At 51.7% G+C, this 57,671-nt stretch carries 47 protein-coding genes (2 of these 47 only partly in view); 19 read left to right on the top strand and 28 right to left on the bottom strand.

The genetic code is table 11. The features are described 5' to 3' along the window. From ACO0LH_RS16165 to ACO0LH_RS16180, 4 genes are all read right to left on the bottom strand, one after another. Positions 1 to 4,702, bottom strand: the 5' portion of a protein-coding gene (locus ACO0LH_RS16165) for a filamentous hemagglutinin N-terminal domain-containing protein (protein WP_422942145.1). It extends 1,352 nt beyond the left edge of the window; only the first 4,702 of its 6,054 coding nucleotides appear in the window; the start codon lies at positions 4,700 to 4,702; its stop codon lies beyond the left edge, outside the window. Positions 4,703 to 4,719: 17 nt separating this feature from the next. Continuing rightward, positions 4,720 to 6,333 (bottom strand): ShlB/FhaC/HecB family hemolysin secretion/activation protein, encoded by a 1,614-nt coding sequence (locus ACO0LH_RS16170; RefSeq protein WP_422942146.1) that lies wholly within the window; start codon positions 6,331 to 6,333, stop codon positions 4,720 to 4,722. A gap of 325 nt (positions 6,334 to 6,658) precedes the next feature. Further along, positions 6,659 to 7,330, bottom strand: a complete 672-nt coding sequence (locus tag ACO0LH_RS16175) for a hypothetical protein (RefSeq protein ID WP_422942147.1) — start codon at positions 7,328 to 7,330, stop codon at positions 6,659 to 6,661. Continuing rightward, positions 7,327 to 7,680 carry a DUF6404 family protein gene (locus ACO0LH_RS16180; RefSeq protein ID WP_422942148.1) on the bottom strand — a complete coding sequence of 118 codons (354 nt, stop codon included), beginning with the start codon at positions 7,678 to 7,680 and terminating at the stop codon, positions 7,327 to 7,329. Before ACO0LH_RS16180 ends, ACO0LH_RS16175 begins: the two co-directional genes overlap by 4 nt. 252 nt (positions 7,681 to 7,932) lie before the next feature. Here ACO0LH_RS16180 and ACO0LH_RS16185 point away from each other — a divergent pair, with 252 nt between their 5' ends. The 4 genes from ACO0LH_RS16185 (at position 7,933) to ACO0LH_RS16200 (ending at position 14,025) form a co-directional block, all read left to right on the top strand. After that, positions 7,933 to 9,087, top strand: a complete 1,155-nt coding sequence (locus tag ACO0LH_RS16185) for an acyltransferase family protein (protein WP_422942149.1) — start codon at positions 7,933 to 7,935, stop codon at positions 9,085 to 9,087. Between the two features lie 87 nt (positions 9,088 to 9,174). Further along, on the top strand, positions 9,175 to 10,797 hold the full coding sequence (locus ACO0LH_RS16190) for a glycoside hydrolase family 10 protein (RefSeq protein WP_422942150.1): 1,623 nt from the start codon (positions 9,175 to 9,177) through the stop codon (positions 10,795 to 10,797). A gap of 266 nt (positions 10,798 to 11,063) precedes the next feature. Further along, positions 11,064 to 11,243, top strand: coding sequence for an LIM domain-containing protein (locus ACO0LH_RS16195; protein ID WP_422942253.1), 180 nt, complete (start codon positions 11,064 to 11,066; stop codon positions 11,241 to 11,243). Next, positions 11,185 to 14,025, top strand: a complete 2,841-nt coding sequence (locus ACO0LH_RS16200; RefSeq protein ID WP_422942151.1) for a TonB-dependent receptor domain-containing protein — start codon at positions 11,185 to 11,187, stop codon at positions 14,023 to 14,025. The genes ACO0LH_RS16195 and ACO0LH_RS16200 overlap by 59 nt, the downstream gene beginning before the upstream one ends. A 520-nt stretch (positions 14,026 to 14,545) precedes the next feature. Here ACO0LH_RS16200 and ACO0LH_RS16205 read toward each other — a convergent pair. Both ACO0LH_RS16205 and ACO0LH_RS16210 read right to left on the bottom strand, forming a co-directional pair. Then, on the bottom strand, positions 14,546 to 15,895 hold the full coding sequence (locus tag ACO0LH_RS16205; RefSeq protein ID WP_422942152.1) for a serpin family protein: 1,350 nt from the start codon (positions 15,893 to 15,895) through the stop codon (positions 14,546 to 14,548). 117 nt (positions 15,896 to 16,012) lie between these two features. Next, positions 16,013 to 16,588: a L,D-transpeptidase family protein gene (locus tag ACO0LH_RS16210; protein WP_422942153.1), complete on the bottom strand. Its 576-nt coding sequence runs from the start codon at positions 16,586 to 16,588 to the stop codon at positions 16,013 to 16,015. Positions 16,589 to 16,789: 201 nt separating this feature from the next. Between ACO0LH_RS16210 and ACO0LH_RS16215 the strand changes: the two genes are divergently transcribed. Together ACO0LH_RS16215 and ACO0LH_RS16220 are read left to right on the top strand one after the other, a co-directional pair. Further along, positions 16,790 to 17,692 (top strand): N-acetylmuramic acid 6-phosphate etherase, encoded by a 903-nt coding sequence (locus ACO0LH_RS16215; protein WP_422942154.1) that lies wholly within the window; start codon positions 16,790 to 16,792, stop codon positions 17,690 to 17,692. 54 nt (positions 17,693 to 17,746) lie between these two features. Continuing rightward, a complete protein-coding gene (locus ACO0LH_RS16220) occupies positions 17,747 to 18,658 on the top strand; it encodes a LysR family transcriptional regulator (RefSeq protein WP_422942155.1) in 912 nt (303 codons plus the stop codon). Here the strand turns inward: ACO0LH_RS16220 and ACO0LH_RS16225 are convergent. From ACO0LH_RS16225 to ACO0LH_RS16245, 5 genes are all read right to left on the bottom strand, one after another. Next, positions 18,646 to 20,034, bottom strand: coding sequence for a serine hydrolase domain-containing protein (locus ACO0LH_RS16225; RefSeq protein ID WP_422942156.1), 1,389 nt, complete (start codon positions 20,032 to 20,034; stop codon positions 18,646 to 18,648). The genes ACO0LH_RS16220 and ACO0LH_RS16225 overlap by 13 nt on opposite strands. Position 20,035: 1 nt before the next feature. After that, positions 20,036 to 20,635, bottom strand: a complete 600-nt coding sequence (locus ACO0LH_RS16230) for a M15 family metallopeptidase (RefSeq protein ID WP_422942157.1) — start codon at positions 20,633 to 20,635, stop codon at positions 20,036 to 20,038. A gap of 111 nt (positions 20,636 to 20,746) precedes the next feature. Next, positions 20,747 to 22,567, bottom strand: coding sequence for an ABC transporter substrate-binding protein (locus ACO0LH_RS16235; protein WP_422942158.1), 1,821 nt, complete (start codon positions 22,565 to 22,567; stop codon positions 20,747 to 20,749). Beyond that, entirely contained in the window at positions 22,564 to 23,583 is a 1,020-nt protein-coding gene (locus ACO0LH_RS16240) for a succinylglutamate desuccinylase (protein ID WP_422942159.1), read from the bottom strand. Before ACO0LH_RS16240 ends, ACO0LH_RS16235 begins: the two co-directional genes overlap by 4 nt. A gap of 1 nt (position 23,584) precedes the next feature. Next, positions 23,585 to 24,922 (bottom strand): AmpG family muropeptide MFS transporter, encoded by a 1,338-nt coding sequence (locus tag ACO0LH_RS16245; RefSeq protein ID WP_422942160.1) that lies wholly within the window; start codon positions 24,920 to 24,922, stop codon positions 23,585 to 23,587. Positions 24,923 to 25,173: 251 nt separating this feature from the next. Here ACO0LH_RS16245 and ACO0LH_RS16250 point away from each other — a divergent pair, with 251 nt between their 5' ends. The 6 genes from ACO0LH_RS16250 to ACO0LH_RS16275 all read left to right on the top strand — a co-directional run bounded on the left by ACO0LH_RS16250 (position 25,174) and on the right by ACO0LH_RS16275 (position 30,710). After that, entirely contained in the window at positions 25,174 to 26,151 is a 978-nt protein-coding gene (locus ACO0LH_RS16250) for an N-acetylglucosamine kinase (RefSeq protein ID WP_422942161.1), read from the top strand. After that, positions 26,148 to 26,945: an N-acetylmuramoyl-L-alanine amidase gene (locus ACO0LH_RS16255; RefSeq protein WP_422942162.1), complete on the top strand. Its 798-nt coding sequence runs from the start codon at positions 26,148 to 26,150 to the stop codon at positions 26,943 to 26,945. The genes ACO0LH_RS16250 and ACO0LH_RS16255 overlap by 4 nt, the downstream gene beginning before the upstream one ends. A gap of 19 nt (positions 26,946 to 26,964) precedes the next feature. Beyond that, entirely contained in the window at positions 26,965 to 27,453 is a 489-nt protein-coding gene (locus ACO0LH_RS16260) for a M15 family metallopeptidase (protein WP_422942163.1), read from the top strand. Positions 27,454 to 27,661: 208 nt separating this feature from the next. Further along, the gene (locus ACO0LH_RS16265) at positions 27,662 to 28,984 is read left to right on the top strand and encodes a DUF4034 domain-containing protein (protein WP_422942164.1); all 1,323 of its coding nucleotides are present in this window, start codon (positions 27,662 to 27,664) and stop codon (positions 28,982 to 28,984) included. 37 nt (positions 28,985 to 29,021) lie between these two features. After that, positions 29,022 to 30,107: a hypothetical protein gene (locus ACO0LH_RS16270; protein ID WP_422942165.1), complete on the top strand. Its 1,086-nt coding sequence runs from the start codon at positions 29,022 to 29,024 to the stop codon at positions 30,105 to 30,107. A 129-nt stretch (positions 30,108 to 30,236) separates the two neighbouring features. Next, the gene (locus ACO0LH_RS16275) at positions 30,237 to 30,710 is read left to right on the top strand and encodes a glycine zipper 2TM domain-containing protein (RefSeq protein ID WP_422942166.1); all 474 of its coding nucleotides are present in this window, start codon (positions 30,237 to 30,239) and stop codon (positions 30,708 to 30,710) included. Positions 30,711 to 30,959: 249 nt separating this feature from the next. Here ACO0LH_RS16275 and ACO0LH_RS16280 read toward each other — a convergent pair whose 3' ends face one another. From ACO0LH_RS16280 to ACO0LH_RS16295, 4 genes are read right to left on the bottom strand one after another with little or no spacing between them, the layout of a single operon-like run. Then, positions 30,960 to 32,096 carry an ABC transporter permease gene (locus ACO0LH_RS16280; protein ID WP_422942167.1) on the bottom strand — a complete coding sequence of 379 codons (1,137 nt, stop codon included), beginning with the start codon at positions 32,094 to 32,096 and terminating at the stop codon, positions 30,960 to 30,962. Then, complete coding sequence (locus tag ACO0LH_RS16285) at positions 32,093 to 33,112, bottom strand: ABC transporter ATP-binding protein (protein WP_422942168.1); 1,020 nt, start codon at positions 33,110 to 33,112, stop codon at positions 32,093 to 32,095. The genes ACO0LH_RS16280 and ACO0LH_RS16285 overlap by 4 nt, the downstream gene beginning before the upstream one ends. After that, entirely contained in the window at positions 33,109 to 34,122 is a 1,014-nt protein-coding gene (locus ACO0LH_RS16290) for an HlyD family secretion protein (protein ID WP_422942169.1), read from the bottom strand. The genes ACO0LH_RS16285 and ACO0LH_RS16290 overlap by 4 nt, the downstream gene beginning before the upstream one ends. Beyond that, the gene (locus ACO0LH_RS16295) at positions 34,115 to 34,762 is read right to left on the bottom strand and encodes a TetR/AcrR family transcriptional regulator (protein ID WP_422942170.1); all 648 of its coding nucleotides are present in this window, start codon (positions 34,760 to 34,762) and stop codon (positions 34,115 to 34,117) included. Before ACO0LH_RS16295 ends, ACO0LH_RS16290 begins: the two co-directional genes overlap by 8 nt. A gap of 469 nt (positions 34,763 to 35,231) precedes the next feature. Between ACO0LH_RS16295 and ACO0LH_RS16300 the strand changes: the two genes are divergently transcribed. After that, positions 35,232 to 35,426, top strand: coding sequence for a hypothetical protein (locus ACO0LH_RS16300; RefSeq protein ID WP_422942171.1), 195 nt, complete (start codon positions 35,232 to 35,234; stop codon positions 35,424 to 35,426). A gap of 19 nt (positions 35,427 to 35,445) precedes the next feature. On the opposite strand, the gene ACO0LH_RS16305 is transcribed toward ACO0LH_RS16300, so the two are convergent. From ACO0LH_RS16305 to ACO0LH_RS16315, 3 genes are all read right to left on the bottom strand, one after another. Continuing rightward, complete coding sequence (locus ACO0LH_RS16305) at positions 35,446 to 36,327, bottom strand: HDOD domain-containing protein (RefSeq protein ID WP_422942172.1); 882 nt, start codon at positions 36,325 to 36,327, stop codon at positions 35,446 to 35,448. A gap of 101 nt (positions 36,328 to 36,428) precedes the next feature. After that, positions 36,429 to 36,920, bottom strand: a complete 492-nt coding sequence (locus tag ACO0LH_RS16310) for a CreA family protein (RefSeq protein ID WP_422942173.1) — start codon at positions 36,918 to 36,920, stop codon at positions 36,429 to 36,431. Between the two features lie 94 nt (positions 36,921 to 37,014). Beyond that, positions 37,015 to 38,478, bottom strand: a complete 1,464-nt coding sequence (locus ACO0LH_RS16315) for an APC family permease (protein ID WP_422942174.1) — start codon at positions 38,476 to 38,478, stop codon at positions 37,015 to 37,017. Between the two features lie 207 nt (positions 38,479 to 38,685). Between ACO0LH_RS16315 and ACO0LH_RS16320 the strand changes: the two genes are divergently transcribed. Both ACO0LH_RS16320 and ACO0LH_RS16325 read left to right on the top strand, forming a co-directional pair. Beyond that, positions 38,686 to 39,072, top strand: a complete 387-nt coding sequence (locus tag ACO0LH_RS16320) for a DUF2946 family protein (protein WP_422942175.1) — start codon at positions 38,686 to 38,688, stop codon at positions 39,070 to 39,072. A gap of 95 nt (positions 39,073 to 39,167) precedes the next feature. Next, positions 39,168 to 41,489 carry a TonB-dependent receptor gene (locus ACO0LH_RS16325; protein ID WP_422942176.1) on the top strand — a complete coding sequence of 774 codons (2,322 nt, stop codon included), beginning with the start codon at positions 39,168 to 39,170 and terminating at the stop codon, positions 41,487 to 41,489. A 77-nt stretch (positions 41,490 to 41,566) separates the two neighbouring features. Here ACO0LH_RS16325 and ACO0LH_RS16330 read toward each other — a convergent pair whose 3' ends face one another. The 3 genes from ACO0LH_RS16330 to ACO0LH_RS16340 form a co-directional block, all read right to left on the bottom strand. Continuing rightward, positions 41,567 to 41,926, bottom strand: coding sequence for a 5-carboxymethyl-2-hydroxymuconate Delta-isomerase (locus ACO0LH_RS16330; protein WP_422942177.1), 360 nt, complete (start codon positions 41,924 to 41,926; stop codon positions 41,567 to 41,569). A 52-nt stretch (positions 41,927 to 41,978) separates the two neighbouring features. After that, positions 41,979 to 42,560, bottom strand: coding sequence for a hypothetical protein (locus tag ACO0LH_RS16335; protein ID WP_422942178.1), 582 nt, complete (start codon positions 42,558 to 42,560; stop codon positions 41,979 to 41,981). 116 nt (positions 42,561 to 42,676) lie between these two features. Next, positions 42,677 to 43,117 (bottom strand): hypothetical protein, encoded by a 441-nt coding sequence (locus ACO0LH_RS16340; protein WP_422942179.1) that lies wholly within the window; start codon positions 43,115 to 43,117, stop codon positions 42,677 to 42,679. A gap of 152 nt (positions 43,118 to 43,269) precedes the next feature. Between ACO0LH_RS16340 and ACO0LH_RS16345 the strand changes: the two genes are divergently transcribed. Continuing rightward, the gene (locus ACO0LH_RS16345; protein WP_422942180.1) at positions 43,270 to 43,953 is read left to right on the top strand and encodes a MarC family protein; all 684 of its coding nucleotides are present in this window, start codon (positions 43,270 to 43,272) and stop codon (positions 43,951 to 43,953) included. On the opposite strand, the gene cadR is transcribed toward ACO0LH_RS16345, so the two are convergent. After that, on the bottom strand, positions 43,931 to 44,383 hold the full coding sequence (cadR, locus tag ACO0LH_RS16350; protein WP_422942181.1) for a Cd(II)/Pb(II)-responsive transcriptional regulator: 453 nt from the start codon (positions 44,381 to 44,383) through the stop codon (positions 43,931 to 43,933). The two genes, ACO0LH_RS16345 and cadR, sit on opposite strands and share 23 nt — an antisense overlap. Positions 44,384 to 44,548: 165 nt before the next feature. On the opposite strand from cadR, the gene ACO0LH_RS16355 reads away from it, so the two are divergent. Then, complete coding sequence (locus ACO0LH_RS16355) at positions 44,549 to 46,909, top strand: heavy metal translocating P-type ATPase (RefSeq protein WP_422942182.1); 2,361 nt, start codon at positions 44,549 to 44,551, stop codon at positions 46,907 to 46,909. An 8-nt stretch (positions 46,910 to 46,917) separates the two neighbouring features. On the opposite strand, the gene ACO0LH_RS16360 is transcribed toward ACO0LH_RS16355, so the two are convergent. From ACO0LH_RS16360 to ACO0LH_RS16380, 5 genes are all read right to left on the bottom strand, one after another. Next, complete coding sequence (locus tag ACO0LH_RS16360; protein ID WP_422942183.1) at positions 46,918 to 47,211, bottom strand: hypothetical protein; 294 nt, start codon at positions 47,209 to 47,211, stop codon at positions 46,918 to 46,920. 96 nt (positions 47,212 to 47,307) lie between these two features. Beyond that, entirely contained in the window at positions 47,308 to 48,861 is a 1,554-nt protein-coding gene (locus tag ACO0LH_RS16365) for a SpoVR family protein (RefSeq protein ID WP_422942184.1), read from the bottom strand. Continuing rightward, positions 48,858 to 50,129: a YeaH/YhbH family protein gene (locus ACO0LH_RS16370; protein WP_422942185.1), complete on the bottom strand. Its 1,272-nt coding sequence runs from the start codon at positions 50,127 to 50,129 to the stop codon at positions 48,858 to 48,860. Before ACO0LH_RS16370 ends, ACO0LH_RS16365 begins: the two co-directional genes overlap by 4 nt. A 58-nt stretch (positions 50,130 to 50,187) precedes the next feature. Beyond that, positions 50,188 to 52,110, bottom strand: a complete 1,923-nt coding sequence (locus tag ACO0LH_RS16375; protein ID WP_422942186.1) for a PrkA family serine protein kinase — start codon at positions 52,108 to 52,110, stop codon at positions 50,188 to 50,190. A 525-nt stretch (positions 52,111 to 52,635) separates the two neighbouring features. Further along, positions 52,636 to 54,936, bottom strand: a complete 2,301-nt coding sequence (locus tag ACO0LH_RS16380) for a putative bifunctional diguanylate cyclase/phosphodiesterase (protein WP_422942187.1) — start codon at positions 54,934 to 54,936, stop codon at positions 52,636 to 52,638. A 354-nt stretch (positions 54,937 to 55,290) separates the two neighbouring features. Between ACO0LH_RS16380 and ACO0LH_RS16385 the strand changes: the two genes are divergently transcribed. Together ACO0LH_RS16385 and ACO0LH_RS16390 are read left to right on the top strand one after the other, a co-directional pair. Continuing rightward, a complete protein-coding gene (locus ACO0LH_RS16385; RefSeq protein ID WP_422942188.1) occupies positions 55,291 to 55,893 on the top strand; it encodes a TetR/AcrR family transcriptional regulator in 603 nt (200 codons plus the stop codon). Between the two features lie 196 nt (positions 55,894 to 56,089). Continuing rightward, a complete protein-coding gene (locus ACO0LH_RS16390; protein ID WP_422942189.1) occupies positions 56,090 to 57,208 on the top strand; it encodes an alkene reductase in 1,119 nt (372 codons plus the stop codon). Between the two features lie 99 nt (positions 57,209 to 57,307). Here the strand turns inward: ACO0LH_RS16390 and ACO0LH_RS16395 are convergent, their stop codons facing one another. Further along, positions 57,308 to 57,671 carry the end of an ABC transporter ATP-binding protein gene (locus tag ACO0LH_RS16395; RefSeq protein WP_422942190.1) on the bottom strand. It continues 449 nt past the right edge of the window, so the window shows 364 of its 813 coding nt (coding positions 450-813); its start codon lies beyond the right edge, outside the window; it ends in the stop codon at positions 57,308 to 57,310.

Raw genomic sequence — 57,671 nt, forward strand, 5'->3', positions numbered from 1 at the left:
TACAGCCAGATGTGGATGGGCTGGCGATACATTGAGACAGTGTCGGCAATACCGCGCTACAGCCAGCCAGGCTGGGGCTGGCAATACAGGCAGCCAGGTTTGGCAGGATAGCACTGCAACCCGGTATGGATGGATTGGCGATACAGGATGCAAGGTTAGGCAACACGACACTACAACCCGCCAGGTTAGGATTGGCCTGGCAACTTGCCAGGCTAGGCAAGACGTTTGCACAACCAAACAGGCCGGGGTTGGCGATACATGCACTCAGGCTGGGCAATACAGCACTGCAACCGGCCAGTGTGGGATTAGCCTGGCAGGCGGCCACACTAGGCAAAACTACACTGCAACCGGCCAGATTGGGATTCGCAATACAGGCCGTGAGGCTAGGCAATACCGATGAACAACCAGGGGTTGACGGGTTGGCAATACATTGTGTCAGCGTGGGCAAAGGTACATTCTGGAATGCTTGCTGGGTGACTGTGCCGCCACTGACCGTGCCGGAGATCAAAATGGCATCTCCCGCTTTCAACAGGATATTGCCACTGGTCGTAACCACGCCAGTGCTGCCCACTGTCAGCTTGTCAGCGGTACTGCCCGAGGCCCCGGCCTCCAGCGTGATATTGCCGCCATTGGCGCTGGCAACCGTACCATTCACGGTCAGCGGACTATGCGCCACCAGGCTGATGCTGCCGGCCTTGGTGCGTACGGCACTACCATTATCAATGGTGATGGCACCAATATTATCGATGGTGATATTGCCTGTGCTGCCAACAGCAGTCTGCGCCAGATTCTGGATATTCAAAGCACCGGTATTATTGATCTTGATGTCGGTATTGCTGCCTGAATTAGTCGCCAGCAGTAATGGTATTTGCGTTTTCAGCGCAGTGCCATTGCCTATACCATTGGCGGCAGTCGCATCCAGTGCGCCTCCCGTAATGGCGACACTATTTACAGATTGGTTGATCGCCCCGCCAGATGCCATCAGGGTTACAGTACCTGTACCTGCATTGACAGGAGTTGCGAGGTTGATGTCACCGCTGTTTGCCTTCAGGCTGACATTGCCTGCGGTGGTAATACCACCAAGGCTATAGGTACTGGCCCCGCTGCCACCAGACAGGCTGCCGACATTGATGCCTTGCGTATTGCTCAGGTTAAGTCCACCGCTGGTCACTTTGGCGGCAAGATTGCTGATGACGTTGGTATTGTTCAGTGTGATAGTACTGCCTGCGGACAAACCCAGGTCCTGTACCGTAATCGCATTTGACTGCGTAATATCGGCACCAGTCAACAGGGCAACGCGGGTAGTCGTCAGATGTTTGATATCTGTAGCAGCGCTGCTGTTGGTATCTGTAATCGATGCGACAGAAATGGCGCCGGCTGCATTGCCCGGATTATCACTGCCAATCGCAACGCTGCCTGCATTGACCTTATACAGATTGGTGATGGCCAGGCAAGGTGGCAAGGCACAACTGGCAGAACCAACAGTAATCGACCGACCTGCTGTAAAAGGGCGCACAGCAAAATCAGAGCCCGTTACTGTACCCACGCCACCCAATGAAAGCAGGTCAGCGATAAAGCTTACTTTGCCAGTACCTGCATTGACGTTATTGGAAATGGTCAAGGCTGCACCTGTGCCCGTCGATATCTGCACAGCCTGGTTATTGGTTGTGATGTCTGTGATACCCGAGACAGAAGTGGTGCTCAATGCGCCTGACGTAAATATGTTCAAACCGCCAGTACCCTGTGCGCCAGGATTGAGGTCAGCCGCCAGCGAAGTAAAGCTATTGCCTGTGTTCAGCAAAGATACGGGCCCTATGGTTTGCAAAGCCAGCCCGGAAGCCACTATGGGGCTACCAGCAGCCTGGCTGATACCCGCGCTTGAGTCTGATGTCAGTTTGATACTAGAGCTGCCTGCATTAATGCCATTATAACCATCGACTGTCGAAACATTGATTCCATTAACAGAGCGATAAACAAAGCTGCTGAGGTTGCTTGAACCAGAGATCACGCCAACGGTATTGGCTTCCGGCAGGTTCACGCCATAACCGCGCACTTGCAGGGAACTGGCACCGGCAATCACTGCGCCCGGTTGCTGGGAAATGATATTGCCAGAATTCAAGGTCAATGAACCACTGATGTTTTGCAAGGCACCACCAGAACCGGAATTCAACGCACCCTTGATATCAATCGTAGCACCACTGATTGAGCCTACTTTCAGGCGTGATGCCGTAATACCATTCAATTCTGTAGCAGATAATTCCAGCGTACCTGAATTAAGATTGGTTGCCACTGTACCCAGATGAATATTACCCGCCGCATTTGGCAGCAGAGTGACGCCATTACTGCCTGCATTGACACTGCCCAGCAAATCCATCTTGTCGGACTGTATCGTAATGGCACCACCGCCACTATTGATCTGTGCACCTGAAGTCGTGCTTGTCAGCGCATCTGCATCCGCAGTCTGCACGGTGATGGCACCGCCACTGGTCGTGATGTTGGCAGCGCCTGATTGACTGACGCCGGCCGCACCGTTGATACTGACTGGTCCACTGGTCGCAGATACCAGCGCACCAAGACTGGTAGAAAATGTTGTTGGCGAACTGAGGTAAATACCACCAGAACCTTGCTGCTTGACACCATAGCCGGTAGAACCAACATCACCGATTGCCAGGTTGGCACCCACGCTGGCTATACGGATATCACCACTGCTGGTGTTGAGTGCATTCAATTTCGTTGCCTGCACCGCCATATTGTCAGTGACTGCCGAACCGTGCATGCCGGTGGCTGCGATCAACTTGAGGTCATTGCCATAAATCGTTGAGCCATTGACCTGGGTAATATCAATACCACTCGAAAGGGTGACATTACCATTGGCCGCAGAGTTGCCTCTGGCATCGGCACCGTTGGCACCGACAAAAACAGCACCTGAACTGGTGACGGAAATATTGCCGCCAACGCCCGGTCCGCCCGGTGTCGTAATCAGATTCGTGACAGTCGTCTTGCCACTGGAACTCAGGTTAATTGCCGCGCCACTGGTGGTCAACTTGGCGACGAGAATATCGGCAGTTTGTGGGGAAGCACCAGTACCAGTCTGCATGGTAATACTACCCGAGCCAGAGGCACGGATTTCCAGGCTGGGATCAGCGCCGGTCAGGTTGATACCGCGTGTCGCACTGATATCGGTAGCAGCATTGCGCGTCCTGAGCGTCAGACTGGAATTGCTGGGCAGGGATATCTGGCTACCAAAAAAAGTACCGCTGGTGTCTATGTAATTGGTGGCTTCCAATACGATATTGGTGCCCGGCGACAGACCCTGGAGTTCTGACTGATACACTGTGGTCGGACTGCCGTCGGCAAAATTAATGCTGCCGATCGCACTACCCTGGAAGGTACCGACACCATCGCTGGCACCGTCGCCCGTACCACCGGCGATAGTAATGGAAGACGGGTCAAGCAGCAAAGTACCATTTTTGCCACGTGCCGCACCGACATTCACTTTGGCATGGAAATCCAGGTTTTGCTTACCCGAAGTTTCAACAAAACCACCATTGCCACTTTGTGTGCCACCTTGTGCAGAGATGCTGCCGTTCACGCGCGTCACCTGGTCCGACCAGACAATCACCCTGCCACCGTCACCGGTTTTACCGGCATTGGCGCTGATTTGTGCATCGCTGCCGATAAAGGTGCGCTGGGCGTTCATTACCGCCGCATTTTCACCATGATAATCGCCACCAACCAGCACCTGGCCGCCACCGCTTGCGCCGCTGGCATCCACCTGCGCATTGCCTGCCAGCGCCACACGCTGACCTAAAATTTGTATATCGCCACCCTTGCCTGCACTGTTCGTTGCCGACGTGCGGCTGCCCATGTCAAGTATGGTGTCCTGGCTGGACTTGAAATAAACCCTGCCATTTTCACCAATCACTGCGCTGTCAGCGCTGACCAGGCCACGCTGGCTGATCAATGCGCCATAGATACCTACCCTGCCGCCCTGGGAAATGACCTGCCCCAGATTCACAACCTGATTATTGCTGGCGCTGACAACAACCTGCACATCGGGATTAGCCGAATCGACCAGCTTAACTGACTGCCCCGCAGCCAGCAATACATCCCCATTTGGCGCAGTGATGATGCCGCTGTTTTCTACATCAGGGGCGATCAGGTAAACCTTGCCACCGGCGGGCGTAGTAATTGCCCCCTGGTTGCTGACTTTACCGGCTTGTCCACCGGCAGCAAAATTCAGCTTGCCGGCCTTGAAATCACTATCGGTCATGCCCAGGCTGGAAACGGTCAACCCATTCACATCAACCTGCGCACCTTTACCAAACAAAACACCATTGGGATTAATCAAAAACACACGGCCATTGGATTGCAATGCACCCAGTATCTGCGACGGGTTTTGCCCGGTTACGCGGTTCAGTACCGTGCTGTTGCTGCTTTCCTGCATGAAGCGGGTGATGTCACCAGCGTTGATGGAAAAATCCTGCCAGTTGATGATGGCACCAGGCGTGTTGGTAATCGTAAACAGATTACCGTCCTTGTTGAAGGTCACCTTGCCATTCACCACTTGCTGGCCCACCGGATTGGCCAATGCTGTTGTCTGACTGAAGCAGGCTGCGAGCAAAACCGGTATCAGTTTGAATGTCAGTTTCGTCCACAACACCGGTTCAGACTGAGCGGACATATTGATTTCTTTCCTCATGCTCTTCCTCACCTATCTTAATAAGTCACGCCAAGCCTGACATGCAAGCGCCTGTCATCTTTGCTTAGTTCATCCGGGGCATGCAATGCCTTGCCATAATCCATCTGCAAAGACATCATGCGCGACATGGCCAACCTGAGACCGATGCCGACACTGGAAATGGAGGCCGAGCTCTGCTCACCCGGCAAAGCTTTATTGCGCGAGACATGCGCAGCATCATAGAAACCCAGTAACTGGCATTGTGAAAAACTGCCGGTGAAATTGGCACACAGATTCGGTGTATAAATCTCGCCACTGATCAGCGTGCCATAGTCATTTGCCACCACCCGTTCAGAAAATCCGCGTACGGTACTGGCACCGCCTGCACCAAACTGCTCGCCTGGCACCAGGCTGTCGCTGGTGTACTGGCCACTGAACATCAGACGCACTTGCCAGGCCGCAGGCAATACCTTGCTTAAACCCACGCCGTAGCGAAGAACGCTGTATCCGGCGGTAGCACCGCTACGCACACGCTGGAAATCTTCGGTCTTACCCTTTTCTCCGCCGGGCAAATTGTGCACAGCACTCAGGTAAGCATTGGCTTCACCGGCGCTGGAACTGACAGAGCCAGAATAAGTCAGGCTGAGTGGATGTACCGTCACATCACTGCCCAGCTGTATGCCCTGCAAGCTGACATTATTCTTGAATGCCTTGTAATCCAGGCCAAGACTCAAGCGTGATTCAGCATTTTCAGAACGGCCCAGGTTATAGTTATAACGCCCGCCAAATACCGAACCGCGACCACTGACTGCCAGGTCAAAAATACCTGCTGTCACCGAGCCGGAGTCGACATTGGAATAACTGGCATACAGGTCGATGGTGTCACCCAGCTCATAAATGGGCAGGTGATAACCAACGCCAAATACACTGTACTGGCTGGGCTTTTGCAAGGTGGTTGTATATTGCAGGCTTAAGACATCATCATGCCCGCTGATATTGGCATGCTGGAATAACAGACCCAGATGGGATTTGCCGGTGTTGCTGTCGCCAGAATTGTCGAGATTGGCACCAACAGTCCAGGGCTTGCTGTCACTGACGTTCAGGACAGCATTAATTTCACCTTCTGCATTGGCAGTTTCAAATTGCAGATTGGTTTTCTTGGCCGGGTTTTCATTGGCCGCCTTGAGGTTTTCAGAAAGCTTCTTGATGTTCGGCGTATTGCCTTCACGCAACTGCGGCAGGCTGCGGCGCACGTTGGCCGCATCAAAAAACTGGTTGCCCTTGACAGTAACTGTTCCTACCTTGGCCTGAACCACGATGAGCTTCACCATACCCTGTTTCAGTTCCTGCTCAGGCAAAACCACCTGTACTAGGCCATAGCCTTTATCGCGATAGGCTTTTTCCAGCGCTTCCAGCGCCTTTTGCACGTCGGCAAAACTGCGACCTTTGCCTGTGAAAGGATTGAGCAATTCATTCAAGGCAGCAGGTGTCAGCAAATCATTACCCTTGACATCAAACCCGCTGATATCAAAACGGCCGATCACGCTGTCGGTGTCCTGCGCAGCCAGCGGATAGCTGGTGCCCAATACCAGGGCGAATGCAATCGAAAGGGAAAAACGGTGTTTGAAATGCTTGCTCTTCAAGGCGCTCATACTAAGATTTCCCAGTTACTGAGTCGTGCTATATCAAGTTTGTATCTCAATCAGCGCGCCTTCGTATGCAAAAGCAATGAAGGGACTGATCAGCTTGTCTTGTTCTAATATGGAAAGAATAATTTCGTATCGACATCATCGCAGCAAGGTATGACTTCTGAATTACACATGCGTATAACAAGACCTTGCCTGCTTAAGCGAAGTATCCTGCAATCCAATTCGCATCACAAGCAATATGTTGCTAATTGTTACACTTGGCGTATTTCTTTGTAAATCAGCCTTGCCGTTTGCACTGCACTGGTGTATTGGATTGCGCTGATGCCACTCAAGGGCGGTATCGCATACGGGAGGCGGCTGAAGGTGGGGTGTCCGTTTCTACAATATGGTCAGCTTCATCCACATAGAAAATGCGCTTGATAGCAACAGACGGACAGCAAAGCCCGTCTTTCGGCCCCATTTCCACACCAGACAACATGACTGTCCTGTCTTTGATCAGTGCGGTATTGAAATCAAACGAGCGCCAGCCCCGTTCACCGAGTTTGGTCACGGCGACCAGACGATAAGGGCGGCTGATTTTGCCCGCTATATTGCCTGAGGGCACAGCGGCAAAAAAAGCGATATATTCAGCATGGTGATTACCGCCACCAAACCCTTCGAGATTAAAAATGACAACAGCATCTTTCTTGCTTTCATCAAAAATTTGCCCGTAAACAACAATGGCAGGTCTTTCACTGTACGGTTCAGCCAAGCCATCGCCAAACTGCAAGATCAGGCGATCAATTTCTTTCTGTATTGCAGGATCTGGCCTGGGTTTAGTCTGGCCTTGTGTCAATGCCTTAGCATTCACAGCTTTGCTGTCCGCAGCATGGGCATTATTTAGCTGTAAACTCAGCTGCAAACCCAGTTGTAAAGCCGTCAAGAAACCGAGCGCCTGCAGGCGAACTGCTAAAGTTTTAGGGCTGTAGGATTTCATCATTACCGCATCAAGGCTGCTCATACCCGGAACTCTTTCCAGGACGGCAGTTGATATTTACGCTTGCCATGCGCATAGTAGCAAGCCATGGTGACACCAAAACACACACCTGCAATCGCAGCGGCCAGCATCATCTCTGCCACTGGTTTGTTGAGTTTCGACCAAAGGCCGAACCACATGCCTGCACCCCATAACAGCCCGAAGAAAAACCCCATTGTCATAGCGTTTTGCCAGAATGGCGCGAAGTGCGGGGGAGGCACATCGACGTCAAAGCGCCATAGTATGGTGAAGAAAGGCGGGGCATAATTACTGCGCCACATACCGGTTTTAGCCAGCAGGTCAAGCGCAGCCTGGCGTTTTTTTGTCGTATCCATGCAAATACCTGTCTGTTGATAGATTTGCCAAGTATAGTCAAAATTAAGTCGCAACAAGCATAAAAACGGTTTGCGATAACTTTGGTTTATGGCTCACAGATAAAAAGTCAATCGCCGACAAGTGGTATTAGTGCCTATGATGAATGCAATCCTTCAGAATTCTTGTTGGGTTACTCTCAGGACTCCCCCAGACGATTGAGATTTTCAAGGGCGCGAAGGCGCCCTTTTTTTAATTTCGATTTCCAGACTAGTATGCTGACCAGCAAAACAAGATTATTGTCACTCGATGCGTTTCGCGGTTTTACAATTGCCGCCATGTTTCTGGTGAACAACCCAGGCGACTGGGGTAGTCTCTATCCACAACTGGAGCACGCCGCCTGGTCAGGCTGGACATTTACCGACTGTATTTTCCCTTTTTTCCTGTTTATTGTCGGCGTTTCCCTGCACCTGTCGCTACACAGGAAGGTGTTGGCCGATCACAGTGAAACCCAGTTATTACTGCAACTGCTCAAACGCGCTCTGTGGATATTTTTGATTGGACTGGCATTAAACCTGATTCCCAATTTTGATTTTCAATCCGTGCGCATACCCGGCGTGTTGCAGCGCATCGCGCTTTGCACGGCCCTTGCTGCGCCACTGGTTGTTTATAGCAGTTGGCGCGGTCAATTGCTGGTCATCATGGCCTTGCTTGCCATCTATTCTTTCATCATGCTGGCTGTGCAGGTGCCCGATGTGGAGGGTAATCTGGTCGCCGCCGCGCTTGAACCGGGCCGTGATGCCGGCGCGTATATCGACCGCAGCGTCTTTGGCAATCACTTGTGGAAACAATCCAGGACCTGGGACCCTGAAGGGCTGTTAAGCACGCTGCCCGCAGTGTGCAGTGTGCTGTTCGGGGTATTAACCGGGCACTGGCTGTCTGCCAAACGAGATATCGCCGAAAAAACTGTCTGGCTTTTTATCGCAGGCCTTGCTTGCCTGGCTATAGGGCAAATTCTGGCCAGCTGGCTCATGCCTGTCAATAAAAGCTTGTGGACACCCTCATTTGCAGTCTTCATGACAGGCTGGGCCTTGATTGTGTTTGCCTGTTTTTACTGGCTGCTTGATGCCAGCCCTGCCATTCATCTGAAAAACCGCATGATTTATCTCATGCACCCCTTCATCATGTATGGCATGAATGCGCTGTTTTTATTCACCCTGTCAGGGTTGATCGCTAAAATGCTGGGATTCATCCACCTGCCACAGACCGATGGCAGCCAACCCAGTTTGCATGCGCTGCTATATGCGCCCATCAAGGCGCTGCCGGTTTCTGCCGTCAATGCCTCTTTGCTGTTTGCCCTGCTGTTTAACCTGACGATGCTGATCATCGCCTGGGGAATGTGGAAGAAACGCTGGTTTGTCAAAGTGTAATGCAGTAGCATCTCAGGTCTTTCGCATTTTTAGGCTCTGCTGCGGTTTTCACGACCCGGGGCCATTCGCATCCGCATAGGCATACGCATGTTTTCGTTTCAGAATTTTACGCTTGACACTTCATTGTTGAATAAACTCAGGCTTCCCTTGCTGGCGGCTGGTATTTGCGCCATGTTGCTGGCCTGTTCCAGCACGCCTGAAAAACCGGCCAACCCGGCCACCAGGCCAGGCAAGGGCGATATCACTTATGTTCCGACCAATGCACCGGTCAATTTACCCGTCTTGCCGCGCGAAGCGCCAGCACTGCCGCGTGAATTTCGCGCTGCGTGGGTATCGACCGTTGCCAATATAGACTGGCCTTCACGTCGTGATCTGAGCAGCGAAAAACAAAAAGCCGAAATCATCAACATACTCGACAATGCCGTGCAGATGAAGCTCAATGCCATCGTGCTGCAAGTGCGCCCTGCTGCTGACGCCATCTACCCTTCGGCCATCGAACCCTGGTCAGAATTTCTGACTGGCGAACAGGGCCGCCCTCCCACACCTTATTACGACCCGCTGCAATTCTGGCTGGAGCAGGCGCATGCACGTGGGCTGGAATTACATGCGTGGTTCAATCCTTTCCGCGCCCGTACTGCTGTCTCAAAATCAGTGTTGGCAAGCAACCATATCAGCAAGACCGCCCCTCAGGCAGTCAAACAATATGGCGACCTGATGTGGATGGACCCGGGCGAAGCCGTCGCCATGCAGCAAACCCTGAATGTCATCAGCGACGTTGTGCGCCGCTATGATGTCGATGGCATTCACATTGACGACTATTTTTATCCTTACCCAATCAAGGGTGCGAATGGCAATGAGGTGGAATTTCCCGACGACCCGTCATGGATAGCGTATTTGCAGTCCGGCGGCAAGCTGGCGCGCAATGACTGGCGGCGGGAAAACGTCAACCGGCTGGTAGAAACCGTTAACCAACGCGTACACCAGGAAAAACCCTGGGTCAAATTCGGTGTCAGCCCCTTTGGTATAGGCCGGCCTGACCGTCTGCCTGCCGGTATCAGTGGGTTCAGTCAATATGACAAGCTATATGCCGATGTCGAGCTATGGCTGGCCAAAGGCTGGCTCGATTACCTGGCACCACAATTGTACTGGCCCATCAACCAGGGGCCACAGGCTTTCCGCGTCCTGCATGATTACTGGCTGGACCAGAATTTGCAGAACCGCCATATCTGGCCTGGCCTGTACACCAGCCGCATAGACAATACCGACAAATCCTGGCCTGCTGAGGAGATTCTGAACCAGGTTGACGCCATGCGCGAAAGAGGTGGCAATGGTCATGTGCATTTCAGCATGGTGACGCTGAATCAAAACCGCAAGGACATACGCAAACGCCTGACGGTAGAAAAATACACCTCCCAGGCAGTCATTCCAGCCAGCCCCTGGCTGGGGAAAGTGCCACCGGCACAGCCTTTGCTGGATTTAGTTGAAGACAAGAAGACCCTGCGCCTGCAATTACCCGATGCAGCCAATACCCGTCTGCTGGCGATCTGGAAGCGTACAGGCCAGCAATGGCTGTTCAGCGTGGTACCCGCCCAGGCCATGACCATAGACCTGGCAGATGACCCGCAATATGGCGCCATCCGGCAGGTGACGGTATCTGCAATCAACCGCAGCGGCCTGGAAAGTGCACGCACAAGTTATACCCTGCCCTAAGCCGTCATCCAAAACCAGCAAAAACCAGCAAAAAGTGTGGTTTTTAAGCAGCGTTCTGATGGCTGTGGCCAGCTTGCGGGTTTGCGGCATCCGCATGCTTCCTGGGCAAACTCACAGACAAACCGATACCCTGCGCGGGTATCGGGTCTGGCCCTGATAGTCCCCATATCTTTTAGTTATCGCTTGCCATGATATTTTCATTTGTCACCCCTGACAGTGAAACCCTAGTCTGGAAGCCAGCCGAAAACAATTTATACAAATTCTGAATAAATCAGACATGGCACTTACCCTGCTTTACCTGTTCGCCGTGTGAAGTGGCATTGAATGCCAATACAGATTTTTACCGCATTCTTCAAAACAATGTTGTTCGACCTCAAGGAGAGACCAGTGAAGTTAAAGACCATCGCCCAGTGCATCGCCGTGATCGGCATTTCTGGCGCAAGTAGCGGATTGGTGCTGGCGCAGGAAAAACCTGCCGAAGTACCTCAAAGAGTTGAAATCACCGGTAGCAGCATTAAACGTATCGCTGCAGAAGGCGCATTGCCTATCGAGATTATCACCCGCAAACAACTGGAAGCCGCAGGCATCGTCACGGCCGAACAACTGATTTCCACCCTGAACATCAACGGCAACGGCTCAGACAATCTTGCCAGCAATGCCGATGTGACATCCGGTGCGCAACGCGGCAACAACGGTGCCTCCACCGCCAATCTGCGTGGCCAGGGCGCTGACAGCACCCTGGTATTGCTCAATGGTCGCCGCGTGGCAACGCACGGCATGAAGGGTTCAGCTGTCGATTTGAATTCCATCCCCATGGCAGCGGTGGAAAGAGTGGAAGTACTGAAAGATGGCGCCTCCGCGATTTACGGTACTGACGCCATTGGCGGTGTCATCAACTTCATCCTGCGTAAAAATTACACGGGGCTTGAAGCCCAGGCATTTACTGACATTACACAGCAAGGCGGTGGCAACATCAACCGCGTGTCTGTCGTTGGCGGCTTTGGTGACCTGGACAAAGACAACTATAACGTACTGATTACCGCAACCCATAGCGAAAACGAAGCTCTGCGCGGCGACCAGCGTGCCTTCGTCAATACCTTCCAGCCCAACCGTGGCCTGTCGGTCGATACACGCGGCACACCCAGCGCCACCGTGTTTGCGACTTCACTGGCCAATACCATACTGAGCAACAAGAGCAATAACGGCCCTACCCTGCCTGGTGGTACCCAGGTCAACAGCGCCATTAACGTACTAAACTTGCCCGGCGGCGCAGGTTGCGGTTCGGTAGATGGCATGGCACCGTATGACGCCAAACTGTGGGACGTGGCCTCATCACAATATGCGTGTGCATGGGATACAGGTCGCGCGGCCGTCTTGCAACAACCGGTGAAGAACGATAACTTCGTTTCTCGCGCCACGTTCAAAATAGGCACACACCAATTGTTTGCCGAAGCTGTCGGTTCACAGGTCGAAGTCGCCAAGCGCTTTTCACCCAACCAGGTGTCACCAGGTACGAACTTCCCGGCATCGTCGTTTTATCCCAGCACTGGCGCAGCCTACAATTCGGTCTTCAATGCCATTGTCGCCGTTTTCCCCAGCATAGAAGCCAATCGCGGTGCACCTATCGCCTATCGCTGGCGCTGTATGGAATGCGGCAACCGCGAAATCACCACCAAGACCGAAGCAGGACGCCTGCAACTCGGTGCTGACGGTCAGATTGGTAAATGGGATTACCGCGTCGGCCTGTCGCGCGCCTATAGCGAATCAGAATCCAAACTTGGTACCGGCTATAACTACACAGTTGCCCTGGCGAATGCACTGGGCACAGGCATTATCAACCCCTTCCTGAAAGCGGGCGAAAAACAAACCCAGGCAGCGATGGATCTGATCAACAGTACATCGGCAACAGGCGTGACACTGTACGGCGGTAAAACCACACTGACACAGGCAGATGCTGCCCTGTCTGGAGAAATCTATACCTTGCCCGCAGGCGCGGTCATGGCCGCCGTGGGCATGGATTTGCGCAAGGAAGAATATACCTTTAACGGTGACGCCCGCGTCTCCAATGCGCGTCCGGCCATTTTGAATGCCCCGTTTGATGATGCCAATGCACTGCCCAATGTCAGCCGCGATATCCGTGCCGTGTATGCCGAGGTCTTGATACCGGTACTGAAAAATATGGAAGTGACTATCGCTGGCCGCCAGGATCATTATTCCGGTTTTGGCAGCACCTTTAACCCCAAGATCGCTTTTCGCTACACACCAAGCGACGCCCTGCTGTTCCGTGGTTCCTATAACACGGGTTTTCGCGCGCCTTCGTTCAACCAGTTATTCAATGGCATCACTGAATCGCAATATGTCGGTAAAGACCTGGTTGATCCCGCCACTTGCCCGACTTTGAAAGTTGACAGCACCAAGCCGGGTTGCGGCTCCATCACGCCCAATACCCTCAATGGTGGCAAAGCCAACCTCGGCCCGGAAACAGCCAAGCAGGCAACCGTCGGTTTCGTCTGGGCACCTGTTGCAGAATTCAGTGCCAATATGGATCTGTGGGAAATCCATAAGGAAAACACCATCACCTCCATCGACCTGACCACGCTGTTGCTAAACTATGGCTTGTTTAAAGACCAGTTCATTCGTGACGCCAATGGTGCACTGGTACAAATCGACCAGCGCTGGGTCAACGCCGGTTCCAGCATCACCCGCGGTCTGGAAGTGGGTGCCCGCGCCAATGGTGCAATCTGGCAAGGTAAATGGACAGCCGGTATCGATGGTTCTTACCTCATCGAGAAAAAATCCCGCCCCTTGGCAAATGCACCTTATGGCGACAGTGAAGTCGGCAGGTTCACCTTCACCGGTGACCTGGGTCTGAAATGGAAGCACACTGCCTATGTCACCTACACACAAGGTGACTGGACAGGTACGTTCTCACAAATCTATCGTGATGGCTACAAAGACCAGGTCTTGCCTGGCGTGCAAAATGGCATTGTTGTCCCCAGCAATTACAACCCCAATGTCAAAGCCTATTCGATTTTCAATATCAGCGCGACCTACAGCGGCATCAAAAACATGACATTGACAGCCGGCATGAAAAACATTTTCAACACCGATCCACCTTTCGCCGTCACCTACGACAGCAACACCGGCGCAGGCAGCTCCTGGGAACCCCGAGTCGCCGACCCACGCGGCCGTTCTTTCACCTTGCTGGCGAATTACAAATTCAAGTAATTTAAGCGCATGAAAAAATCCCCTGGCTGTTTGCAGGGGATTTTTTTGCCGTAGGCCATAGTCGTTGCTGTTGCTATTGTTTCTGGATTTTGACCTTGTTTTTGACTTACCCCCGCTGGGGACGTAGCAATTTGTGCGTCACAGAAAATGGATCAGAAATGAAGGCTGTCTGAGGTGTAGCAGGGGTTTCGAAGTGCATGCACTTCGCCTGCGTAACGGCAATCGCTTGCAAGCGATTGTGCGCCCTGCAAGGGAAGCGAGTTTCCTTCATTTCCCATTTTTTGTGACGCACAAATTGTGCTGAAGCGTAGCGCAAGCACCCGAAGGGCAAGTCTGCGGTCGCCTTTCTTTGATTCCTTTCTTTGGCGAAGCAAAGAAAGGAATTCGGCCGCCGGGCCGAGACCCGGCTTGCATCCACGAAGCGAAATCGTTTTATTAGCAGCAAAGTAAGCAACGAACGTCCTTTACTTCAGCCAACGCAGGAATAACAGAATCAAGATCGCAACCTTGCTCACAAAACTCACACCGCCCCCGGCACCATCACCTTCCCCATAAAAAGTATCAAGCCCGTTTCACGGTCACGGATAAAAAACAGGAATGGCCGGTCAAGCACCACCTTGACCAAAGGATCCGTACTGATGCTGGTAATGCCGACGACCACGCCAGTCGCTGCGGCGGCCTCAGTCCCATTTTCATCGACATTGATAAACGCCTTGTGAACCACGGAAGAAACCGATAATTCGCGGGTGCCCGTCATGCCCGAGAAATCTGCCCTGGCGGGATCAAAGGCGGCACTCATGCCAAGGGACTTCAGGTTTTCCGTCATCTGCGGGCTGGAACTGAAACTGAATTTTGGCATGCTCAGGCTGATACGCTGGTCTTTCAAACTTCCTGTCAGTTCAGCCAGGCTTGCCACGCTCAGGCTTTGGCGGAATGTGTCAAAACTACCCGCATCAGGCTTGATCAGTAACATCGCCAGTTTATTATCGACATAGGGCAATTCCAGCGCCTGGTAATTTTTTCCCTGTGCATACGCGACGCGTAAATCCTGGTTCATAAAAGCCTGGCTGCTCGCCTGGTTCCTGATATCGTAGAAATTCTGGCTAACTGTCCGGCCAGATATAAACTGCACTGCCCATTCTGATTTAAACCAGATGGCATTTGTCAGCACCAGCCTGGTACTGGGCGACACAGAACCGGCGGGCAATAAATTCTTGATGCGCTGCTGCGTCTGGTTTTCTACCCAGGTATTGATATTGGTACGCGCAGCTTCTGGTGACAAAATGAAGTCGAGCAAATTGACTGCTGCACCAAAATTGCTACCGATCGCATCAAGGTAAGTTGTCTGTAGCTTGTAGCCTTGCTGCGCCCATAAGGCATTGGCAATATTCAGGCTGGGCAGTTTGGTATTACTGCTACCTGCACTGATGGTCTTGCCAGCCAGGGCCAGATCAAGCTTGTTAAAAGCGGGCAACAGACGATTGGGGTCAAGCTGGAAAGCCAGGGCTTTTTGTATGCCTGTCAGCGTGTCGCCCTGCGCGCCTGCCGCCGTCATCGCCAGCGCCTGTGAAATGCTATACGGTGAAAATACCAGGTTGCTGTCGCCCTGCGGGTCGAGTAAAGGCAGCATTTGCAGGCCAAAACTGGTGTTGCCGGCAACCGCCGCTGTCATGTCGGCATCACTGACCTGAGGTGCCAGGTTACGTGTCTGGGAAGACTTGGCAACACTGATGGCCTGCGCCTGAGAGCCAGTATCTGCCGCCACCGAGGCGCCGACCGTGGTGGCAGACCCGCCGCCACAGCCAGTCATGACTGATACGCCCACTGTGCCGGCAAGCAATAAGCAGGACATAAGGAATTGTTTTTGCATTTCATCTCTCCAAAATAAGTTAGAGAAATGTTACTGCTTTACTTTTGCGAAGATATTACGAAGGTGTATGCAAATTGTCATGAATTTGTAGCGAATGGCAAATAGCCCTGACTTGTCTTATTGTGCCAACGACATATCCGCCACCACGTCAACCTGTGCGCCTACACCTATGCGCTCAAACAAGTCAGCAATATCGGCAGAGCGCATGCGTATGCAACCATAGCTGGCAGGTGTACCCAGCAGGCTTTCTTGCGGCGTACCGTGAATATAAATAAACCGCGGGTAGGCATTGCGATTGCGCTCTTCCAGGCCACGCAGCCAGAATATCCGCGTGACGACAGGGTCACGTCCCGGCGCATCGGCAGCGACAATCTCGCCAGTAGGTTTGCGGTCCTTGAAGACCGTACCCAGCGGCATGCCTGCACCTATCTTTTCTGCCACCTGCATGCGACCGCCAGGTGTCATGTAACTGTCGGGCAGATCACCGATACCACGTTTGGCGGTAGACACCGGGTAGCTGGCAATCTGTCGGCCATCTTCCATGACCAGCATTTTCTGTTCTGGTACTGAAATGATCAATTGATGACGCGTGTCAGCTTGTTGAAACCAGCCAGACTGGCACCCGAACAGTAACAGGCTTACTGTCAGAAATACCCCCATTTTAAGGTCTATGATTTTTCCGCTATGTTTCATATGGCACCTGTGCTTGCAATGTCACTGAGCATAAGCCCAGGCAGGCAATCAGTACAAATAATTCTTCCACCCATACGCATTACTTCAGGTTATGGAACATTGACGAGCTTTCATTTGTACAGTGCCCGGCTCAGCTATAAGTTATGGCTATGAGTAAATGCGCGGAATTGCGTTGCAGTACCACGGCAATCAGGGAAAACCATGTTGAATACCGAAACACCCAGTTCAGAACACCCGGACCTGGATCTCTACCCCACCGACAAGCTGGTCAGTGTATTGATAGAAGATCAGTACCATGCCATACGCGCAGTCAGTAATGCAGGGCCACAGATTGCCGCTGCCGTGGATGCCGCAGCACCACGAATTCTGGCGGGTGGCCGCCTTGTCTATGTCGGTGCAGGTACATCTGGCCGCCTGGGTGTACTGGATGGTGTGGAATTGCTGCCTACGTTCTCATGGCCAAACGAGCGCGCACTGGCTCTGCTGGCGGGTGGCAGGCAAGCCATGTTTGTGGCGGTGGAAGGTGCTGAAGACAACGCAGAACAGGGCGCAGAAGAGATTGCTGAACTGGCCTTGAGCAAGAATGATGTGGTACTGTTGATTGCTGCTTCCGGTGCCACGCCCTATGTGCTGGGCGCATTACAGGCTGCGCGGGCGACAGGCGCACTGACCATAGGGCTGGCGAATAACCCCAATGCGCCGGTAACGACGGCGGCCGATATCGGCATTACGCTGGATACCGGTAATGAAGTCATTTCCGGCAGCACCCGGCTAAAGGCAGGTACTTCGCAAAAAGTGGCGCTGAACAGTTTTTCCAGTGCCCTGATGGTGCGCCTGCACAAGGTCTATGGCAACCTCATGGTGGACGTCAAACCGACCAATATCAAATTACTGCGGCGTACCGTCAGCCTGACCATGCACGCCACCGGGCGCGATGAAGCCTATTGCCGCCGCATACTGGAAGAATGTGATTTTCACGTCAAAACAGCGATAGTTGCCATACTCAATCACATCAGCGTAGACGCTGCGACTGCCAGACTGAAGGTCAGCGAAGACAATGTCAGGCTGGCCCTGCATGCTGATGACCCTCATTCGCGGCGTTAAGCCCATCTAAGCGGTACAATCGGATTTCATTTTTTTGCTCATCAGGTCTACACCATGCGTTTGCGTCACATCGAAGTTTTCCATGCCATCATGCAGGCAGGCACGATCAGCGGTGCTGCGCAATTGCTGAATATTTCACAGCCAGCCGCCACCAAGGTCTTGCAGCATTGCGAGATACAGCTAGGGCTGAAATTATTCGAGCGTATCAAGGGCAAGCTGCATCCGACACCGGAAGCACACAAGCTGTTTGCAGAAGTCGACAAACTGAACCGTGACCTGCAATCAGTGCGCAGACTGGCCAGCAATCTCAAGAATCATCCTGACGAAGCGGTGCGCCTGGCATCTACACCCACCCTGTCCATTACGGTGGTGCCAACCGCACTGGCTGCCTGGCGCAAGAAATTTGCCCATGTCCATTGCACGCTGGCGACGCATCACACCAGCGAAATTGTCAATGCCCTGTTGCTCGGCGATGTCGATTTTGCGCTGTCGTTGTATGACCCCTGCCACCCCAATATCGCATCAGAACCATTGATACGCGGCAGCATGACGGCCATTGCCCCTGTTGGCAGCTGGGCAAAACAGCTGGACAACACTGCCCTGCCTGTTGCCGAACTGCCAAAAAACCTGATCGCCCTTGATCTTGATGACCATCTTGTCAGCCGCGTCATGGATGCGTGTGAGGAACAGGGCCTGAGCTTTACATCTTACACGGTGGTGCAAACCTACCTGCTGGCAAGAACACTGGTGGAACTGGGCGCGGGCGCCGCCGTCATTGACCCATTCACTGCCGCTACTTCTGATCACGACAAAGTGCAATGCAGGCCACTGTCGCCAAATGTGCCAGTGGATTTATATTTGCTGACAGTAAAGGCCACGCCGCTGTCACGTTCTGCGCGCGCTTTTGTCGAATGCATCAAGGAAGCCGGAACAGAATTTATCGCACGTACCAGTCAAAACAGTTGATATAAACTGGTCAAAATCTGTTCTTCCCAGATGCTGAGGCTGGAATAATCGCCCTGGTGTTTTTCCGGGTCAGCACCGACGCCGCCGATCACATAGATGATGCCGTTACGGGTTTGTGGATTGAACATGAAACCCGACTGCAAGCCGTAGGCAAAGCCCAGATGACCCGCTGCGGTAAATGATGGTTTCTGCAACTTGCCAGTCTGTACCAGCCTGTCGCCATAATGCGGTGCACTGACATCGCTAAAACGCTGGAAACCCAGGCCCCATGCCTGGAACAGGCCATGATAATCGTCGCCATTATGCGCTGCTGCATCATAATGCCATTGCTCACCCAGCAAACTGGCAATACTGGCTGGTTTCAAAAACCGCAGACCATCAAGCTCGCCCTGGTTCGTCAGCATCAGCATGATGCGGCTCAAACCCTGCACACTGATACGCAAGCCACCCTGGGGGCTGAACAGCGTGGCATTGGTGCCTGGCACGTAGTTATCCAGCATTCTTTTTTGCGGCGGCCTGCCCTGAAAATTATCGGTCTGCGCGACCCACGGGCCATTACTGTTCCAGATATCGTTTTCCTGTTTTCTGTACAGCACTGCCAGATGTTTTATTTCATCCGCACGCAACTGCTCGGGATGATAAGCCCCGCCGGTGCCCAGGGGCTGTAAAACGAGTTCTTGCATGAGTACATCAAAGCGCTTGCCACCAACGGCTTCCATCACCGCGCCCAGCACGCCCCAGTTCAGATTAACGTAATTGAAATAACGACCGGGTGCAACATTCTCACCCGCCCGGGCCTTGGCCGGATCTGCCCATTGCAAACCCTGTGCATAATGCGCACCCGAACTTTGCAGCAGGCTTTGCATACTGACACCCACAGGAAAATTATATCCACCGTCATCGCGCAGTGAGGATGTATGACTGAGCAGCATGCGCGCAGTGATCACAACATCAGGGAAATGCGGGTTTCTGAGCGGGAAGCCAAGGTAGTTGTCAATATCGGCATCCAGGTCAAGCTTGCCTTGCTCCACCAGGCGCATCGCGCCTATGGCGGCCACCATTTTGGATACCGAGGCCACGCGAAACAGGGTTTGCGCATCTGCCGCCAGATTATTTTCTGGGTTCTTGCTATCAATATAGCGATGACCAAACTGTTGCTGGTAGGCCAGTTTGCCATCCTTCATGACCAGCACAGACAAACTGGCCAGCGGCTGTTGCGGCTGGCTGACGATGGCTGCCAGTTGCTGGGTGATCAGTTGAGCTGGCGTACCAGGCTGGAGCTGCGGCTGGGCAGACATATTTGCATTCATGAACAACAGGATGGCGATAAGAAAAGCATGCGCACCAGCTTGCCGCTTGCGCCAGGTAGCCAGCATTTCAGTCTACCCGCAAATAGGTTTCGCGCACGACGACCGGGTCACCACAGTTAAAATGCCACCATTCGCTATTGATGCCGCGAAAGCCGCCGTGGTACATGGCTTGGCGCAAGATACCTCGCTGGTCCAGGTGGTGCTGGGTCAACTGCCCTTCTTCCAGCATTTTCTGTTCCAGCACAGGATGGGATTTTTCTTCCATCGCGTCATAGCCACTGCCCATATCGAGTTCATTACCATCCTCATCGATGAGGGTGACATCAACGGCCATGCCAAAAGAATGAATGGACCCGCGTGCCGGATCAGCGACATACATGCGCAAAGGAGTGCCGTCCAGATGCTGCCACAGCATTTCCTGTACACGGTGCGGGCGTAGCGCATCCAGTACCAGAATACGGTACTGTGGATAATGCTGCCGCAACCACTCTACTGCCAGCTTCAGCGCCTGTGCGGCCTCTTTATGCAGCCAGTTGCAATCCAGATCCCCGTATAAATCGCGACCAACAAAATTATCTGCGCCTACATAGCGCAAATCGATGACAACACCGTCAACTGTCTGAAGACGGCAAAAATCAGGATGATCAGCAATTAATTCACAACGCACAAATTCTCCACACAACAGAGTTTTTCATAAAGCCAGCATAGGGACACTGCATCCAGACAGCCAATGAAAACTTGCCGATGACATATAACTAGATGGAATGGTCAAAAACTGTTATTTCCCGACTTTTTTACGCGCCTGCTCATCAATATCGACATAGCGCCAATTGGTAAAATCAACCGGATGGCGATAATAATTTTGCAGCCAGGGTTGCAACAGATCCGCCGTTACCGGATGTATGCGCAAAACCCAGGGAGCATAAGCATGCACCAGTTGCGCCATCTGACGGTAAATCGCCGTACGCTCAGGTGAATCTGGCAGGCGTATGGCTTTTTCATACATCTGGTTGAAGGCAGGCAGGTTAAACCTTGAATAATTGGCGCGACCGGCATTGGGGCCGTACAAAAGCTGGTAAAAGTTTTCACCATCGGGAAAATCAGCTATCCAGTTCGCCTCCGTCATCTGCACTTTACCCAGGCGGGCAGCGCGTAATATTTCTGAATGCTTGTCTGTCTTGAAGCTGATATGCAAGCTCAGCGCTTCCATATTCTTGCGCCAGACTTCGTCATGCAGGCGACCAGTGGTACTGGCCAGGCTATGCATTTCCAGATGCAGGGGCTGGCCATCAGGCAGGGTGCGGTAATTGTCTTTGCCACGCTTATAACCAAATTTGTCCAGCAGGGCATTGGCCAGCCGGAGATCATATTGCACCGGCGTTTTAAAGCTGGCGTCATAACCCAGCACGTTGGGTGGCAAAGGTGATTGCGCCTGTATCGCCAGTCCTTTTTCCTGCAAGCTGATATCTTCCCTGCTGTTATAGCTGAGCGCAATCGCACGGCGCAGCGCGATTTTCTCCGGCGCATAGCCGCCTATGACCGGGTCGTCCATGTTCATCCACATATAATAGGTTTGCAGTGGCGTGAACAGGGACAGGCGCACGCCCTGTTGTTGCAGCGACGGTTTCAGTTTCCCCTCATCGAGCACCATATCCGATAAAGGTGCAGGCACTTGTTCGAGGTAATCAAATTCATGGTTTAAAAACCCCAGCACACGTGACTGCTGTTCTTCCACTACCTTGATTTCTATCTTGCTGACACGGGGCAGGGTCTTGCCAGTCAGGCCGGCAGCAATTTTCCGGCTTTCTTCATTGATGCCGACATCATCAAACACAACCTTACGGTATTGCGGGTTAGCCAGCAGCGTGATCTGGAAACTGCGCTGCCAGGGTCCGAGTATGAATGGCCCGGTACCGACAGGATGGTTGCCAACCTGGTTGCCATACATATCTACCACTTCCCTGGCGACAGCACCGCTGGCTGTGGTCGCCAATATGAACAGAAAATTGCTGTCAGGCGCATTCAGGCGTATGCGCAGGGTGTAGCGGTCAATGGCCTGCAAACCGGGTATCGCTGTCTGGATATCAAATGCCTGGGGCTTGCCCTCTTTGGCGGGACGCAGCTTTTCATCACCTGCCAGTTTGCCTTCAAACATGAACAGCCAGGGCGATTTCACCGCGGGGTCATACAGGCGCTTGATGCTGTAAATATAGTCGTCAGCCGTCAGTTCTCTTGGTTTGCCATGGAACGCGGCGTCTGGTGTAAAAAAAATACCTGGCTTCAAATGCATGACATAGGTTTTGCCTTCATCTGAAATTTCCGGCAGGGCTTTGAGGGTATTGGGCTTGAGTTTTACAGGGCGCGCCAGATAGTCATAGCGCAGCATGGGCTCGAAAATATTTTCGTTGATGCTGACCGAAGGCACATCGGAGGCGACCGCCGGATCTAGCGCGCTTTCCGGCGTGGTCACCAGTACGCGCAATACTTTATCGAAGGATGGTGCGGATGCCGTCACTGGTGCAGCCATACCATGACCTGCCAGGCTTATGGCGATCAAAAACCCAGCCACGCGAGGTACAAAAAAACGATACGGCCTCATGCATCAGCTTTCAAATTATCTGCAATCATACTGACACGCGGATTGGGCATGGTCAGGTAAAACCATTCTTCACCAGCAGCAGCGCCACTGTCAGGGAAAATGATACGGCCATCATGCTCGGCACGCACTTCGCTGCCATCATGACGTCGTCCAATCACATCACCCTGGCTGACGACATCAAAGCTGCGCCATTCACGCACAAATTGATCTCCCTCATGCAATTTGTCTATCACGTCGTAAATCCGCAGGGCTTCCATATGACTGACTGGCGCTGGCGCAGCACCGGCAATCACTCCAAGGTGACGCAAGGTATTGACGATAGCCTGGTAAGCGACTTCCGGGGCTTGCGGGTCGAGATGCTGGCCACATTCCAGCGTCATCGCATAGCCGCCGACTGAACGCATGTATTCAGTAGTGCCCACGCCAAACTGGGTATCGGCATTGGCGATGCTTTTCGCATCGGCATGTCGCCCCAGTCTTTGCTGACGATACTGTACGCCGCGTGCATACGTATCGAGCCAGCCATCAACCAGCCTGTGCACGCCGAGGCGCAGAGCCATTGCCAGTTCGTGTTTGGCATAGCTGAATGATTCCAGAGGGCCACGGTTATTTTCTGGGCCGATCAAAACAAAGGGTTCCCCCTGGCTGCGGAAAGAATGCAAGTCCAGCAGGACATCATGCGCCGCAAACAAGGGGCATAGCCAGTTGGCGACATGGTCCTCAAATTCTTTGGGATTATCTGTGGGTATCAGGCGGCGGTTCAGGTTACGCTCACCTTCGCGCTGGCCCAGTTGGTAGGCAAGCGGATTGCAAACGGGCACCAGGGTCAGTTTGCCTGACACCATTTGCAATATCCCGCTTTCAATTTCAGCAATCACGCGCCGTATTGCTGCCGTGCCACAGGTTTCATTGCCATGCACGGCGCCGGTAATGATGATGCTGGTACCAGGCTGGGGTGAACTGAAGCTGCTGCTTTGAAAGTGCTGCGAGTAAGATTTATTGATGTTTATCACCATATCATTCTGCTTTCTTGCCAAAGCCAGGGTCTATGTTCACAAGGGCAGTGACGGCAAAAGTGGGAACAGCGGCAATACAGATCCAAACAAAGAAGTGGGCATAGCCGAGCTGAGCCTGTAACCAGCCGCTGAACATGCCAGGCAACATCATGCTGAGCGCCATGAAACCTGTGCAGATCGCATAATGCGCGGTCTTGTGTTCGCCATCGGCAACCATGATCATATACAGCACATAGGCAGTAAAACCGAAACCGTAACCCATTTGCTCCACCGCTACAGCAGCCCCGACCAGATAGATATTCTGTGGCTGTACAAAGGCCAGATAGACATACACCAGATGCGGCAGGTTGATGGCCAGCGCCATCGGCCACAGGCAACGCTTCAGGCCAAAACGCGCAATCAGTGCCCCACCGGCAAGGCCACCTATGGTCAGGGCGATCATCCCCATGGTGCCGTAGACCACGCCAACCATTTGCGTGGATAAACCCAGGCCGCCCTTATCGACACCGTCAAGCAAAAATGGTGGCGCCATCTTCACCAGTTGCGCTTCGCCAAAACGGTATAGCAATAAAAAGGCAATCGTCAGCAAGACGTTTTTCTTTTTGATGAATTTGCCAAAAATGGTAAAGAACGTAGCAACCACCTGGTTGGGGTCACCATGCGCAATATCGGCTTCAGCGCGTGGCAATGCCCATTTATGATAAGCCGACAGGCTGATGAACATGACGGCCAATACACCGAAGACAACGATCCAGCCATACCGCACATCGCCGGTCATGTCACGCAGGCTGCCCGCCAGATAGACCAGCGCCCCCTGCCCGGTCAGCATGGAAATACGGAAGAACATGCTACGCACGCCAACAAAAGCTGCCTGCTGATGCTGTTGCAGCGCCAGCATGTAAAAACCGTCGGTACTGATATCATGCGTGGCGGCGCTGAACGCCAATAGCCAGAATACCAGCAGGGTTGCCTGAAAAAAGCCGGGCAAGGGTATGGTCAGCGCAACGACACCAAACAGGGCACCAATCACCAGTTCCAGCGTCACTATCCAGTAGCGCTTGGTCTTGAACATATCCACAAAGGGGGACCAGAATGGCTTGATGACGAAAGGCAGGTAGAGCCAGCTTGTATACAAGGCAATATCAGAATTGGAAATTCCCATGTTTTTGTACATAATGACAGACAAGGTCATTACCACGACGTAGGGAATACCTTGGCTGAAATACAATGACGGTATCCAGCGCCAGACGCCGGATGTGTCTGTGCCTGCATTGACGGCGGCATCGCTGGTATTCACAGTATTGACTGTACTGACTGTGTTGGCTGTCTTGCTTGTCATCTTTATCTTTTTCTGGTCTTTTTCTTGTAAGCTGAGGCTTGGATACTGTCAGCACCGATATTCCCAGTAAAATGCGGGGAACACGATTGAAATTATGCCGCCGGTACATAGCAAAAAGTTATAGCCCGGATGCATCTTTTCATTTCTGCAAGTTGCCACGAGCGCCCTATGATAAACGAACAAAGCTGCTTATTGGATATTGGTTCAGGTATTGCGATCAAGTTCAGGATAGAGTTCAAACCAGTTCTACAATGTTGCACCAATTTCCCCACAATTCTTCCTTTATGGTAGCTGATCAGCAAAATCATGCTTTGCAACAAACCAGGCCACTGGCCTTGGGGATAGATGCTGGCGGCACGCAAACCCGGTGGGCACTGGCAACACTGGATGAGCAAATCGTTGCCAGCGGCACCGCTGCCGGCCTGACCGCTTTACAGACTGACAATGTAGAAGGCATGGACGATCTGCGCGAGATATTTGCCGGCCTCGCCGCCACGGCAAGCAGCCATGGCAAGGTGCGCAGCATACGCGCAGGCATCACCGGTTTTGGTGGCGATGCCCAGACACTGCCAGACCTGCTGGCCGACAGTTTTGACCTGGATAATGCCTGCATCTCCGTCAGCAATGATATAGAAATTGCCTTTCTCGATATTTTTAAACCCGGCGCAGGCTACCTGATTTATGCCGGTACCGGCTCCATCGCCGCTTACATCGATGTGGATGGCAAATTCCACCGTGCCGGTGGACGTGGCTATTTGCTCGATGATGCCGGCGGCGGCTTCTGGATAGCCCGTGAAGCCATGCGTCAGTTATGGCGCAGTGAAGACGAACACCCGGACCACTGGAAAAATTCCGAAATGGCCAAGCGGCTGTTCAAGCTGATCGGTGGCAATGACTGGAATGTATCCCGCGATTTTATCTATCACCGCAGCCGGGGTGATATAGGCAAGCTGGCGCTGGCCGTGGCGGCCTCAGCCAATGCCGACCCGCTGGCGCTGGAAATATTACAGAATGCCGGCAAGGAACTGGCACGCCTCGGTATCGCCATGTGTACCCGTTTTGGCTATAAACCCATCGCCTTGAGCGGACGCGTGCAGGAACTGCATCCCGCCATTGTTGAATCCCTGCGCCAACATTTACCGCCCGAAGTCAACCTGCGACAGAGTACCTGCCAGGCCCATTTTTCCGCAGCCAGACTGGCTGCCCGACAACTGAAACTAAAACAATGAAAAAACTATTCATATCCGGATTATTCACCGCCATGACCCTGGTACTCGGCGGTTGTGCCAGCACAAAAATAGATACCAGCATTTCTGCCAAAAGCCAGGAAGAACGCGTGCAGTTCATTGTCCTGCATTACACGGCACTGGATCAGCCGACCTCACTGCGCGTGCTGAGCCAGCAGGCCGTGAGTGCCAACTACCTCGTTGGCGATGAAAACCCCGTCAAGGTCTGGCAACTGGTACCCGACAATCACCTGGCCTACCATGCGGGGCTCAGTGAATGGAAAGGGTATAGCCGGCTCAATGCCAGTTCGATAGGCATAGAAATTGTCAACCTGGGCTTCAAGGACACGCCGGAAGGCCGCACTTACTTCCCTTTCCCGCAGGCGCAGATAGACCGGGTCCTCAGCATCGTCAAAGACCTGGTTGCCCGTTACCAGGTGCGCCCTGAATACATCCTCGGTCATTCCGATATCGCCCCCCAGCGCAAGTCTGATCCAGGCCCGCTGTTCCCATGGAAACAGCTGGCTGACGCTGGCCTCATCAACTGGCCAAAAGACGATGATGTCGCCCAGCGCCTGCCCGCGTATGAACTGCAATTGCCTGACGTTAAATGGTTCCAGCAAAAGCTCGCCCAATATGGCTATGCTGTACCGCAAACCGGTGTGCTCGATGAAGCCACGCGCAATGTCCTGATCGCTTTTCAGACCAAATATCGCCCGGCTAAATTTGACGGCACACCAGACGCCCAGACCGCCGCCATGCTCGACAGCCTCATTGCTGGCTTAAAGCAGAGATAAGTCATTGGCAAAGATAAACGTGACATTAGACATACCGCAGCACCTGATCACGCAACGCGCCCTGCAACAACAGCAAGAGGCGCAAGAACTGGTACTGGCAGAAACCGGGGACGATGGCAGGCAGTATCTGTTGACGTCTGCCACCTGCCAGGCCTGGCAGGCGATGAAACAGGCAGCATCACGTGATGGCATTGCTTTGCTGATGATATCGGCCTTTCGCAGCGTCGCCCGGCAAACCGAAATCATCAGCGACAAACTGGCCGCAGGCATGCAGATCGAAGACATCCTCATGGTCTGCGCCCCGCCAGGTTACAGCGAACACCACACCGGCCGCGCCATCGACATCGCCACGCCCGAAGACGCGGAACTGGAGATTTCTTTCGACACCACCACCGCCTTCACCTGGCTGCAGGCAAACGCCAGCCGCTTTGGCTTTCACCTGTCTTACCCGCCAGGCAATAGCAGCGGGTTTCAGTATGAGCCCTGGCATTGGTGTTATGAGTTCTAGCTAAACCAGCTTACCTCGGTTGACGCTAGCGCTAGCAGTCGAATGGCTCCATTTCGGCTTGTTGATGCTATCAATACACTCATCTCAAGCATATGTAGGTTGAAAAATGTGATTTAAACTAAAACCTTTTGCTGGTTTTGCGTTTATATAAGTTCATTTTTTTAAAATCAATCCTATATCATTCTTTCACTTTAATCACCTTACGCAAATGCATTTAATACGCCTTAGCCTACTCATCGCTTTTACTTTCTGTTTTTCTTCTGCCGTTGCCCAACAAGACAATTTTAGTATCAATTCTTTCCTAATCAAAAAGAGCGACGCGCAATCCATGACAATTGAAGTGGATTGCAATAATGATGGATCAAAAGGACAGCTTTTTCTTGGCGCGTCCGTCAATTCAAGTGACGGCATGATTCGCACATTTGAAGAAGGGCGTGGCATCGTCCCAACCGGAAAAAATGTAAAAGTCTCGGCTTCATTCAGAAGGCCCCCTGACAATGCTGTTCAAAAAACAGATAATTTGCGACTTCATTTGCTATCGGATAAAGACGGCTCATTTTTGAGTCGCAATTTTTCCATGCCGTATGTTTGGGAGGCAACGGACCAGCCGATCAACGAAACCGATTTACGATTCAAAAATTTTCTTCTATTTGGATCGAATTTCAATGAAGGTAATTTTGCCGCTGTCGACCTGCTATTGGACAAACTAATTAGTTCTGAACTTACTGACTTGTCGGGCAACTGGGAAATGTCTTGGTTTGAATCTGCATTAAACATGGAATTCGGAGATAAAAATGATCGTGGAAATCTGAAACGTATTCAGCAATGGAGGGCACTGAACCCAAAATCAATAGGTGCACCCATTGCGGAAGCAATATACTGGAGAGGAGCTGCTTGGCGTATACGCGGCAATGAAGCGAATGTCGACCCATTTGCGTTGAAGCTTTTCAGGCAACGAATGAACGCAGCAGAACTGGCATTGTCGAGATCAAGAAAATATGCCGCACGCAATCCTGCATGGTATGAAATGTATTTATTGGTAAGTAATGAAAACGGTAAACCACTCGTGTTTTCGGAAAATTTATATCAAGAAGCGATTAAACGTCATCCACGCTTTCCCAATCTGTACAAAACTATGGCTTTGATTTACGCCCCCTCAAATGGTTTTGAAGATTGGGACAAAGTGGAAAGAGTGATAAAAACCGCAGTCGGCAATATTACCGAGGGTAGCAGTGCTGTTGTATATACGTCGATGTATAAGGATATCGCTTCACATCAGCAAAGCGATTTTGATCTTTTTCGTGACAGTCTTGCAAGCTGGCCGACAATTAAACAGGGATATGAAGAGATGTTAAAGAAAACCCCTGACAAGCAATTATTAAACGAGATGGCCGTATACGCTTGCCGAGCAAATGATAAGGAAACTTTTAACAATTTGTGGGTGAAAATCCAGGGAAAACCGGAGAAAAATATCTGGCCTGATAACTATACGCCGGATATTTGCATGCATCGTTTTAAGGGAAAAATGTAAGCTACATTTTTTTTCAGAATATAGCTTAACTAAATCTATGAAAACACTTCACCTTCAAATCGCCAAAATCTTAGCGGTTACCACACTTTCCATACCTGCTTTTGCGCATGCAGAAAAAGAGATGTCCCCAGTATTTGTTGACCCATTTCCCCATATTATTATCGGGAAGTGCATGCACGGCAAAGATTTGGATGGGCCAAAAGCCTTAAGTATCTGGGGGGCACAATTGGGGCCAATATTCAATTCTTCCCCAGTAATTGCCGGAACAATCATGGCGTATATTCGAGATTGGAATTCACCTGATTGCACTTTCAACGACGGTCGCCCCAGATTATCTGCATTATTAGGGATTCTCACCGCCGCATTTGAAATTGAACCAGATAAGGAGAAAAGACTGCAACAAATTATGGAGTTAAAAGCCAAATATCCAAATTCTCCCTTAGGTGTACTTGCCGAAGCAAATTATTGGTCGTCGTACGCATGGCATGCCAGGGGACACGGATATAGTTCATCAGTTACGCCCGAAGGCTGGCGTCTGTTTCATGAGCGAATGGAAAAAGCAGAACAGGTTTTGATAGAAAATAAAACAGCAGGCGATGTATTGCCCAACTGGTATGAATTGATGCTGGAAGTCAAAGGTGCCTTGGGACGACCAGAAGAAGATCGAAGCGCGATTTTCTATGAAGGCGCGAAGAAATATAAAACCTATCTGCCAATATATTTCCAAATGGCCAATTACATTCATCCGCTGTGGGGCGGTAGCTGGAAAGCCGTCGACGATATGGTGACCTGGTCAGTCAATAATACCAAAGATACAGAGGGACAAAGTTTGTATGCCAGAATCTATTGGTCAGTAGGACAAAGCGTGGTGTACCGAGACAATCTATTTACCGTATCCACGGCAAAATGGCCAAAAATGCGTGCCGGGTTCGAAGATTTGATGACACGGCTTCCCAAGAGCAAATGGAATTTAAATAATTTTGCGATGTTTGCGTGTCATGCAGGCGATAGAAAGACTTTCCTCAGCTTACGCAGCAAAATGGCTGACGATATTATAGGCAGTGCGTGGCCATCTACCGTCTCACTGGAACTATGCGAAAACAAGTTTAACTATAAAAAATAAACCATTAATTTACCCCAGGTGCCGCATCAAGTATGTGGCATGAATTTGCAATGTTGGTACGTTACCGCACTGTTTTATGTAAAAGGAAAATTTAAGATTTTCTCCGTGACTAATCCATGGAGAATTATCATGAATACGTACAAAAAAACCGCTATCGCAGTTACTGTCGCCACTGCCGCTTTGCTGGGAGGATGTGGAAGCAATTCCCCATCAATGACAAGTGGATATCAGTCTTCAAATGGGGCTTATAGCAGTGCCAGCACTTCCGGCTTCATTGAATCCATCCAGGTGGTGCAAGTGGGTAGTGAAAACAGAGGGCCAGGCGCTGGTGCGGTCGTTGGCGGTATCGTTGGCGGCATTTTGGGAAATCAGGTTGGTGGTGGCGTAGGCAATGTCGCCGCAACTGCTGCTGGTGTGGTGGGCGGCGCAATCGTAGGGAACAACATACAAAAGAATAACCGCAATCAACAATTGCGCGAGGCATATCAAATCAGTGTGCGCCTTGACAACGGTTCTTATCAAACTCTCGTGCAAGACAATATCGCCGATTTGCGTGTCGGCAATCGCGTATATATAGCAAATAATCAGGTGTACAGAAATTAAATGCACATCGTTTCGCGGGTTCGCTTTGCGATGCAGAAAAGAAGTCATTCCCTTTTTATGGGAATGACTTTCATCTAATTCAGATAAAGAAAATGCGCGCTATCTTATTGAGTTTGCCATGAGTTTTCCATGAGCTTCCCAGCCACTAGCCAGGCACTATCGTCGCAACTCGCAAGAGCAAGCTTGGATCTCCTGAGGAGATGAAGTGCAGCACGGGAAACACAAAATTTCACTGGAAAATAGAAGCTTTTAATCCAGCGTCTGTCTGTAGCGCTTCAACGCCAGTACGCCAGCCGCCAGTAAAAACACCAGCATAGGCCAGAGTTCTGGCAGCAGCTGGTCAGCCGTATTCCCTTTGAGCAAAATCCCGCGCACGATGCGCAGGAAATGTGTAAGCGGCAAGCCCTCTCCTATGGTTTGTGCCCATTCTGGCATGGCGCGGAAGGGGAACATGAAGCCTGACAGCAGCATCGATGGCAGGAAGAAAAAGAAGGTCATCTGCATCGCCTGTAGCTGGTTTTTGGCAATGGTGGAAAAGGTGAAACCGACCGCCAGGTTTGCCAGGATGAAAATACCAATCATGCTCATCAGCAGTGTGAAACTGCCAACCATGGGGACCTGGAATAACAGGAAGGCCGCAGAAATGATGACTGCCAGCTGGATATAGCCGATGACAACGTAGGGCAGGATTTTGCCAACCATGACTTCTGCCGGGCGCACCGGGGTGGCCAGTAGATTTTCCATGGTGCCGCGCTCACGTTCACGTGTCATTGCCAGCGAGGTCAGCATGACCATGGTCATGGTCAGGATAGTGCCTATCAGCCCAGGGACGATGTTGTAGCGCGAAAGACCTTCTGGGTTATAGCGGCGGTGTACCCTGACTTCGTAAGCAGGTGCGGCAGTTTGCAGATGTTGGAGCGGGCCGTTCAGGTCGTGCTGCAAAGCCTGGTTTGCAACAATGGTCAGGGCGGCGATGGCATTGCCGGAAGCAGAAGGATCGGTCGCATCGACCGATATCAGCAATGCCGGTTTTTCACCTCTGATCAATTGCTGTGAAAATTGCGGCGGGATGACCACGACAAACTGCACCTTGCCGGTTTCGAGCAGGGTATCGGCATCCCGTTCGCTTTGACCACTGTAGTCGATGCGAAAATACCCGGTGTTTTGCAGGGCGACGACAAAGCTGCGTGCCATCTGGCCACTGTCGCTGCTGACTATTGCCGTTGGCAGACCCTTGGGGTCGGTATTGATGGCATAGCCAAACAAAATCAGTTGCATGATAGGTACACCAACCGCCATGGCAAAGGTCAGGCGGTCGCGCAGCATTTGCTGGAATTCCTTGACGAAGATGGCGGCCATGCGCGCCCACGAAAAACGGCTGCTCATGGTCGCACCTGCTCTGCTTTCCTGCCTCTGACATTCTTGAGGTCTTTGGCATCGACGACAAAATTATCCGGTGCGCTGGCGATCAGGCTGATGAAGACATCTTCAAGATTGGCATCAGTCGGCGTGATCTGTACATTGGCCTGGTGCCGGATGCTGTCCAGTGCTTGCAGTACTAGGGCTTCATCCTGCCCGGCCACATGCACGGCGTTGCCGAATGCGGCTACGCTTAATACGCCGGGGGCTGACTTTAAAGGTTCCAGCAAATGACCCAGCTGTTCGCCTTGCACTGTCCAGACTTTCAGTTTGGAATTGCTGATGATCTCGCTTGCAGTGCCGCGGGCCAGGATTTTTCCATAGGCGATATAGACCAGTTCATGGCAACGCTCTGCCTCGTCCATGTAGTGGGTAGAAACGAGCACGGTAATGCCTTGCGCAGCCAGCAGGTGAATCTGGTCCCAGAAATCACGACGCGCTTTAGGGTCGACTCCAGCGGTTGGCTCATCCAGCAATAACAGGCGCGGCTGGTGGATAAGACAGGCGGCCAGCGCCAGCCTTTGCTTCCAGCCGCCAGACAGGGAACCGGCCAGTTGGTGCTGGCGCGCACTGAGGCCCAGGCGTTCCAGCGCCTGATCTACCGTGTTTTTACGCTCGGGCAATTCAAACAAACGCGCGATGAAATCCAGGTTTTCGCGTATCGACAAGTCGTCATACAGGCCGAATTTTTGCGTCATGTAGCCGACCTGGCGTTTGATTTTTTCAGCATCCCTGATGATATCCAGGCCCAGGCATGTGCCGGTGCCAGCATCGGGTGTCAGCAAGCCACACAGCATCCGTATGCTGGTGGTTTTACCACTGCCATTAGGCCCAAGAAAACCGCAGATGCGCCCTTCTGCCACCTGCAATTCTACATTGTCGACCACGGCCCGACCCGCATAGGATTTACTCAGACCATGCACATCAATTGCCAGTTTGCCGGGTGCAGTGGCGTGATCAGTCACGGCGTTGACTGGTTTCATTGCGCTTTTCCTGCGGCATTAGCCGCTACTGGCGACACGTCAAGTGGTTGCCCCGGTTGCAGGCGCACGCTGTTTGCCTGGTCTGGCCGGGCCTCGACCATGAAGACCAGTTTTGCCCTTTGGGCATTGGAGTAGATGACAGGCGGCGTATATTCTGCCTGGCTGGAAATACGTGAGATATGGGCTGGTATGGCCGCACCACAGGCGTCGCAATGCAGGTTGACAGCCTGGCCGACGGCAATTTTTCCCAATTCTCCCTCAGGCACAAAGAAGCGTGCCTTGCGGTTTTCTGGTGGCAGCAGGGACAGGACAGGCTGGCCTGCCTGTATGTATTCACCCTGGCGATAAAATACATCAGCAACCAAGGCATTGGCTGGCGAGCTTTGGGTTTTCTGGCCCGAGCGCCATTCGCTTTGACGCAGTACGTCTTTGGCGGCGTCCGCACTGGCTTGCAATGCGGCGGTTTCATCGACACGGGCTGGCAGGTGCGCAACCTTCAGGGCGGCACTTAATTCAGCGACCTTGGCTTCACTGAGCCTGACGCTGGTTTGCGCATCATCCATGCGCGATCTGGAAATGAAACCCTGGGCTACCAGTTGCTGTTGACGTACCAGTTCCTGTCGTGCCAGGGCGGCTTGCGCCTGAGCGCTGGCCAACTGTGCCTGGCTGACTGCGATCTCGTCGCTACGGCGGCCTTTTTCAGTATTGACGACCTGGGATTTTGCACTTTGCAGGCGGGCCATCGCTTCATCACGGGCAGCATTTTCGATTTCGGCATCCAGCGCAAACAAAGGCGCGTCCTTGCTGACTTGCTGACCGGCCATGACCTTGATGCTATCGAGCTTGCCTGCCAGCGGCGCGGCGATATACACGTATTCGCCCTCGACATAACCTGACCATGTGCCAGTTGATTTTTCTTCACAGGCAGTCAGTAAAAACAACAGAGGCATTGCCATGAAGGCCAATGGTAATTGGCTGAATTGCCTGGCTGGTTTGAAATTTTCAGACATGATTGATCTCCTGTTTGCTTGCCTTCAGCGCGAACAAGGCACGATTGACGCGGTCGGCAATGCCCTGGTCACTGAGTACATCATTGGTCAGCGCCTCTTGAAAAGATGCGGGAACAAAACCCATTTCCAGCGCACGTGGTGCAATCAGCATGGGGGCCGCGACCGAGCCCATTAAAAAACTCAGCACATGCATGGGTGCAGCCGGGGCGATTTCACCTGCCTGCATCGCTTCTATCACCAGCATGATGATTAGTTGCACATGGCGCACACCATTTTTCTCCATGAACTGACGGGCCACGGCTTCGCCGCGATTGGCATCTGACCAGACCCGCCCTATCCAGGCACCATGTTCACGCAACAGGCGCCCAAGCAGGCATAGCGATTGCCGCAGACGCTGGGTGGGCGTTCCGGCGTGCGCAGCCTCTGCCTGCAATTGCATGAACATATCGTCATACATGGTTTGCAGTAACTGCGTGAGGAAAATGTCCTTGGTGCGAAAGTGATAATGAAACATGCCGACATTCACGCCAGCATGCTCGCATAGCAAACGCAGCGACAGGCCGTCGCAACCATGGGCGGCAAACAATGTGCGCCCGCTTTGCAGCAAGACCTGATCTAGTTGTTGGGATGGGCGTGCCATTTTCTCGAAATAATTATTATGCAGTTGACTAATAATCGTAGTTTGCGAGTTTACCTGAGCAATGTCAAGCAGGTTCTCGGGCAGTTTTCTGGAAGACAGGGAATTTGAACGGCATCACAATTTGCGCCATATGTGCAGTTTTGCCAATGACATTAGGCACAAGATCAGCAGGCGCCAGGCAGCTGGATCGCTCCCTCAATTCGTCCGCTCTTGCTGCGTTCTGATCCACTGAAATTGCACTTCGTCGCTTGCTGCTGGCAGAGCGGGCAAGGGAGAATTAAAGTGCAATCACTCCCACCCGATTTGAAAGGAAATATCATGAAACTCTCAGCCGACATGGATGCCGTTGTAATCGCCACCATTGCCCTGGTCATGCTCAGCAGTATCCTGCACAACCTGATTGCTTAAGAAGACAAGTTAAAAAGCCCGCTTAAGATTTTTTTGATTTTTTACCTCATGAAAGCAAATGATGCTGACACTGATGATCTGGCTGCTGTTGTTTATACTGTGCTGGCCGCTGGCCTTGATGGCGTTGGTGCTGTACCCGATAATCTGGTTACTGTTGCTGCCGTTTCGCCTGTTGGGAATTGCCGTTGAAGGCGTATTTGAATTGTTACGTGCCATCTTTCTGCTGCCAGCACGTGTTTTTGGGATGCGCCCCTGATTTGCAGTCTGATCAGAAACTAGTGGGCATTGTTGAATAGTTCGTGCAGCTCTTCGAAGCGGTCTTCCACTTCATCAGCAGACAGGCCCAGGAATTGACAGGCCGCCTCACCACCCTTTTCCCACTCGGTGGAATATTCCTGACCGTGGTATTTTTGTATGCCGTATTCTGCCAGCAAGGCCAGCGCAATCAGACCCTTGACTGCATCGTCGGTATTGGGGTCATTCAGCGCTGTGTAATCATGATGTAAAAGTATCGCCAGGGAAACGCTTTCCGGCAAACCCCAGGTACGCGCCATCAATGAACCTATGCTGGTATGCGACGTATCGTGATGCTGTTGCTCTACCGCCGTAAAAGTGAGTGTGGCTTCATTACTGGCTTTTTCCAGCGTATCTGCATATTCAGGAAAGCGCTCCAGCAGTAGCGGAATGCCAATATCGCAAAACAAACCAAATGTATGCGCAAGGTCAGCAGAACAGACACGCATGCGGCGCGCCAGTTGGGTCATGGCTTGCGCCCGCTTGGTGGAAAAATCCCAGAACTTGACCAGTGATACTTTTTCTATCTGTATGCTTTGACGCGCAATGATGCCCGTCATTAAGTTGCCGCACTGGGTAATACCCAGCAGGTTGACAGCATGCTCTACCGATTTCGCTTTCAGGCGCAGGCCGAAGAAAGAAGAATTCGCCAGTTTCAGCAAAGACGCTGACATCGCCACATCATTGGCGATGATATCGGTCAGACGACGTGGGTCAGGATCAGCCACCGCCAGTTCAGCCTGAACGTCAGCCAGCAGACTGGGGCGCGGTGGGATGCGTATGGTCTTGACCAGCGCATCAACTGATTGTTCAGTCGTGAGCTTGGCTGCTGGTTGGGCGACGCGGGCGGCGGAACTTGTCATATCGATACATGGAAAAGGAAATGCGCTTGCAACCAGCATTGTAAGCGCAAATCATTGCCGGACAGAAAAACCATCGTCAATTTTTCCTTTTCTTGCATTCGTTATTTTAAGGGTATAGGTGTACCGTGATCTACCGGCACAGCTGTCACACTGTTTTTTGGCGAACCATCAATCAATTTATCAGAATAGGTCAAATACACCAGCGCGCTACGTTTTTGATCAACCATACGCACGATACGCAGTTTTTTAAACAAGATCGACAAACTCTGGTTAAAAACTTCTTCCTGCTGTTTCAACGGGCCGGTAAAACTGATGGGGCCAACCTGGCGGCAGGCAATGGATGCTTCTGCCTTGTCTTCAGCCAGACCCAGGCCGCCCGATATACCACCGGTTTTTGCCCTCGATACATAACAGGTGACGCCATTGACCTTGGGATCATCATAAGCCTCTACCACCACTTTATGATCAGGGCCGATGAGTTTGAAGGCAGTGTCCACACTACCCACGGTTTCAGCATGGGCAGCAGTATTCAATAGAACAGCTGATAGCAAAACGGCAAATAAGGCAGAAAAACGCAATTGTGATGGTTTCATGATCTCGCTCTTTCCGTGAAATTGACACATCATGGACACGATGTGTGTTTCACGGATATCAGGCTTATTGTTGTTTATTCAAGTGTTCAATGATTCATTTGTTCAGATGTGAGTGGCTTTTGCTATAGAAGAAATAAATCGCAATTGCCACTGCCATCCAGATAAAGAATACATGGTAAGTCGTTGCCGACAAGTCCTTCAGGATATACAGGCAAGCCAGAATGCTCAAGCCCGGTATGAAATACGGACCAAACGGCACACGAAAGCCCTTGCTGTCAGCACCCACGCCCTGACGGCGTATGACAGGCACTGCCACGGACACCACCATGAAGGCGACCAGCGTACCCATGCTGACCATGTCCCACAGGAAAGTCGAGTCCACCAGGCCAGCCACAATGCCTACCAGCAGACAGACGATAATGGTATTGCTGACCGGCGTGCGCGTACGCGCATGCACACGCTGGAAAGAAGAAGGAATCAGGCCATCCTTGCTGATCGCAAACAGGATGCGGCTTTGTCCATAGATAGTGACCAGAGTCACGCTGAATACCGAGATGACCGCACCGGCGGACAATATCAAGGCTGGCCATGCCTTGCCGGTGACGTTTTGCAAGATCACTGCCAGACCGGCTTCCTGGCCTTCAAACATTTTGGCTGGCTGCGCACCCACGGCTGCGACTGCCACCAGCAAGTAAAACACCGTCACCACGATCAATGCCGCCATGATACCCAGCGGCACATTGCGTTTTGGATCTTTGACTTCCGCACCTGCGGTTGCCACGGTATCGAGACCGATGAATGAGAAAAACACAGTACCAGCAGCCGCCGTGACACCCGCCATACCAGCCAGTCCCTTGCTATTGTCGGTGTTGAAAAACGGTGTAAAGTGTTCGGCATTAAAACCGGAAAACGCCACGATGGCAAAGAAGGTCAGGATGATCAGCTTGATGATGACCATCACCGCATTGACGGTTGCCGATTCTTTGGCGCCACGCAATAACAGGATGCAGCAAATCGCCACCAATACCATGGGTGGCAAGTTGAACTGGGTGAAATGAAATTCGACACCATTCGTGCCCGCAACGATCATGGGGGAACGCAACATTTCAGGGATTTGCCAGCCCAGTGCATTCGTCAGAAAATTGTTCAGATAGGCTGACCAGCCTATCGCCGTGGCACTGGCAGCCAGGCCATATTCCAGTAGCAGGCAGGCAGCGACAATAAATGCACCAAACTCACCCACAGTCGCATAGGCATAAGAATAAGACGAACCTGATGCTGGGATCCGGGACGATAATTCCGAATAGCAAAGCGCCGTCAACCCGGCGGTGATCGCGGCAATCAGAAATGACAAAATCACTGAAGGCCCGGCCTTGGGTACGGCTTCCACCATGGTAAAGAAAATACCTGTACCGATAGTCGAACCCACGCCTATCATGGTCAGTGCAAACAAACCCAGCGAGCGGTGCAGTGCATGCCCCTGGTCATCGGTCACCTGTTCGTTGAGGTCTATGGGCTTGGTGCGGGTCAACTGCTGGCCCAGAGTGTCTTGTCTCAAGATAGTCCCTTCTTCTTATACCTGTTGAGTAATGTGCGTCATTCCAGTTTTGGCGGCAGTCCATTTTGTAGCTGCAACCAGTGGCGCCTGCCCTGAAAATCGCCATGATATCTGCAAATTTGTGTGGTTTGATGCCAGTTCACTTATTTTTCCTGACTTTAATTACAAGATTTGCCCCGCTACAGAACGGTGATACAATGCCGCCCCATGCCTGCCTATAGAATTTCCCTGTCGTGTTTTCGCCACCTTGCGCGCGCCGTACTGATGATGTATGTGCTGACGCTGGGCGTTGCGATGGCATCGTCTTTGGTGAAATCCGATGGCATGGGCCTGATCTGTACCAGCACTGGTTATAAATTCATTAATCAGAATGGTGATATCAGTGACAAGGATGGCAAGGGAATCAACCAGGGCAAAAGCCATTTGCTCGATTGCTCCTTATGCGTGGCAACCGGCCTTCCCGCAAGCATGCCGCAACTCGATGCCATCACGCCACCGCATGAACTGTCTTATGCCACCCGTTCCATTCCCGCTGCAAGACTGGCTTCCCTGGTCGCAGCTCCCATGCCCGCCCGCGGGCCCCCAGGTATCTGAAAATACGGTTTGATACAGATCAGGGTTCATGCTGAAAGCATTGGCCTTGCATTGCCTGCACGCCCTTGTGCACACCTATTTTTAACTTGTTCATCATGTTGACTTTTCCCCTTGTGCTGCGCCAGCGCGCACTGGCGGCTGCGCTTGCCGCTGCCTTTCCATTTACGCCTTGCATTGCCATGGCAGATACCCTGGCCCTGTCTAACGATACGATTGAGGCCAATGACAAACTCGAACGCGTCATCATCAATGGTGACCGCCCTTCTTCTTTGCCTACGGAAATACCCACCACCATAGAAGGCATCAATGCCAAAACCATGGAACGCAGTATCAACGCCATCGACGCAGAAGATGCACTGAAATACCTGCCCAGCTTGCTGGTACGCAAACGCTATGTCGGTGATTACAATCACGCCGTACTGGCAACCCGCGCGTCTGGCACAGGCAATAGCGCCAGATCGATGGTGTATGCAGATGGTATATTGCTGTCGAATTTACTGGGCAACGGTGCTAGTTTTACCCCACGCTGGGGCTTGGTCACGCCGGAAGAAATAGAACGTGTCGATGTCCTGTATGGCCCTTTCTCGGCTGCTTATGCGGGCAATTCTGCCGGTGCCGTGGTGGATTATGTAACGCGCATGCCAAAGCAGTTTGAAGCACATGCCAAGATCGTCGGTTTCACAGAAAACTTTCAGCAATATGGCACGGATAAAAGCTATAGCGGCAAGCAACTGAGCGCGACACTGGGTAACAAGCAAGGCGCGTTTTCGTGGTGGCTCAATGTCAACCAGCTTGACAGCGATGGCCACCCGATTGCCTTTGCCAATAAGCTGTTGTCAAGCGGTGTGACCAGCACCGCAGGTAAAGCAGTGACCGGTGCGCTGTTAGATAAAAACCCGCAAGGACTGGACTGGTGGATACTGGGCGCGACCGGGCAATACCATACCACGCAGGATCATGCCAAGATCAAGCTGGCCTATGACATCAGCCCCACCCTGCGCGCCAGCTATACCCTTGGATATTGGCGCAATAACATGAACAGCGGCGTGGAAAGCTACCTGCGTGACAGTGCTGGCAACCCGGTGTATAGCGGCGATATCAATATCAGCGGCAAAAAATATACCCTGGCCCCGACCGACATCAGCAATAGCAAAAACCAGCTCGAACATCTGGCCCATGGCCTGAACCTGAAAAGCAATACGAATGCAGAATTTGACTGGGAAATCGCCGCCAGCCTGTATGACTATAACAAGGACATCGTACGTGCACCGACTGTTGCCATTCCCCAGGCAGACAGCGGTGGTGCAGGCCGCATCACTGATGGCGCAGGCACGGGCTGGAATACCCTGGCCCTGAAAGGCATCTGGCGACCCAATGCTGAACACACGACAGAATTTGGCTATCAGCGTGAAGCCTATCAATTGCGCACTGTGGTATCAGACACTGATGACTGGATCAACGGTGCCGCATTGAAACGCTTTTCTGCATTCCAGGGCAATACAGAATTGCAAAGCCTGTATGCGCAGGATGCCTGGCGCATCAACCCACAATGGAAAGCCATCGTCGGCGGGCGCCTTGAACAATGGCGCGCAGACCATGGTGCCATTTCCAGCGCCACCACAACGCTGGGGTTTGTCAACCGCAAGGAAAGCGACTTTTCACCCAAGGCAGCAATCGCTTACAGGGCCAATGAAGACTGGACTTATAAAGCCTCGGTCGGCAGGGCCGTGCGCATGCCTACCGTTTCAGAACTCTACCAGGGCACGATTTCCACCACGGCCATTGTCAACAATGACCCCTTGCTGAAACCAGAAAAATCCTGGACGACGGAATGGAGTGCCGAACGTGTACTTGACGAAGGCAAAGGCTTTTTGCGCACAACCGTGTTCATGGAAAGAACCAAAGATGCCCTGTATTCACAAGTCAATACCCTGGTGACACCCAACATCACGAATATCCAGAATGTCGATGAAATCCACACCAGTGGCCTGGAAATCGCCTACCAGGCCAGTGATGTGATGGCGCGTGGCCTTGATCTGGCTGCCAGCCTGACTTATGCGAATTCAAAAATCACCAGGAATGACAAGTTCCCGGCCAGTGTCGGCAAATGGCAGCCCCGCGTACCGGCATGGCGTGCCAATGTGGTCATGACCTACCACCCTGACGATAAACTCAGTACCTCTTTGGGCATACGTTATAGCGGCAAGCAATATGGCTCGCTTGATAACAGCGATACGAATGCCTTTACTTACCAGGGCTTTTCCAGCTTCGTAGTGGCCGATGTGCGCGTGCGCTACCAGATCGCCCGCCAGTGGACAGCTTCACTGGGGATAGATAATCTCAATAACAAGAAATATTGGGCCTTCCATCCATACACACAACGCAGTGTGGTAGGCGAACTGAAGTTTGATTTTTAAGCACTGTAAAGATCAGCATCAAGATCATTCCAGGTGATAAGCCTGGTTGGTCAAGTCTGGTTGCGCAAGCTTGCTGATCAGCTCTGGAAGTGCGCCTTTGCATAGGTTTCACGTTCCAGTTCCAGTATCTCTACACATAGCTGTACATCCAGGCCGGCTGGCCATGCGCCAGCGTCCTGGATGACGGCCAGCACACTTTCTGATAATGCGCGTTTCACTTCAGTCGTGCGCCCCTTCAAAATCGCCAGTTTCGCATGGACGAAGGCACGGCCATTGTCTGCGGTACCGATGGCGAAATCTTCAAAACGCAATGCACGGCTTTTGATATCCACTTCCTGAAAATGGCTAGATGCAACCAGTGCTGCATTGATTTTCAAGAGCAGTTCTTTGGCAGCTATTGGCAGATTAGCCGTATATTCCAGTGTCAGGTGAGGCATGGTTTTCCTTTAATTAATGTCAGACATTTCATTCATCAAGCCTGGTGTATTTCTATTTTATCTTTGGCGTTGATGATGCCGTACCGGCCACAGGGCATTCGTCCGCAATGGATTTTACCCATGCCGGGACTGGTGTTTTAAACAGATAATCCGGTGCGCTATCTTCTTTTTTGTTTTCATTGGGCATGCAGATAAAAGTCGCCAGCACCTTGCCGTCTTTAAGGCTTCTTAATTTATAGGTGATGGGCAGCAAACCATGGGGGTAGCCCTGTCGATAGGCAACAGCCGTATTATCGAATGCAAATTGCCATTGCCAGATAGGTGGAACATCATCAAAACGCTGGAGTAGTTTACCGTTTTTGAAAATGACCAGAGAAGTTGGCAAGGGATAAGACGTACAGCAATTTTTTGTCAGTGCCAGCCAGCCCAGCATTTGCGCATCACCCGATATTTGCGCATCCTGAAAACCTTGTTGTTCAGGCTCAGTCGTGGGCGCATGAATTTCTTTGCCTGCCTGCGTTATCGTCAAAATACGCTGATCTGCACTGATACTGACGGATTGATAATTGCCAGTATTGGCCATGCTGGCAACACTGGTCAAAACAAGGCACACAAAAAACAGGATATTACGCATGTGTATAAAGGAAGGAGTCATCTGCTTATTTACAGAATTACAGGATCATTGATTTGATTTGTTGAGCATGGGACTGTATGCACTCAGCCAGGTTCCCGGCTGATTTTGTCGCCGGATTAACTTGAAACGACGCTGCTCGCAGCGGCTTTCTTGATTTCTTCTTCCGGCTTGCAGCCACCAACGGATTCACGATCCAAGATCATGGGTTCCCAATTGGCTTCCATGATCGAATCCTTTTTCGCGACGATGTAATAGCGGGTGCAGGCAGCCACATCCAGCGTCATCAGCTTTTGAGACGGGATACGTGAGGTCGACCTGGCCAGCTGCAACAACACCGTATGCTGGCCGGGCGCAACTTGCACCGGGCCACGGGGGTAAGCAGCGTGATCAACCGCGACTATCCTTACCGGGTATTCATGGTTGGGCAAGGGACGCTCAGGGTTGCCATTTAAAAAAGACAAGGGCGCCATCTGGCTCTGGCAGCCGCCCAGCGCGGCAAGCATCGCCAGGGCAGCCATATTCAACGCAGAAACAGTAACGGCCTTACCGAAAGACATGATCGCTCTCTCATCCCAGATAAACGTATAAGTTTCATATTACAACACAAATACAGGCAAGCAAATCATTGCGCGTATCATTTGGTAACACCGCATGTCGCCATTCCTGCATTTCTCATGCATAATCAAAGCCCCGTTTTCAAGGAGTTTTCATGAGCATTACGATGATCATTTTTTTCAAGGCACTGATCGTGGTACCGATCACGCTGCTACCAATCTTGAATCCCATCGCGATAGCTCCTATCTTTCTTTCCATGACGGGGCCGATAGAGCCTTTGCTGGCCACCCGTCTGGCAAAGCGCATTGCCATTAACTGCTTCTTCCTGCTGATAGGCGCGGTGTTCATTGGTTCATATGTACTGGATTTTTTTGGTATTTCCCTGCCTATCGTGCGTGTTGCCGGCGGTATCGTGGTTGCCATGGCGGGCTGGAAACTGCTCAATGACCAGGGGCAGGACAGCTTGCGCAATTCGGTTGCGGCATCCCATGGCGGCACCTGGACCAAGGAAGAACTGCGTCGCCGCAGTTTTTACCCGTTCAGCTTTCCCCTGACGGTCGGCCCTGGCACCATTGCCGCATCCGTCACGCTGGGCACGCAAATGCCGCATAAACCGGTGGATTGGATCATTACCAGCATTGCCTCGCTGCTGGGTGTATTGCTGACCAGCCTGGTCATCTACCTGTGCTATCGCTTTGCCCGCAATATGGAAAGATTGCTTGGCGATGTCGGTGCCACTGTCTTGCTGCGTCTGTCAGCCTTTATCCTGCTGTGTATCGGTATTGAAATCGGCTGGGCCGGTATTTCTGACCTGCTTACTGATTTGAAGCTGCACTGACGTGGGCTGGCGCATGGCAGGCACACGCTTCGCCATGCGCTGCTGCAACCAGTTCATGCAAGATGCCACACTCCTGCCCCTGATGTGGCTCCTTGCAACGGGCACGAAGCTGACTTAACTGTTTTTCCAGAGCCCGCATGCTTTTCAGCCTTGCCTTGACACGGGCAATCTGCTGGTCAATCAATTGATTGATGTCGCCGCAGTCTTCCAGCGGGCTGGCAATAAACGACACCAGCCGCCTGACGTCGGCCAGGGGAATATCGAGCGCACGGCAATGGCGGATGAAAGACAATCTTTCCAGATGCGCTGCGGCATAGCTACGGTAGCCATTGTCTTCCCGCTCCGGCTCGGGCAGCAAACCCTGTTTTTCATAGAAACGTATGGTTTCTATATCCACCCCGGTGGCACTGGCCAGTTCACTGATGCGCATTTTTTGGTCCCCGGTATTCGAGAATGTATATTGAATGTATGTTGCCTATGTGGCAATTGGCTACAATAAGCCTTGTATCTGTGGATAAATATAACAGAGAAAACCGCTTGACCCTGTAGCGACTCCAGAGTCTACACTGCCTGCATATTACCCTGCGAGGCACTTATGTCTGAAAAAACTTCCTGTTGCGGCCACCAACATCATGGTCATGCTGATCAGCCCTCCGGGCATGACGGGCATACGCATAGCGAAGGAGGCAATCATGAGCATGCGCATAAGCCAGTACATGAGCACGATCATGAACACGATCACAAGCACGATCATCAGCACAATCATCAGCATGCACACACTGCTGCCAGCAAACCAGCAATCGCCCTGCCCGCCCATGCAGAAAGCCTGAAGCTGCGTATTGCCGCCATGGATTGTCCTACCGAAGAAGCCCTGATACGCAAGGCACTCGCATCCCAGGCCGGCATCCTGGCGCTGGACTTTGATTTGCTGAACCGCATACTCACCGTACATCACGAACAGGCGGATCTGGCAGAGATCCAGCGCCGTCTAAGCGGCACAGGCATGCAGGGTATTGTCATCAATGCCAATAATGATGCCAGTGACGAGGCAGGCCGGATTGACGTTGTAGCCACATCGCCAGCATGGCTTAGACATGGCCGCGTCATACTCGGTGGTGTCTGCGCCATCGCAGCCGAACTGCTTGCCTGGTATTCGGGCAATGAAACGTCGGTTCTGGTGGCTGTACTGGCGCTGACTACCATCGTCAGCAGCGGCATACCGACCCTGAAAAAGGGCTGGATAGCTTTGCGTCACTTCACTCTCAATATTCACTTGCTGATGACGGCTGCGGTTATCGGTGCCACTGCGATAGGTCAGTGGCCGGAAGCGGCCATGGTCATCTGGCTGTTTGCCATTGCCGAGCTGATAGAAGCGGCCAGCCTGACCAGGGCACGCGACATCATCAGTGGCCTGCGTACCCAGGCACCGGAAACCAGCCTGCTGCAACAGCCTGATGGCAGCTGGCTCACCGTCGATACCGGTAAGGTAGAAGTCGGCCAGCGCATACAAATCCGCCCCGGTGACAGGATTTCGCTAGACGGTGTGATAGAAGCAGGCAGTTCCAGCATCAATGAAGCTGCCATCACCGGCGAAAGCATGCCGGTGGAAAAACAATCTGGTGACCTGGTCTATGCCGGCAGCCTGAACCAGACTGGCCTGCTGCAACTGCGCGTGACAGCAGCGCAGGCCTCAACCATGCTGGCTCGTATTGCCACGTCAATACAGGAAGCGCAAAGCCAGCGTGCTCCGACCCAGCGTTTTGTCGATCGTTTTGCCGCCATCTATACCCCAGCTGTCTTTGCCGTTGCGGTACTGGTTGCTATCTTGCCGCCCTTGCTATGGCAGCATGGCTGGCATGACAGCCTCTACCGCGCCCTGGTCCTGCTGGTCATTGCCTGCCCTTGCGCACTGGTGATATCGACACCTGTCACCATCGTCAGTGGCCTGGCCGCAGCTGCCAGACGTGGTATCGTCGTCAAAGGTGGCGTCTACCTGGAACAAGGCCATGCCCTGAAAATCATTGCACTGGACAAAACCGGCACATTAACTGAAGGCAAGCCGCAACTGACGAGCATCGTCAGCCTGTCTGATAAATTAGAAGAAGACATCCTGCAACTGGCTGCCAGCCTGGATGCGCATTCCAGCCACCCGCTGGCGCTGGCCTTGCTGAACGCCTGCAAACGCCCATTGCTTGCCACCGACGATGTCAGTCTGTTCGAGCTGGAACGTGGACGCGGCATGACTGGCAAGATCGCGGGACAAAGCTATCAGCTAGGTAACCGCGCCATGCTGACGGTGATACAGGCTTCAGGCGCAGACAACCAGGGCATGGAAGCCCATCTGCAAAGATTGGAAGCTGCTGCTAACACCGTGCTTTTCCTGTGCGAAAACGGGCGCTTGCTGGGTTTATTGGCCATGGCTGACAAAGTGCGCAAAGACAGCCAGGCTGCGGTGGCAAAATTGCAGGGCATGGGCATCAAAACCGTCATGCTGACGGGAGACAACCCGCAAACCGCCAGTGCTGTTGCCGCGCAAACCGGCATCAGCGAATTTCACAGCCAGATGCTACCGACAGAAAAACTGCAAGCGATCGAGGGCTACACAGAACAGGGCATCACCGGCATGTGCGGCGACGGCATCAATGATGCACCTGCCCTAGCCCGTGCGCACATCGGCTTTGCGATGGCAGCGGGCAGCGATACGGCACTGGAAACCGCTGATGTCGCTTTCATGCAAAATGATTTACGCAAACTGGCAGAATTTGTACAAATCTCACGCCATGCATCTGCCATCCTGAAACAGAATATCGCCTTTGCGCTGCTCGTGAAATTCGTCTTTTTTGGCCTGGCATTCAGCGGCCATGCGAGTTTATGGATGGCCGTGTTTGCCGATGCAGGCACCAGTGTGCTGGTAGTATTGAATGGCTTGCGCCTGCTCAGGACGAGAGCAGGCTGAGGAAATGCTCAGGCGGTTTCTTCCAGCATCAGTGCATGCTCGACCAGTTCGGTTTCATCGCCGATACGGCTTTTCCATGCCTTGGTGAAGTAAGTCTTTTCTTTCTGCGTCGGTGCGACAAACCAGATGACCATCAACGTGCCCTTGTGGTCATGTATCTTTGCCAGCTTGGTAATGCATTCTGCATTGCCATCCATATCCGCCAGGCCTATGGCATAACCGTACACGCGACTCAGGCGCTCTATGCGGTCTGGCTCTGTTTCGCTATTGGTAGCAGAAATTTTCGGATGATCCAGATACATAATCCATTCTCCATCGGTAGGTTGAAGATTATTCTAACTTATCAGCCTGCCAAGGGCTATCGACATTTAGCGGATCACGCCTTTTGCGACAAAAGCTCACACTCTGTTGCGTTTTTCCCATTTGCACTCCTGCCTTGCCAGCACTTTTCCCACGGGGTCGACGGTTTCCAGATAAACATCAAAACCCCATAGCCTGGCCACGTGCTTGAGCATTTCACCCGTCTGCGGGTTCAATGGGCGGCGCAGATACTGGCTATGACGCAGGGTCAGCGCTCGGTCACCCTGCATGTCGACTGACCAGACCTGGATATTCGGTTCACGGTTACCCAGGTTGTATTGTCCGGCAAGCTGCTCGCGGATATAGCGGTAACCATGTTCATCATGGATGGCAGATACCAGCAATTTATCCTTGCTGTCATCATCGAGGATGGCAAAAAAATGAAAATCGCGCATGAGCTTGGGCGACAGGTATTGGGCGATAAAACTTTCATCCTTGAAATTGCGCATGGCAAATTGCAAGGTTTTTTGCCAGTCGCTGCCTGCAAAGTCAGGAAACCATTCGCGGTCTTCGGCAGTCGGGTTTTCGCAGATACGGCGTATGTCGCGCATCATTGCAAAACCCAGTGCATAGGGATTGATGCCGTTGAAATATTTGCTGCCTACCGGTGGCTGGTAGACGACATTGGTATGGCTTTGCAGGAATTCCATCATGAACCCGTCGCCGACAACGCCTTCTTCATACAACTGATGCAAGATAGTGTAATGCCAGAATGTCGCCCAGCCTTCATTCATGACCTGGGTCTGGCGTTGCGGGTAAAAATATTGCGACACCTTGCGTATGATACGCACGATTTCACGCTGCCAGGGTTCCAGCAAGGGTGAATATTTCTCTATGAAGTAAAGCAGGTTTTCTTGCGGTTCAGACGGATAGCGTTGTTCAGCCTGGTTTTCTGGCGCTTCATTCCGTCTTGGCACAGTGCGCCACAAATCATTGACCTGGGACTGTATGTATTGCTCACGGTCAGCCTGGCGCTCGCGTTCTTCTGCCAGTGAAATGCGGGCTGGCCGTTTATAGCGGTCTACCCCATAGTTTTGAAGCGCATGGCAGGAATCAATGATCAGTTCCACGGCTTCCATGCCATAACGCTGTTCGCAATCCGCCACATAATTCTTGGCAAACAGCATGTAATCAATAATCGCTTCCGCATCCGTCCAGGTGCGGAACAGGTAATTGCCCTTGAAAAAAGAGTTATGCCCATATGCAGCATGGGCAATCACCAGCGCCTGCATGGTCAGGCTGTTTTCTTCCATCAGGTAAGAAATACAGGGATTGGAATTGATGACGATTTCATAGGCCAGGCCCATCTGACCGCGCTTGTAACTCTTTTCAGTAGAAAGAAAATGTTTGCCGAAAGACCAGTGGTTATAGGACACTGGCATGCCTACCGATGCATAGGCATCCATCATTTGTTCGGCAGTGATGACTTCCAACTGGTTGGGGTAGGTATCGAGACCAAACTGTTGGGCTACCCGTCGTATTTCTTCATGCGCCTGCTCGATCAGCTCGAAAGTCCATTCGGATTGTTCGGGCAAGGCGCGCACGTGTTTTTTCCTGGGGCTGACATGGCTGGCTTCCATGGTGGACCTCATTTTGGCTGCTTCTTGAACAGTTCCCTGAAGACCGGATAAATATCGGCCGGGTTTTCTATTTTTTGCATGGCAAAGTGAGCATGGATTTCCGCCACTTTTTCATACTCCAGCCACAGGTTTTGCGGCTGGCCATCCGTGATCTCCACATAGGCATAATATTGCACCAGCGGCATGATGGTATTGATCAGCAACTGGCGACAGGTTGACGAATCATTATCCCAGTTGTCGCCATCCGAGGCCTGGGCCACATAAACATTCCAGTCACCGGCGGTATAGCGTTCACGCACAATTTGCGACAACATATTGAGTGCCGATGAAACAATGGTGCCACCTGATTCACGCGAATGAAAGAAGGCTTCTTCATCAACTTCCAACGCCGTCGTGTGATGACGAATAAAGACCACGTCTATTTTTTCGTAAGCCCTTGTCAAAAACAGATACAGCAAAATGAAAAAGCGCTTGGCCGTATCTTTCTTTTGCTCATCCATGGAACCCGACACATCAAGCAGACAAAACATCACACACTGGCTGGCAGGTTTGGGGATCTTGACACGGTTGCTGTAGCGCAGGTCAAAAGGATCAAGAAATGGGATCGCCAGCAAGCGTGTACGCAAATGATGAATCTCTTGCTTTAACTCCAGCAATTGCGGGTTTGTTGAGTCAGTGCCGGCATCAAGCAAGACCGTCATTTCTGCCTCGGCTTCCTTAAGGCGGCGCGCTGATTTCCCGCCGACGGCAATGCGCCTGCCCATGGCACCGCGCAAAGAACGCAGCACATGCAAACTCGATGCCGTGCCAGAAGTTTTATAACCAGCCCGCTGACTTTTGAAATCCGTAGTTGAAGTCAGTTGCGTCTTGACCATGTTGGGCAATTCCAGATCTTCGAAGAAATAATTCATGAATTCTTCGCGCGACAGCTGGAAGACAAAATCATCTTCTGCCGGGTCTTCGCTATTGCCACCCTGCCCTTTGCCCGAACCACCGCTGCCCCCTTTGGGCCTGGTGATCTGATCACCGCGCTGATATTGGTCATTCCCCGGCTGTACGCCTTCCCACACACCGCCGCGGGCATGGCCAAAGGTAGGTTCATTGACATCCTTGACGGGGATGGAAATTTTTTCGCCGCTTTCAATATCGGTGATGGAACGCCCTTTTACTGCCCGTGCGACAGCCTCCTTGATCTGTCCTTTATAGCGGCGCAAAAAGCGTTCACGATTTGGTGCAGATTTATTCTTTCCCTGGACACGCCGGTCTATCAGATGGACCAAAATGCTCTCCCGTCTGTCGCAAATTTTGCTGCTAAAATTCCTTGCTACCTGTCTTCGGTCACGAAGATTTTCTTACCCGCAAATACCATTCACACAGCAACCTGACTTGCTTGGCTGTATAACCTTTAGCCACCATGCGTTCGACAAATTCCTGATGCTTGTTGGAGTCATCTGCACTGGCCTTGGCATTGAATGAAATAACGGGCAACAACTCCTCGGTATTCGAAAACATTTTTTTCTCTATCACCGTGCGCAATTTTTCATAACTGGTCCAGGCCGGATTTTTACCCGCATTTTGCGCCCTCGCCCTCAGTACGAAATTGACTATCTCATTGCGGAAATCTTTGGGATTGGAAATGCCTGCCGGTTTCTCTATCTTTTCCAGTTCATTATTAAGTGCATCGCGGTCAAAGCTTTCACCAGTATCCGGGTCGCGGAATTCCTGATCCTGTATCCAGAAATCAGCAAAGGTGACGTAGCGGTCAAAAATATTCTGGCCATATTCGGAATAGCTTTCCAGATAGGCCGTCTGGATTTCCTTGCCTATGAATTCAGCATAGCGTTGCGCCATGTACTCCTTGATAAAGGAGACATATTTCTGCTCGACTTCGGGTGCGAACTGTTCCCGCTCTATCTGCTGTTCCAGCACATACAACAAGTGCACAGGGTTGGCCGCCACTTCGGTATTATCGAAGTTGAATACCTTCGATAAAATCTTGAAGGCGAAACGCGTCGACAGGCCATTCATACCTTCATCGACACCCGCATAATCTGCGTATTCCTGGCGCGATTTCGCTTTTGGGTCAGTGTCCTTGAGGTTTTCACCGTCATACACTTGCATCTTGCTGAAAATGCTGGAATTTTCCGGCTCTTTCAGGCGCGACAAAACCGCAAACTGCGCCATCATCTTCAGCGTACCTGGCGCGCATGGGGCAGCGGCCAGCGAAGAAGTGCGTACCAGCTTTTCATAGATTTTAATTTCATCATTGACGCGCAGGCAGTAAGGCACTTTGACGATATAAATACGGTCAAGGAAGGCTTCGTTGTTCTTGTTGTTTTTAAAGGCTTTCCATTCCGATTCATTCGAGTGGGCCAGCACAATACCTTCAAACGGAATGGCACCAAAGCCTTCGGTTCCCTTGAAATTGCCTTCTTGCGTGGCCGTCAACAAAGGATGCAAGACCTTGATGGGGGCCTTGAACATTTCGACAAATTCCATCAAGCCCTGGTTGGCCAGGCACAGACCACCGGAATAACTATAGGCATCAGGATCATCCTGCGCATATTCTTCCAGCTTGCGGATATCGACCTTCCCTACCAGGGACGAAATATCCTGGTTGTTTTCATCTCCTGGTTCAGTCTTGGAAACGGCAATCTGTTTCAACACCGATGGGTAACGACGCACCACGCGGAACTGATTGATGTCGCCATTGAATTCATGCAGGCGTTTTACGGCCCAGGGGCTGGGTATGCTTTTCAGGTAGCGGCGCGGGATGCCGAAATCTTCTTCCAGCAACGTACCATCTTCCTCTTCATTGAACAGACCCAGTGGTGATTCATTGACGGGTGAACCCTTGATGCAATAGAAGGGAATCTTCTCCATCAATGATTTCAGGCGCTCGGCTATCGATGATTTACCACCACCGACCGGCCCCAGCAGATACAGTATCTGCTTGCGTTCTTCGAGACCCTGCGCCGCATGACGGAAATAGGCGACCACCTGTTCTATCACCTCTTCCATGCCATAAAACTCACGGAAAGCAGGATAAATCTTGATAACCTTATTGGAAAATATGCGCGACAACCGCGAATCATGACGGGTATCGACCAGTTCAGGCTCGCCGATGGCGGCAAGCATGCGCTCGGAAGCGCTGGCGTACACTAGTCTGTCTTTTTTGCAGAGATCAAGATATTCCTGCATGGAATATTCTTCTTCGCGTGTCCGTTCATACCTTGCGGTGTAGTTGTCAAAGATATTCATCCTGACCTCCATGAATAAGCAGATAAAGCTGCAAATAGACGCAAACAAAACTGATGCCGCACTGGGCTGGCGATATCACAAAAATAATTGCCAGCCAGCACACTACAACTTTAGTGTAGTTGAAATTATCAAAACGTGCAGACGAAATTGTTACTCTGTGCAAAATGTTGGACTTATGCAAAAACACGATTGCCAACATCAATAAGCTGAGCAAAGTCTTACACGAATATTTTTTGCCTGCATACTTGCAACGCGCTGTCATTTATTGTCGTTGACAGCTTTTCCAAATATGACAGCAAGCACAAAATTCATTTACACAATACCTGATATCTTGAAAACGCGTGATCGATCAGCTTTGTGAAGCAGGTTCACAAAGTTTTTCAAATCAAATGAGTGGATTTTGATGGCTAAAGCACGCAGGAAAATTTACCTGCTGCAATTGACGCACTCGCACAATTTTTCTGCAATCGCGCTGATGATGAACAACATGCCGTGTTAATTCAGGCGCGCTTTGTGCGAGTTAATTCAGGCAAGTTTGAACTGAAACTCAGGAATACTTTCTTTTGCTGGCAATTCAGCCAGTAACAGTTCAAGCGCAGAGACTTCCATTGGACGGTAATAATAGTAACCCTGGAAGAAATCGCAGCCTATCTCTTTCAAAAAAATTTCCTGCGCTTCGTTTTCTACACCTTCTGCCACCGTATAACAGGACAGAATATTGGCGAGCGAAATGATGGCTTTAATGATCATTTCACTTTTTTGATTGTGGCCGATCTGCGCCACAAAGGAACGGTCAATCTTCACGCTTTGCGCCGGAAAATGACTGAGTTTGGACAACGATGAATAACCCGTACCAAAATCATCAATGGCGATGCTGTAACCACGCGCCTTCAATTCATCAAGATGGTGAATGGTCAGCGTTTCATTAGCGATCAGGCCGGTTTCGGTAATTTCAAATTCCAGATAGGCCGGTGCAATATCGTGGCGGGCACAACAATCATCGATCAGTTGCAACAGGTCAGTACGCGCAATATCGGTCGCAGACAAGTTCAGCGCGATGATCGGGCAATCCGTAAACTTGTCCAGCCAAAGCCTGATCTGGCTGCATACCTGGTCCATGACAAAATTGCTGATCAGGCGTATCAGGCCAGCACGCTCGGCAATAGGAATGAACTCTGCCGGTGGCACACTGCCCAGCGTTGGTGAATCCCAGCGCAATAAGGCTTCCAGGCCGGCGATATTGCCGTCACGCGCAACCTTGGGTTGGTACACCAGGCGGAATTCATTGAGTTTCAAGCCATTGACAATACCTACTTCAATTTCCACACTGCGGCGTATTTGCTGCGCATCTTCTTCATCAAACAGGGTCACGCTCTGGTCACTGGAACGGCGCGCCGTATCCAGCGCCACTTCGCTGCGACGTATGAGGTCATCAGGTTCTTTATCATCAGGACGAATCAGGGCAATGCCGGCAGAAAACTGCACGAGCAGGTTTTCACCATTGATTTCCAGCTCTTTAGGTAAATTATTCCTGACTTTTTCCACCAGCTTGATGATTTCACCCGGTGTGCGCGAATGTTCGACGACAAATGAAAAAACGATGCTGCGCAAGCGTGCGCAAAAACAGTTCTTGGGCAAGGCACGCGATAATTCTTCGGCAAAACGGCGTAACAGGATGTCGCCGGTATGCGCACCAAACTGCTGGTTGGCATGGCGTATGCTGTTAAGGCGAAACGATACCAGTGCAGTGACTTTGCTGTCATCGTTGTCAGCCAGTATGTCTTGCAAGTGGCTGCGCAACATATCGCGGTTAGGCAGATTGGTCAGCGCATCATGACGGCTCAGATAGTCTTCGCGTTGCAGACTCAGTTGCAAGGCATGATGCATGGAGTGCAGGCCAGATACATCACGCAGTGCCACTATGTAATGATCGGTTGAGGTTTGAGAGATATTTTCCAGCGCCACCAGTTTGCCATCGCGCGTGCGATAGGCCGACATGCGCATATTGTCCGATTCGTCGGTATTGGGGCCTTTCAGGCGTACGCTGTTATCGAGTGACAACCAGCTAAACAAGGCGCCGTCTGCGTCTGTTGCGGCGTCACGTCCCAGCAAGTCATTGGCCATCTGATTTGCCTGCAATATCTTGCCACCGGCATCGGTCAGCAACAGGGCGGTACCTGCATTTTGAAATACTTCTTCATATTGGGCATGACTGACCGTCAACGCAGCACTGGCCTGACGATAGCGCAATGCCGATACATCAAGTTCATGCAATACCCTGAACACCGCCAGTGGAACGCAGGTGTTAAAAAACAGGAACAGCAGCGACTGAATATAGGTGTTGCTGCCTGGCAGCGTGATATCAAAACCTGGCACGCTGAATAAAGGCCGGTTTGTCAACAGCAATGCAAAAGGCAGGATATTGAATACCATCAGCCCCAGTGCCAGTCTTGTGCCAAAAAAAAGGCGGGCGATGATGGGCGTGGTGTAAATGAAAATATAGCCTAATTTGGCTATTTCAAACTGATTGATCAAGCAAATGATGGCAAATGCTGACGCATAGACCGTGCCAATAAGAATAGCGGCACCAGCACGCAAATGATGGGATGAATAATACAAACCCAAAGCCAGCAAGACATAGAAAAAGCCAACCACCCACAACACCTGATAAGCACCGACCGCAATGGCGTCCAGCGAACTGTGAACCGCGACGATCGCTTCCAGCAAAAAGCCGGACATCAAAATGATACGTAGAGCGCTTAATTTCCATGCAGCATGCTCGGCAGGCGTTAATGCACTTTCATTCAGAAAAAGCCAGCGAACCATGTCATTTAATCGGAATAAGAAGCCAGTGAAACTTTCAGAGCCAGTACAAGATGTCTGTTATTACGAAGTAATTACCGGATTGACCGGAATTTTTACACGCTTTGTCTTTCCCAAACCTGGAATGACAAAGCAATAAGCAGGAAACAAATTTGTATCAGCTCTATTTGAAAAATATATCCCGAAGGAAGTTGCCATTCTCTCATAGTTTTATATCATTTCTTCGTTTATCGCAGCAATAAGAAAGCCAAAAATGAAAATTAATTTTCATTTTGCAACAAAGTTTGCAAATGATTTGCGATACGTATTTTTCAAATCAGACTTGACACTAGACGACTGGTCTAATACCATATAAACATGACGACTTCAGATGCAAAAGCCAGCCCTTATCTTGATACGCGAGAGCGCGTATTGATGACAGGTCAGCAACTAATTTCAGGACGAGGCTTTACCGCGATCGGCCTGGGTGAGTTATTGGCTGCTGCGGAAGTGCCCAAGGGTTCGTTCTATCATTATTTTCAATCCAAAGAAGGTTTTGGAGTTGCCATGCTGGACAGGTATTTTGCGACTTACCTCGCCAGTACGGCAGCCTTATTCAAACGGGATATTCCTGCCCGTGAGCAATTACTGACCTACTTCAGCAATTGGCGGCAAATCGCCGATAGCAGCGCTTGCCACGATATGTGCCTGGCCATCAAACTGGCTGCTGAAGTGGCTGATTTATCTGAGCCCATGCGCGTTGCCTTGAGCACGGGCATGCAAGGCATCACCCGGCAAATTGCCGGTGTTTTAAAAAATGCGCAGGCACAAGGCAGCCTGGCGGCAGACCGCGATACACAAGAACTGGCCGAGGCCCTGTATGGCATGTGGGTAGGTGCATCCCTGCTGACCAAGGTCAATCGCGATATACGCCCGCTGGATTTGGCATACAAGCAAACCGAATCGATTTTGAAATTGTAGTGAGCAGTATCAACAACAATGCGCAATGACAGGCAACAATATAAGCAGCAATATAGGCCGCAATTAACACCAATGAGTAGCAGTAAGCAGCAATGGTTTTGAAATAAACTTTATGCAATAAGAAATACGGACATGGGCATTGCCCATTTTTTTGAAACACAAACTAGACGACCGGTCTAATTTTAAAGGAAACAATATGCCCAAGCATTTACTCTCACCTTTGCAAACTGGTAGTGTGCATTTGAATAACCGTGTAGTAATGGCGCCCTTGACACGTTCTCGTGCTGCGCAGCCTGGCGACATCCCGCGCGCCCTGAATGTTGAATATTATGCACAACGTGCGACTGCCGGTTTGATCGTGACAGAAGCCAGCCAGATTTCACGTCAGGGTCAGGGTTATGCCTGGACGCCAGGCATCTACACCGATGAGCAGGAAGCTGGCTGGAAAACCGTGGTCGATGCAGTGCATGCCAAAGCAGGCAAGATCGCACTGCAAATCTGGCACGTTGGCCGCATTTCGCACAATCTGCTGCAAGAAAATGGCGTCGCACCTGTCGCACCTTCGGCCATCGTCGCTGAAAACGCGCAATGCTTCGTCGTGCAGCCTGATGGCACGCCAGCCAATGTACCGACGGCAGAACCACGTGCCCTGGCGCTGGAAGAAATACCCGGCATCGTCGAGCAATATCGCCAGGCGACCATCCGTGCCAAACGCGCCGGATTTGATCTCGTTGAAGTGCATGCTGCCAATGGCTACCTGCTGCAGCAATTCATGTCTACCAACAGCAACCTGCGTGATGATATCTATGGTGGCAGCCTGGAAAATCGTGCGCGCCTGACGCTTGAAGCGGTAGATGCCGCGATTGCAGAAATCGGAGCCAGCCGCGTTGGCATACGCCTGTCGCCAGGTTTTGTGGCCCACGGCATTGCTGATAGCGAAGCTGAACCCATGGCCTTGTATCTGGCTGCCGAATTGAATGAACGCGGTATTGCCTACATCCATATCGCTGAACCTGACTGGGCTGGCGGTGCTGAACTGACCCAGGCTTTCCGTCAGCAATTGCGTGCCGCCTTCAAGGGTACGATTATCTGCTGTGGTGGGTATACAGCAGCAGAAGCCGACGCACTGATCGTCAGTGGTCTGGCAGATGCGATCGCCTTTGGCCGCCCCTATATTGCCAATCCAGATCTGGTTGCACGCTTTGCCAAAGGTGCGGAATTGAACAAACCAGACCGCAATACCTTCTATGGCGGTGAAGAAAAAGGCTACACCGATTACCCTACGCTGGAAGAAGTAGAAGCTGCATCAGCCTGATGATTTTGCGTTGATGTGCATTGCAGGGCTATCCCTGTTGCGATAGCCTGCAATGCGATGAACCTGAAGTAGTATCGGAACAATGGTGCTGCAGCAGATTCAAGCCGCATCATGTACCGGATGTGATTGCCGGTGATATAAAAACTCCAGCACTTCAGTCCGGTATTGTGCATATTGGGGATTTTGTGCCAGGGCAACGCGGTCACGCGGTCTCTCCAGACCCACCGTCAAGACTTCGCCTATCGTTGCAGCAGGCCCATTGGTCAGCATGACAATGCGGTCAGATAACAATACCGCCTCATCAACATCGTGTGTGACCATCACTACGGTCGATTGAGTCTTGGCGACGATCTTCAATAATTCATCCTGCAAATGCGCACGTGTCAATGCATCAAGTGCACCAAAGGGTTCATCCATGAGCAAGACTTTCGGTTCGATGGCCAGTGCACGGGCTATGCCTACG

The organism is Undibacterium sp. TJN19 (assembly GCF_049339485.1).
Taxonomy (GTDB): Bacteria; Pseudomonadota; Gammaproteobacteria; order Burkholderiales; family Burkholderiaceae_D; genus Undibacterium.

What these genes read in the sequence shown, in the direction of transcription:
- ACO0LH_RS16295 (WP_422942170.1), bottom strand. Translation starts at nt 34,762, where the DNA reads ATGGCACGCCCATCCCAACAACTAGATCAGGTCTTGCTGCAAAGCGGG.
- ACO0LH_RS16175 (WP_422942147.1), bottom strand. Translation starts at nt 7,330, where the DNA reads ATGAGCAGCCTTGATGCGGTAATGATGAAATCCTACAGCCCTAAAACT.
- ACO0LH_RS16245 (WP_422942160.1), bottom strand. Translation starts at nt 24,922, where the DNA reads ATGACAAGCAAGACAGCCAACACAGTCAGTACAGTCAATACTGTGAAT.
- ACO0LH_RS16275 (WP_422942166.1), top strand. Translation starts at nt 30,237, where the DNA reads ATGAATACGTACAAAAAAACCGCTATCGCAGTTACTGTCGCCACTGCC.
- ACO0LH_RS16270 (WP_422942165.1), top strand. Translation starts at nt 29,022, where the DNA reads ATGAAAACACTTCACCTTCAAATCGCCAAAATCTTAGCGGTTACCACA.
- ACO0LH_RS16310 (WP_422942173.1), bottom strand. Translation starts at nt 36,920, where the DNA reads ATGAAACCATCACAATTGCGTTTTTCTGCCTTATTTGCCGTTTTGCTA.
- ACO0LH_RS16235 (WP_422942158.1), bottom strand. Translation starts at nt 22,567, where the DNA reads ATGAGGCCGTATCGTTTTTTTGTACCTCGCGTGGCTGGGTTTTTGATC.
- ACO0LH_RS16170 (WP_422942146.1), bottom strand. Translation starts at nt 6,333, where the DNA reads ATGAGCGCCTTGAAGAGCAAGCATTTCAAACACCGTTTTTCCCTTTCG.
- ACO0LH_RS16255 (WP_422942162.1), top strand. Translation starts at nt 26,148, where the DNA reads ATGAAAAAACTATTCATATCCGGATTATTCACCGCCATGACCCTGGTA.
- ACO0LH_RS16180 (WP_422942148.1), bottom strand. Translation starts at nt 7,680, where the DNA reads ATGGATACGACAAAAAAACGCCAGGCTGCGCTTGACCTGCTGGCTAAA.
- ACO0LH_RS16335 (WP_422942178.1), bottom strand. Translation starts at nt 42,560, where the DNA reads ATGCGTAATATCCTGTTTTTTGTGTGCCTTGTTTTGACCAGTGTTGCC.
- ACO0LH_RS16210 (WP_422942153.1), bottom strand. Translation starts at nt 16,588, where the DNA reads ATGAAACATAGCGGAAAAATCATAGACCTTAAAATGGGGGTATTTCTG.
- ACO0LH_RS16355 (WP_422942182.1), top strand. Translation starts at nt 44,549, where the DNA reads ATGTCTGAAAAAACTTCCTGTTGCGGCCACCAACATCATGGTCATGCT.
- ACO0LH_RS16265 (WP_422942164.1), top strand. Translation starts at nt 27,662, where the DNA reads ATGCATTTAATACGCCTTAGCCTACTCATCGCTTTTACTTTCTGTTTT.
- ACO0LH_RS16390 (WP_422942189.1), top strand. Translation starts at nt 56,090, where the DNA reads ATGCCCAAGCATTTACTCTCACCTTTGCAAACTGGTAGTGTGCATTTG.
- ACO0LH_RS16280 (WP_422942167.1), bottom strand. Translation starts at nt 32,096, where the DNA reads ATGAGCAGCCGTTTTTCGTGGGCGCGCATGGCCGCCATCTTCGTCAAG.
- ACO0LH_RS16305 (WP_422942172.1), bottom strand. Translation starts at nt 36,327, where the DNA reads ATGACAAGTTCCGCCGCCCGCGTCGCCCAACCAGCAGCCAAGCTCACG.
- ACO0LH_RS16330 (WP_422942177.1), bottom strand. Translation starts at nt 41,926, where the DNA reads ATGCCTCACCTGACACTGGAATATACGGCTAATCTGCCAATAGCTGCC.
- ACO0LH_RS16365 (WP_422942184.1), bottom strand. Translation starts at nt 48,861, where the DNA reads ATGAGGTCCACCATGGAAGCCAGCCATGTCAGCCCCAGGAAAAAACAC.
- ACO0LH_RS16345 (WP_422942180.1), top strand. Translation starts at nt 43,270, where the DNA reads ATGAGCATTACGATGATCATTTTTTTCAAGGCACTGATCGTGGTACCG.
- ACO0LH_RS16250 (WP_422942161.1), top strand. Translation starts at nt 25,174, where the DNA reads ATGTTGCACCAATTTCCCCACAATTCTTCCTTTATGGTAGCTGATCAG.
- ACO0LH_RS16220 (WP_422942155.1), top strand. Translation starts at nt 17,747, where the DNA reads ATGCGTTTGCGTCACATCGAAGTTTTCCATGCCATCATGCAGGCAGGC.
- ACO0LH_RS16225 (WP_422942156.1), bottom strand. Translation starts at nt 20,034, where the DNA reads ATGCTGGCTACCTGGCGCAAGCGGCAAGCTGGTGCGCATGCTTTTCTT.
- ACO0LH_RS16360 (WP_422942183.1), bottom strand. Translation starts at nt 47,211, where the DNA reads ATGTATCTGGATCATCCGAAAATTTCTGCTACCAATAGCGAAACAGAG.
- ACO0LH_RS16205 (WP_422942152.1), bottom strand. Translation starts at nt 15,895, where the DNA reads ATGCAAAAACAATTCCTTATGTCCTGCTTATTGCTTGCCGGCACAGTG.
- ACO0LH_RS16340 (WP_422942179.1), bottom strand. Translation starts at nt 43,117, where the DNA reads ATGTCTTTCGGTAAGGCCGTTACTGTTTCTGCGTTGAATATGGCTGCC.
- ACO0LH_RS16380 (WP_422942187.1), bottom strand. Translation starts at nt 54,936, where the DNA reads ATGGTTCGCTGGCTTTTTCTGAATGAAAGTGCATTAACGCCTGCCGAG.
- ACO0LH_RS16300 (WP_422942171.1), top strand. Translation starts at nt 35,232, where the DNA reads ATGCTGACACTGATGATCTGGCTGCTGTTGTTTATACTGTGCTGGCCG.
- ACO0LH_RS16375 (WP_422942186.1), bottom strand. Translation starts at nt 52,110, where the DNA reads ATGAATATCTTTGACAACTACACCGCAAGGTATGAACGGACACGCGAA.
- ACO0LH_RS16185 (WP_422942149.1), top strand. Translation starts at nt 7,933, where the DNA reads ATGCTGACCAGCAAAACAAGATTATTGTCACTCGATGCGTTTCGCGGT.
- ACO0LH_RS16190 (WP_422942150.1), top strand. Translation starts at nt 9,175, where the DNA reads ATGTTTTCGTTTCAGAATTTTACGCTTGACACTTCATTGTTGAATAAA.
- ACO0LH_RS16325 (WP_422942176.1), top strand. Translation starts at nt 39,168, where the DNA reads ATGTTGACTTTTCCCCTTGTGCTGCGCCAGCGCGCACTGGCGGCTGCG.
- cadR (WP_422942181.1), bottom strand. Translation starts at nt 44,383, where the DNA reads ATGCGCATCAGTGAACTGGCCAGTGCCACCGGGGTGGATATAGAAACC.
- ACO0LH_RS16290 (WP_422942169.1), bottom strand. Translation starts at nt 34,122, where the DNA reads ATGTCTGAAAATTTCAAACCAGCCAGGCAATTCAGCCAATTACCATTG.
- ACO0LH_RS16240 (WP_422942159.1), bottom strand. Translation starts at nt 23,583, where the DNA reads ATGGTGATAAACATCAATAAATCTTACTCGCAGCACTTTCAAAGCAGC.
- ACO0LH_RS16385 (WP_422942188.1), top strand. Translation starts at nt 55,291, where the DNA reads ATGACGACTTCAGATGCAAAAGCCAGCCCTTATCTTGATACGCGAGAG.
- ACO0LH_RS16285 (WP_422942168.1), bottom strand. Translation starts at nt 33,112, where the DNA reads ATGAAACCAGTCAACGCCGTGACTGATCACGCCACTGCACCCGGCAAA.
- ACO0LH_RS16215 (WP_422942154.1), top strand. Translation starts at nt 16,790, where the DNA reads ATGTTGAATACCGAAACACCCAGTTCAGAACACCCGGACCTGGATCTC.
- ACO0LH_RS16320 (WP_422942175.1), top strand. Translation starts at nt 38,686, where the DNA reads ATGCCTGCCTATAGAATTTCCCTGTCGTGTTTTCGCCACCTTGCGCGC.